The 57,671-nt window shown below is 60.5% G+C and carries 50 protein-coding genes (2 of these 50 cut by a window edge); 15 read left to right on the forward strand and 35 right to left on the reverse strand.

The features are described from left to right. On the forward strand, positions 1–304 hold the final stretch of the coding sequence (locus BUB23_RS15655; RefSeq protein WP_084136056.1) for a GntR family transcriptional regulator. Its footprint begins 488 nt before the window's first position; only the last 304 of its 792 coding nucleotides appear in the window; its start codon lies off the left edge, out of view; the stop codon is at positions 302–304. 40 nt (positions 305–344) lie between these two features. Here BUB23_RS15655 and BUB23_RS15660 read toward each other — a convergent pair whose 3' ends face one another. The 14 genes from BUB23_RS15660 to BUB23_RS15725 all read right to left on the reverse strand — a co-directional run bounded on the left by BUB23_RS15660 (position 345) and on the right by BUB23_RS15725 (position 14,207). Continuing rightward, positions 345–1,298, reverse strand: a complete 954-nt coding sequence (locus BUB23_RS15660) for a hydroxymethylglutaryl-CoA lyase (RefSeq protein ID WP_073104388.1) — start codon at positions 1,296–1,298, stop codon at positions 345–347. Positions 1,299–1,301: 3 nt separating this feature from the next. After that, positions 1,302–2,267 carry a Bug family tripartite tricarboxylate transporter substrate binding protein gene (locus BUB23_RS15665; RefSeq protein ID WP_073104391.1) on the reverse strand — a complete coding sequence of 322 codons (966 nt, stop codon included), beginning with the start codon at positions 2,265–2,267 and terminating at the stop codon, positions 1,302–1,304. Between the two features lie 29 nt (positions 2,268–2,296). After that, positions 2,297–2,797, reverse strand: a complete 501-nt coding sequence (locus BUB23_RS15670; RefSeq protein WP_073104394.1) for a MaoC family dehydratase — start codon at positions 2,795–2,797, stop codon at positions 2,297–2,299. Positions 2,798–2,840: 43 nt separating this feature from the next. Next, positions 2,841–3,632: an enoyl-CoA hydratase/isomerase family protein gene (locus BUB23_RS15675; protein ID WP_073104397.1), complete on the reverse strand. Its 792-nt coding sequence runs from the start codon at positions 3,630–3,632 to the stop codon at positions 2,841–2,843. Positions 3,633–3,690: 58 nt separating this feature from the next. After that, positions 3,691–4,914 carry a CaiB/BaiF CoA transferase family protein gene (locus tag BUB23_RS15680; protein WP_073104400.1) on the reverse strand — a complete coding sequence of 408 codons (1,224 nt, stop codon included), beginning with the start codon at positions 4,912–4,914 and terminating at the stop codon, positions 3,691–3,693. Between the two features lie 508 nt (positions 4,915–5,422). Further along, positions 5,423–5,683 (reverse strand): YfhL family 4Fe-4S dicluster ferredoxin, encoded by a 261-nt coding sequence (locus tag BUB23_RS15685; protein ID WP_073104403.1) that lies wholly within the window; start codon positions 5,681–5,683, stop codon positions 5,423–5,425. A 26-nt stretch (positions 5,684–5,709) separates the two neighbouring features. Beyond that, on the reverse strand, positions 5,710–7,125 hold the full coding sequence (locus BUB23_RS15690; protein ID WP_084136058.1) for a 4Fe-4S binding protein: 1,416 nt from the start codon (positions 7,123–7,125) through the stop codon (positions 5,710–5,712). Next, on the reverse strand, positions 7,126–8,124 hold the full coding sequence (locus tag BUB23_RS15695) for a HEAT repeat domain-containing protein (protein ID WP_073104406.1): 999 nt from the start codon (positions 8,122–8,124) through the stop codon (positions 7,126–7,128). Between the two features lie 7 nt (positions 8,125–8,131). Further along, positions 8,132–8,425 carry a 4Fe-4S dicluster domain-containing protein gene (locus BUB23_RS15700; RefSeq protein WP_143161003.1) on the reverse strand — a complete coding sequence of 98 codons (294 nt, stop codon included), beginning with the start codon at positions 8,423–8,425 and terminating at the stop codon, positions 8,132–8,134. Between the two features lie 11 nt (positions 8,426–8,436). Then, on the reverse strand, positions 8,437–10,164 hold the full coding sequence (locus tag BUB23_RS15705) for a fumarate reductase/succinate dehydrogenase flavoprotein subunit (protein ID WP_073104408.1): 1,728 nt from the start codon (positions 10,162–10,164) through the stop codon (positions 8,437–8,439). A gap of 62 nt (positions 10,165–10,226) precedes the next feature. Next, positions 10,227–11,081 (reverse strand): ABC transporter ATP-binding protein, encoded by an 855-nt coding sequence (locus tag BUB23_RS15710; protein WP_073104411.1) that lies wholly within the window; start codon positions 11,079–11,081, stop codon positions 10,227–10,229. Beyond that, positions 11,081–11,872, reverse strand: a complete 792-nt coding sequence (locus tag BUB23_RS15715) for an ABC transporter permease (RefSeq protein WP_073104415.1) — start codon at positions 11,870–11,872, stop codon at positions 11,081–11,083. Before BUB23_RS15715 ends, BUB23_RS15710 begins: the two co-directional genes overlap by 1 nt. Positions 11,873–11,901: 29 nt before the next feature. Further along, positions 11,902–13,311, reverse strand: coding sequence for an ABC transporter substrate-binding protein (locus tag BUB23_RS15720; RefSeq protein WP_073104419.1), 1,410 nt, complete (start codon positions 13,309–13,311; stop codon positions 11,902–11,904). A gap of 128 nt (positions 13,312–13,439) precedes the next feature. Beyond that, a complete protein-coding gene (locus BUB23_RS15725; protein WP_073104421.1) occupies positions 13,440–14,207 on the reverse strand; it encodes a GntR family transcriptional regulator in 768 nt (255 codons plus the stop codon). Between the two features lie 228 nt (positions 14,208–14,435). Between BUB23_RS15725 and BUB23_RS15730 the strand changes: the two genes are divergently transcribed. Continuing rightward, positions 14,436–16,085, forward strand: coding sequence for an MFS transporter (locus BUB23_RS15730; protein WP_218599024.1), 1,650 nt, complete (start codon positions 14,436–14,438; stop codon positions 16,083–16,085). 9 nt (positions 16,086–16,094) lie between these two features. Here the strand turns inward: BUB23_RS15730 and BUB23_RS15735 are convergent, their stop codons facing one another. From BUB23_RS15735 to BUB23_RS15745, 3 genes are all read right to left on the reverse strand, one after another. After that, positions 16,095–17,066, reverse strand: coding sequence for a hydroxymethylglutaryl-CoA lyase (locus BUB23_RS15735; protein ID WP_073104423.1), 972 nt, complete (start codon positions 17,064–17,066; stop codon positions 16,095–16,097). Between the two features lie 61 nt (positions 17,067–17,127). Continuing rightward, the gene (locus BUB23_RS15740) at positions 17,128–18,090 is read right to left on the reverse strand and encodes a Bug family tripartite tricarboxylate transporter substrate binding protein (protein WP_073104426.1); all 963 of its coding nucleotides are present in this window, start codon (positions 18,088–18,090) and stop codon (positions 17,128–17,130) included. Positions 18,091–18,153: 63 nt separating this feature from the next. Continuing rightward, positions 18,154–19,344, reverse strand: coding sequence for a CaiB/BaiF CoA transferase family protein (locus BUB23_RS15745; protein ID WP_073104428.1), 1,191 nt, complete (start codon positions 19,342–19,344; stop codon positions 18,154–18,156). A 133-nt stretch (positions 19,345–19,477) separates the two neighbouring features. Here BUB23_RS15745 and BUB23_RS15750 point away from each other — a divergent pair, with 133 nt between their 5' ends. Beyond that, positions 19,478–20,407 carry a LysR family transcriptional regulator gene (locus tag BUB23_RS15750; protein ID WP_143161004.1) on the forward strand — a complete coding sequence of 310 codons (930 nt, stop codon included), beginning with the start codon at positions 19,478–19,480 and terminating at the stop codon, positions 20,405–20,407. A 61-nt stretch (positions 20,408–20,468) separates the two neighbouring features. On the opposite strand, the gene BUB23_RS15755 is transcribed toward BUB23_RS15750, so the two are convergent. Then, entirely contained in the window at positions 20,469–21,629 is a 1,161-nt protein-coding gene (locus BUB23_RS15755; RefSeq protein WP_073104432.1) for a GGDEF domain-containing protein, read from the reverse strand. Positions 21,630–21,900: 271 nt separating this feature from the next. Between BUB23_RS15755 and BUB23_RS15760 the strand changes: the two genes are divergently transcribed. The 7 genes from BUB23_RS15760 to BUB23_RS15790 all read left to right on the forward strand — a co-directional run bounded on the left by BUB23_RS15760 (position 21,901) and on the right by BUB23_RS15790 (position 30,010). Then, on the forward strand, positions 21,901–22,425 hold the full coding sequence (locus BUB23_RS15760; protein ID WP_073104433.1) for an RNA polymerase sigma factor: 525 nt from the start codon (positions 21,901–21,903) through the stop codon (positions 22,423–22,425). Continuing rightward, positions 22,422–23,393 carry a FecR family protein gene (locus BUB23_RS15765; RefSeq protein ID WP_073104435.1) on the forward strand — a complete coding sequence of 324 codons (972 nt, stop codon included), beginning with the start codon at positions 22,422–22,424 and terminating at the stop codon, positions 23,391–23,393. Before BUB23_RS15760 ends, BUB23_RS15765 begins: the two co-directional genes overlap by 4 nt. Before the next feature lie 129 nt (positions 23,394–23,522). Then, positions 23,523–25,907: a TonB-dependent siderophore receptor gene (locus BUB23_RS15770; RefSeq protein ID WP_073104437.1), complete on the forward strand. Its 2,385-nt coding sequence runs from the start codon at positions 23,523–23,525 to the stop codon at positions 25,905–25,907. Positions 25,908–25,928: 21 nt separating this feature from the next. Further along, on the forward strand, positions 25,929–27,059 hold the full coding sequence (locus BUB23_RS15775; protein WP_073104439.1) for an ABC transporter substrate-binding protein: 1,131 nt from the start codon (positions 25,929–25,931) through the stop codon (positions 27,057–27,059). After that, positions 27,013–28,032, forward strand: a complete 1,020-nt coding sequence (locus BUB23_RS15780; protein WP_073104441.1) for a hypothetical protein — start codon at positions 27,013–27,015, stop codon at positions 28,030–28,032. The genes BUB23_RS15775 and BUB23_RS15780 overlap by 47 nt, the downstream gene beginning before the upstream one ends. An 81-nt stretch (positions 28,033–28,113) precedes the next feature. Then, positions 28,114–29,205, forward strand: a complete 1,092-nt coding sequence (locus BUB23_RS15785; RefSeq protein ID WP_073104443.1) for a FecCD family ABC transporter permease — start codon at positions 28,114–28,116, stop codon at positions 29,203–29,205. Continuing rightward, positions 29,198–30,010: an ABC transporter ATP-binding protein gene (locus tag BUB23_RS15790; RefSeq protein WP_218599026.1), complete on the forward strand. Its 813-nt coding sequence runs from the start codon at positions 29,198–29,200 to the stop codon at positions 30,008–30,010. The genes BUB23_RS15785 and BUB23_RS15790 overlap by 8 nt, the downstream gene beginning before the upstream one ends. Before the next feature lie 108 nt (positions 30,011–30,118). Here the strand turns inward: BUB23_RS15790 and BUB23_RS15795 are convergent, their stop codons facing one another. From BUB23_RS15795 to BUB23_RS15840, 10 genes are all read right to left on the reverse strand, one after another. Then, positions 30,119–31,570, reverse strand: coding sequence for an amidase (locus BUB23_RS15795; RefSeq protein ID WP_073104447.1), 1,452 nt, complete (start codon positions 31,568–31,570; stop codon positions 30,119–30,121). Between the two features lie 27 nt (positions 31,571–31,597). Continuing rightward, on the reverse strand, positions 31,598–32,920 hold the full coding sequence (locus BUB23_RS15800; protein ID WP_073104449.1) for an amidase: 1,323 nt from the start codon (positions 32,918–32,920) through the stop codon (positions 31,598–31,600). A 55-nt stretch (positions 32,921–32,975) separates the two neighbouring features. Beyond that, positions 32,976–34,091 (reverse strand): ABC transporter substrate-binding protein, encoded by a 1,116-nt coding sequence (locus BUB23_RS15805; protein ID WP_073104452.1) that lies wholly within the window; start codon positions 34,089–34,091, stop codon positions 32,976–32,978. 58 nt (positions 34,092–34,149) lie between these two features. Then, positions 34,150–34,863, reverse strand: a complete 714-nt coding sequence (locus BUB23_RS15810) for an ABC transporter ATP-binding protein (protein ID WP_073104454.1) — start codon at positions 34,861–34,863, stop codon at positions 34,150–34,152. A gap of 1 nt (position 34,864) precedes the next feature. Beyond that, positions 34,865–35,626 (reverse strand): ABC transporter ATP-binding protein, encoded by a 762-nt coding sequence (locus BUB23_RS15815; protein WP_073104456.1) that lies wholly within the window; start codon positions 35,624–35,626, stop codon positions 34,865–34,867. Continuing rightward, on the reverse strand, positions 35,626–36,555 hold the full coding sequence (locus tag BUB23_RS15820) for a branched-chain amino acid ABC transporter permease (protein ID WP_084136060.1): 930 nt from the start codon (positions 36,553–36,555) through the stop codon (positions 35,626–35,628). The genes BUB23_RS15815 and BUB23_RS15820 overlap by 1 nt, the downstream gene beginning before the upstream one ends. 10 nt (positions 36,556–36,565) lie before the next feature. Beyond that, a complete protein-coding gene (locus BUB23_RS15825) occupies positions 36,566–37,441 on the reverse strand; it encodes a branched-chain amino acid ABC transporter permease (protein WP_073104458.1) in 876 nt (291 codons plus the stop codon). A gap of 338 nt (positions 37,442–37,779) precedes the next feature. Continuing rightward, the gene (locus tag BUB23_RS15830; RefSeq protein ID WP_084136061.1) at positions 37,780–38,841 is read right to left on the reverse strand and encodes a LacI family DNA-binding transcriptional regulator; all 1,062 of its coding nucleotides are present in this window, start codon (positions 38,839–38,841) and stop codon (positions 37,780–37,782) included. A gap of 339 nt (positions 38,842–39,180) precedes the next feature. Beyond that, positions 39,181–39,675: a single-stranded DNA-binding protein gene (gene ssb / locus BUB23_RS15835; RefSeq protein ID WP_073104460.1), complete on the reverse strand. Its 495-nt coding sequence runs from the start codon at positions 39,673–39,675 to the stop codon at positions 39,181–39,183. 104 nt (positions 39,676–39,779) lie between these two features. Beyond that, entirely contained in the window at positions 39,780–40,988 is a 1,209-nt protein-coding gene (locus BUB23_RS15840; protein WP_073104462.1) for an MFS transporter, read from the reverse strand. 129 nt (positions 40,989–41,117) lie between these two features. Between BUB23_RS15840 and uvrA the strand changes: the two genes are divergently transcribed. Beyond that, positions 41,118–43,976 carry an excinuclease ABC subunit UvrA gene (gene uvrA, locus BUB23_RS15845; protein WP_073104464.1) on the forward strand — a complete coding sequence of 953 codons (2,859 nt, stop codon included), beginning with the start codon at positions 41,118–41,120 and terminating at the stop codon, positions 43,974–43,976. 50 nt (positions 43,977–44,026) lie between these two features. Here uvrA and BUB23_RS15850 read toward each other — a convergent pair whose 3' ends face one another. Genes BUB23_RS15850 through BUB23_RS15860 form a run of 3 tightly spaced genes read right to left on the reverse strand, consistent with a single transcriptional unit; the run spans position 44,027 to position 46,863 of the window. Next, positions 44,027–45,160 carry a deoxyguanosinetriphosphate triphosphohydrolase gene (locus tag BUB23_RS15850; RefSeq protein ID WP_073104571.1) on the reverse strand — a complete coding sequence of 378 codons (1,134 nt, stop codon included), beginning with the start codon at positions 45,158–45,160 and terminating at the stop codon, positions 44,027–44,029. A 9-nt stretch (positions 45,161–45,169) separates the two neighbouring features. Next, on the reverse strand, positions 45,170–46,255 hold the full coding sequence (gene aroB, locus BUB23_RS15855) for a 3-dehydroquinate synthase (RefSeq protein WP_073104465.1): 1,086 nt from the start codon (positions 46,253–46,255) through the stop codon (positions 45,170–45,172). Next, positions 46,252–46,863, reverse strand: coding sequence for a shikimate kinase (locus BUB23_RS15860; protein ID WP_073104467.1), 612 nt, complete (start codon positions 46,861–46,863; stop codon positions 46,252–46,254). The genes aroB and BUB23_RS15860 overlap by 4 nt, the downstream gene beginning before the upstream one ends. A 115-nt stretch (positions 46,864–46,978) precedes the next feature. On the opposite strand from BUB23_RS15860, the gene BUB23_RS15865 reads away from it, so the two are divergent. Then, positions 46,979–49,408 carry a penicillin-binding protein 1A gene (locus BUB23_RS15865; RefSeq protein WP_073104469.1) on the forward strand — a complete coding sequence of 810 codons (2,430 nt, stop codon included), beginning with the start codon at positions 46,979–46,981 and terminating at the stop codon, positions 49,406–49,408. On the opposite strand, the gene cyaY is transcribed toward BUB23_RS15865, so the two are convergent. Beyond that, positions 49,405–49,734, reverse strand: coding sequence for an iron donor protein CyaY (gene cyaY / locus BUB23_RS15870; RefSeq protein ID WP_073104471.1), 330 nt, complete (start codon positions 49,732–49,734; stop codon positions 49,405–49,407). The genes BUB23_RS15865 and cyaY overlap by 4 nt on opposite strands. Positions 49,735–49,766: 32 nt before the next feature. On the opposite strand from cyaY, the gene lptM reads away from it, so the two are divergent. From lptM to BUB23_RS15885, 3 genes are all read left to right on the forward strand, one after another. Next, positions 49,767–50,000 carry an LPS translocon maturation chaperone LptM gene (lptM, locus tag BUB23_RS15875; RefSeq protein ID WP_073104473.1) on the forward strand — a complete coding sequence of 78 codons (234 nt, stop codon included), beginning with the start codon at positions 49,767–49,769 and terminating at the stop codon, positions 49,998–50,000. A 48-nt stretch (positions 50,001–50,048) separates the two neighbouring features. After that, complete coding sequence (lysA, locus tag BUB23_RS15880; protein WP_073104475.1) at positions 50,049–51,317, forward strand: diaminopimelate decarboxylase; 1,269 nt, start codon at positions 50,049–50,051, stop codon at positions 51,315–51,317. Positions 51,318–51,527: 210 nt separating this feature from the next. Continuing rightward, on the forward strand, positions 51,528–54,494 hold the full coding sequence (locus BUB23_RS15885) for a putative bifunctional diguanylate cyclase/phosphodiesterase (RefSeq protein WP_084136062.1): 2,967 nt from the start codon (positions 51,528–51,530) through the stop codon (positions 54,492–54,494). Positions 54,495–54,530: 36 nt separating this feature from the next. Here BUB23_RS15885 and BUB23_RS15890 read toward each other — a convergent pair whose 3' ends face one another. From BUB23_RS15890 to BUB23_RS15900, 3 genes are all read right to left on the reverse strand, one after another. Continuing rightward, positions 54,531–55,550, reverse strand: coding sequence for a GGDEF domain-containing protein (locus BUB23_RS15890; RefSeq protein ID WP_073104477.1), 1,020 nt, complete (start codon positions 55,548–55,550; stop codon positions 54,531–54,533). Positions 55,551–55,783: 233 nt separating this feature from the next. Beyond that, positions 55,784–57,142, reverse strand: a complete 1,359-nt coding sequence (gene ccsB, locus BUB23_RS15895) for a c-type cytochrome biogenesis protein CcsB (protein ID WP_073104479.1) — start codon at positions 57,140–57,142, stop codon at positions 55,784–55,786. 11 nt (positions 57,143–57,153) lie between these two features. Further along, positions 57,154–57,671, reverse strand: partial view of a cytochrome c biogenesis protein ResB gene (locus BUB23_RS15900; protein WP_084136068.1) — the end only. Its footprint extends 1,468 nt past the window's final position; 518 of the gene's 1,986 nt are visible here — the last part of the coding sequence; its start codon lies off the right edge, out of view; it ends in the stop codon at positions 57,154–57,156.

Below are 57,671 nucleotides of genomic sequence, written 5' to 3' on the forward strand. Positions count from 1 at the left end.
TGTGCATTTCCATGAAAGAATGACGCAACTGGCCCACAACACCACGCTCCAGCGGATACTGGATACGCTGGTGCTGCGCAGCCTGCTGCTTAAAAGGCTGGTGTTATCGGACAGGGCCAGAGTGGCGCGATCGGCCAAAGACCACATCTTTCTTGCCCAGGCGCTGTACGACCGCAACGCCGAGCTGGCTTCCGCGCTGGCCAGGTCGAATGTGCTATGCGCGCGCAAGAAGCTGGAGGAGTTGCTCGGCGAAGACAGCGAAGATAGCGCGGTCGACGTGCCCATGCCTGAAAACGGCGGATAGGCCCCGCGGCCAATGATCCAGCGCGAAAGCGCCCGGTTCCTTATGCCGTCCGGCTGCGGTAACGCGCCAGACTGCCGCTTTTCATGACCTTGCCCGGCAGTGTGCTCCCGAGAAGCGCTTCGGCATAGCATGCGGCTTCGACGAGCAAATCGAGATCAATGCCGGTCTCCAGGCCCATTTCAGCGCACAGAAAGGCCAGATCTTCCGTGCAGATGTTGCCGGCAGCTCCGCGGTTGCCGGCGAAGGGACAACCGCCCAGCCCGCCAATCGATGCGTCGAACTCCATCACCCCCATCTCTATTGCCGCCGCCGCATTGGCTATCGCCATCCCGCGCGTGTCGTGCAAATGAAGCTTGATGATGAGATCGGGCCAGCGCTCGCGCACAGCCCCGATCAGCGCCCGGGTTTGCCGCGGATTGCCCCAGCCCATCGTATCGGCCAGGCATATCCGCTTCAACCTGGCGCCATGCTGGCGCATGACCACTTCGCCGCGCGCAATGAGGTCCACGACCCGGCCGGCACTGACGGCGCCGTCGAAATTGCATCCGAATGCCGCCAGGATATGCAGATCATCGGTTTCGATTCCCGCCGCGCGGTATTGGTCGATCCAGGCCGGAAAGCCTTCGAGCGTCTGGGCAATCGACTTGTTGGTGTTCCTCATTGAGAAAGTTTCCGTGGCGGTAAGCATGAGCTTGCCCGTCACCATTACCCGGCCATTTTCCAGCGCCTGCGCCAGCCCTCTCGCATTCAGCCAGAGGCCGTGATACTGCACGGCTCCGCCGCTAGGCAGGCCGTGAAAGACTTCCCCGCTATTGGCCATCTGGGGGACGCTTTTCGGATTGACGAACGACCCGACCTCTATGGCGGGCAATCCGGCCGCCGCCAGGCGCTCGATCAGGCCTATCTTGTCCTGGACCGATAGCACGGCGGTTTGCATCTGCAAGCCGTCGCGGGGGCCGACTTCCATGATGAAGACGTTGGCGGGCTTGCTCATGCGCTACTCCAATGTGATTTTATTGAGGCGGATCACCTCGGCCCAGCGCACGAGTTCGGTGCCGATGAAAGCGGTGAACTCCGTTGATGTGTTGCCTACGGGCGTCACACCCATGGAGGCGAGGCTGGACCTGAATGCCGGATCGGCGGTGGCCACGCTGATCTCCTTGGCCAACCGGTCGACGATAGCCTTTGGCGTTCCCGCGGGAACGAAGGCACCCGCCCATTCGGTCACGTCGAAATCGGGCAAGCCCATTTCCTTGAGCGTCGGCACATTGGGCAGGCTAGGCGACCGCGCGGCGGAAGTCACCGCAAGCGCCCTGAGCTTGCCCGCTTCGATGAATTTCGTCGCCGACGCCGCATTGGCGAAATAGCACGATACCTGGCCGCTCAGCAGCGCGGTCAAAGCCGGGCCGCCGCCGCTATAAGGAATATGCAGCATTTCCACCTGCGCCTGCGTGTTGAAGAGCGCTCCCGCCAGGTGCTGGCCTGTGCCCACGCCGGCAGAGGCGTATGTCAGCCTGCCGGGATGGCTCTTGGCATAACTCAGGAACTCGGCATAGTCCTTATAAGGAGCATCGGCGGCCACCACCAGCACGTCGGGCGCCGTCATCACCTGCGCGATCGGGGTCAAGTCCGTTTTCGCGTCGAAAGTCATTTTGCGCAGCGCGGGGTTGACGACAAACGGCGCGGCGTCAAACAAGACCGTATACCCATCGGCGGGCGCCGCCGCGACCAGACCCGCGCCAATGATGCCGCCGGCGCCGGGCTTGTTCTCCACGACCACCGATTGTCCCAGCCCCATTCCGATCTTGCTGGCCAGGAGCCTCGCCACCGAGTCGGTTCCACCGCCCACCGCATAAGGGACGATCATGCGGATCGGCCGATTTGGATAGGATTGCTGCGCGCCGGCCGCTGCCGGGACGCATAGCGCCAGGGCGAGGGCGACCAGGGAAGTCTTTGATATCATTTACTGTCTCCGTTGAATAGATTTTGGGCTTATGCCTGTATTTCCGGGCGGGGAATGCTGGGGCCCTGCCCCTTGCGGTACACCATCATTGAACGCTTGAATGTCAGCACCACCTTGCCATCCTGGTTATAGCCCTGGGTAAGCACTTTGACGATGCCGACGTTCGGCCGCGACTGCGATGATTTCAACTCCAGCACGTCGGATTTCGAATAAATGGTGTCGCCCTCGAAAACCGGCGCGGGCAGCCTGACCTCGTCCCATCCCAGATTCGCAAAGACATTCTGGGATAAATCGGTGACGCTCTGGCCTGTGACTAGGGCTACGATGAACGTCGAGTTGACCAGGGGCCTCTTGAATTCCGTCTGCGACGCATAGTAATGATCGAAATGCACCGGCGACTGGGCTTGAGTCAACAGCGTGAACCACGAATTATCGGCCGACAGAACAGTCCTGCCCATGGGGTGGAAATACGTGTCGCCCACCTCGAAATCCTCGAAATACCGGCCGCTCCAACCTTTCTTTGTACTCATATATTCCTCTTCTTCCTGGCTGCATATGTCTATGTGAGCGATTTCACTCGCCGGTGAACTGCGGCTTGCGCTTCTCGTTGTAGGCCCGTACGCCTTCGATGCGATCCTTCATGGGGATCATGCGGTAGTACGCTTCCAGTTCGTAGCGGTAGCCCGATGAAAAATCCAGATCGCTTGCCGCATTCAGCGATTTTTTCGCCTGCCGCACCGAAACGGGCGCATTGCCGCAGATCTTGGTGGCCGTGGCACGGGCCACGCCCATCAGCTCCGCTTGCGGAACGACTTTGTTGACAATGCCCCAGTCGAGCGCTTCCTGCGCCGTGAAAGAGGATCCGGTCAACGTAATCTCCTTGGCGCGGCGCAGTCCGCAAGCACGCGGCAGGTTCTGCGTACCGCCGGCGCCAGGCATGATGCCCAAAGTCACTTCCGGCAATGCGAATTTCGCGTTATCCGAGGCGTAGGCGAAATCCACCGCGACCGCCAGTTCGCAGCCGCCGCCAAACGCCGCGCCATTGATCGCGGCTATGATGGGCACGGGACACTCGCGCATGTGACGGATCATCTGTTCAGTAAGCGCATGCTGCTGGCGCCACTCTTCGTCCGTCATATTGTTGCGCTCCTTCAGATCGCCACCCGCGCAAAAGATCCGGTCGCCCGCCCCCGTCAGCAGCAGGCAGCGCACGTCGCCCGGGTCCACATACAGCGAACCGAACAAGTCGACGACCTCCTCCAGCATCGCGGTATTCAAAGCATTGCCGGACTCGGGCCGGTTCAGTACAACCACCAGCAAATGCCCCTCTCGGGTAATCTCCAGTGTTTTATAGTCAAAGCGCAATTTCCTTCTCCTCAGTGTTGATGTTTCGCATTCCAGTGTCCCGGACCGCGGCGCGGCGCTATGCGACTGTGCCGTCTGCATATAGCCGGTCAATCTCCGCCGGCGTGAAGCGCAATTCCCGGAGCACTTCAGCCGAATGGGCTCCCAGTTCCGGCACATCGCCCATGACCGCCTCGACATCGGTGAAGGTGACAGGCGGCAGGAGCGCCCTTATGGTGTGCCCACCCGGCACCCCGATTTCGCGCCAACGATCGCGCGCCGCCAATTGTTCGTGGTTCCACAATGCCTTGGCATCGTTGAACCTGCCGTTCGCGATGCCTGCTTCATCGAGCAGCGCCGTCACGGCGGAGGTGGACTTATTCGAGAAATCCCGCTCGATGAGCGCCGTCAGCGCCGCGCTGTGCGTGCGCCGCGCATTGTTGGTGGCATAGTCTGCGCAGGCCGCCAGCTCCGGCCGGCCCAATACAATGCGGCAGAACAGCAGCCATTCGCGTTCATTCTGTACGCTGAAAAGCACCGAGCCATCTTGCGTCGCATGCAGGCCATATGGCGCGATGGCGGGATGATTGTCGGGAAACCGCGGCACCATGGACTGGTTGTAGGCATGGCGATAAAGCGGATGCATCATCCACTCCGCCAGGGCGTCGAGCATCGCCACCTTCACGTTTGCCCCGCGACCGCTGCGGGCGCGGCGCAGCAAGGCGGCGAGGACGGCGGACTGTGCATACATACCGGTAGCCAGATCCACTATGGATATGCCGGCGCGCGCGGGAGTGTCCTCGGTTCCCGTCACGCTCATGAAGCCTCCTTCGGCCTGCACCAGCATGTCATAGGCCTTCTTCCGGGCATAGGGACCGCTCTCTCCATATCCGGAAATATCGACCAGAACGCAAGCCGGATTGAGGCTGGCAATAGCGTCATAGCCCAGACCCAGCCGGGCTGCCGCGCCGGGCGCGAGATTCTGCACCACCACATCGACACTGGCGACCAGCCGTTCCAATACCGCGGACGCGCCCTCTCCCTTGACATCCAGCGCAAGGCTTTTTTTTGCCCGATTCAGCCAGACGAAGAAGCTCGAATTGCCGAAAACGAAATCATCGTAGTGACGGGCAAAATCGCCGCAGTCCGGACGCTCGATCTTGATCACTTCCGCGCCCAGGTCCGCCAGATGCCTGGTGCATACAGGGCCGGCGACAGCATGCTCCAGGGCCAGTACACGGATCCCCGCTAGCGGCGGCAGGAGATCCCCCTCCGCGCCCACGTCCGGGCGTTGCGGTTTCATTGCCATATCGTGTCGTTGCTATTCATAATCTCGAAGGGGCAAAGCTTTTTTCTTCAGCCTGCCATACCATTATCCGCTTAAGTGTATTCACTAGGCCTGAATACTATCGAGATATTTCGCTGCTGTCCATAGATATTTATAGTAAATGTATACATTTTATTGGACGCTGGCGTAAGAAGGCTGTCGATTGCCGAGCTAAAAAAAGCATCTTCATACCGCCAAACAGCTGAGATAACGTGAGATTTCCCTTTTCTGCGCTCAGAATCCATATGGCGCAGAGGGCAGAAAGAGTCGACACTAATAGCAAGGCGATCCGATTGCCTAGGGTTTTATTATGTATACACTTAAATGAAAGGCATTCGCGCCGAGCAGCTCCGCCATGGGGCGGCAAGAGACCGAATACGCCCTGCCGCACGCAGGCGCATATAGCCCAAGATGATGAACTCGGGCCGGGACTGGATGTGGATCCTGAATGGCGGCTCCGATGAATGAATCGGACGGCCAGGCGCTATTCCCGCCCTTCTCCGGCAACGAGCCTGTGGTATTTGCGCAGCAGCATTTCGCGGCTTTCGACATGCTCGGGGTGGATAATGATGCAATCCACGGGACAGACCGCGACGCATTGCGGCGTTTCGTAATGGCCGACGCATTCGGTGCAGCGGTCGGTGTTGATCTCGAAGATCTCCGGGCCTTCCGAAATTGCGCTGTTCGGGCACTCCGGCTCACACACATCGCAGTTAATGCATTCATCGGTAATCAGCAGCGCCATATTCAAGCTCCATTGGATAAGACAGGCTATGCCATTGGGGTGATCGGCGCCCACTGGTAGGCCGAGGCCAGCAGCAGGATGGCCATGCCGTAGCAAGCAAAGGAAACGCCCCGCATCCACCTGCCGCGGCGCGTGCCGTCGTGCGATAGCAGGCGGATGCCCAGCCACGAGCTCCACCCGACCCCCGCCGTCAATACGACGGCGCGCACTCCGTACACATGCATGGCCTCCAGCGTGATGCCGGCGCCCCTCAGCAGGACGAAAGAGTGCTCCAGCGCGCCAAGAAACAGGCCCAGTCCCGCCAGCGGAAGCAGGCCGTAGACAAGGCGGCCGGCTTCGATCAACTGCCCGCGCGCGGCGGCAAACAATGGCAAGGCGACGGCGGCGCCCAGCGCCAGGGCCATCGCCAATACACTGGCACAGGCGGAAAACAGCGCGCTCCACGACGCCGCGATGCCAGGGCGGGCCTCGAATAACCACCACGGCGGTACGGTATCGGCCGCGCCGAGCCGCGCCAGCGCCCCGGCAGCGGATGCGTTCAGGCGGCCGAACCACACACTGGCCGGCCAGTGCACGCCAGCGTAGAACAGGCCTATCAACACGAACAGGATGCCGGCGGCTTCCCACAAGCGGACCTCTTCGCGGCGCAAGGTGGCGATTTCATGGCCTGGCGGCCGTCGCGACAGCGCCACGGCATCGCGATGGCCGCTGCAACGGCCACACATATTGCATTTTTCGTTGGAGATCAAGCGGCGCACATCGAGCAGCGGAGGACAATCCACCGCGCGCGGCACCGGGCGCAATGCGCTGTCCCAAGCTTCGCGGTCTACCTTGAAGTGCAGGGCCGCACAGCGCGCCAGCAAGGAAAACACACCGCCGGTCGGACACACATAGCGGCACCAGACCCGCTTGCCGCGCCCATAGAGCAAGCCCGTCGCCAGCGCGGCCAGCGACATCGAGCCGAGCACCAGCAGGGTCCCGCCATGACTATGGCGCGAGCCGGCAATATGTTCGTATGAGACGATCATCGCGAACAGGACGATAGGCAGCGCGCCGCGCCGCATCCAGGCCGGAATCTTGCGCGCCAGCCCGCGCCGGCTGGCAAATTCGGTCAGCGTTCCGTCCGGGCAGAGCAGGCCGCACCAGAACTGGCCGACCAGCATCATGGAAAGTATTACCAACGGCCACCATACGCCCCAAAACAGGATCTCGGCCATCAGCGCCACGCGCGCCAGCATCTGTTCATGCGCGGGCCATAATGGAGCCAGCGCCGGCGCCAGCAGCAGGGTCAGGTAGATCGCCACAAACAGCCACTGCGCAATGCGGATGGCGGTTTGGCCGCGCTGCAGCGTGTCGCCGACACGGCGCAGCCTGGCGTCCCAGCCGCCGGCTGCGCCCGGCTTGCCGGCCCGCGCCATGGAAGCCAATGTGGAACGCGCCATTCAAGCCTCCTGAGCAGCCGGTTCGCTCAAGCGCTGCAAGGCGCTGGCGGCCGCCTTGCATACCTCTACATCGGTATCGGCGAGCGCGGCGCGCAGGGCGGGCAAGGCAGCGGCGTCGCCTATCTCTCCCAATGCAGCCGCGGCTTCCTTGCGCAGATTGCCGATTTCATGGCGCAGGGCCGCCTGCAAGGCGGGCAAGGCCCTGCGCTCCCGCAGGACGCCGAGACATATCGCCGCCTTCAGGCGCACCTGCCAGAAAGGGTCGCTTTCCAGCGCAGCCATGAGCCCATCGGCGGCGTCGGGCAATTGCAGCTTGCGCAAGGTCACGGCGGCCTCTTCGCGCACTTGCCAATCCTCATCACGCAGCGCGGCGAGCAAGGCCGGCAGGACCGTGGCGGCTTCTTCGCCGCTGGCGTAGGCCAATGCGCCAACCGCAGCGCGGCGCACCGGCGCTTCCCCGTCGCCCGCCGCTGCGGCCAACTGCGGCAGGGCGCGCGCATCGCGCAGGTATGCCAGCACGCCGACGGCCTGTCGGCGGGTTTCGGGCGCGGGATCTTCCAATGCCCGCAGCGCCAAGGCCAGTCCCTGTGGCAGGCGCAGCTTGCGCAGGGCGGACAGTATCGCCGCGCGCGCCGGTGCGGCGGCACGCTCGAAGCCCGCGATCAGCGCAGCCCCGGCGGCCGGGTCGCGGATTTCCGCCAGGGATTCCGCAGCCGCGCCACGCACCGCGGCGTCGCCATCCGCAAGCGCGGCGAGCATGGCCTCGATACCTTCCGGCTGGACCGTTCCCTCAAGCGCCCGCAGCGCTTCGAGGCGGACCTGGGCCGCAGGGTCATGGCTGGCCCACACGAACACAGCCACGTTGTCCTCGTCCACCAGATCGATGGCCTCGCGCAGCGCAAGCTGCCGGACTTCGGCATCGGGGTGTACAAGCAGCGCCAGCAACGGCGCAAGTTCGGGGGTGGCGGCGACAATGCCGGCAATCGCATGTTCAGGCATATAGGCCTCAGCGCAGCAGATAAGGAATTTCGACGGTAATGGCCTGGGTCGGACAGTCATGCACACAGGGCAGGCAATACCAGCATTCGTCGTAGACCATCTTGACCTTGCCATCGGCTATATCGAATGCCAGTATGTCCGTCGGGCAGACATCGATGCACACACGGCAGCCCTTGCCGGCGATGCACTTGTCATGGTTGACGATGACGGAGACGACGCTGCCATTGATAGTATCGAAGGATCCGGCGGGCGCGGCGGCGGGGCCAGCGACAACAGTATCGGAAGTAAGGGCGGTAGACATGGGCAGGCCTCTCAGACGGTTTCCGGCGCATCGACACGCAGATGGCCGTAGGCGTCGCGTTCCGAAGCATCGATGGGATACAGGTATGGCGGGATCGGCCGCGTGAAGCAGTGCGGACGGCCGTCGGCGCCTTTCTTGACTTCGACGAATACCGACCAGTCGCGGTCGTTGCGCTCGGGATGATCGATGCGATAGTGATACAGGCCCCAGCGGCTTTCAGTGCGGTACAGCGAGGCATGGGCGGCAAGTTCGGCGCAATCGAGAATCGCGGACAGCTCCACCGCGCGCATCAGTTCATGCGGATTGCCGGCCTTCAGCGAAGCCAGATCCGTTCTGATCTCGGCGAAGCGCTGCAAGCCGATTTCCATCTTGCGCGTCACTTTGGGCGGCTGCAGGTAATCGTTGACCATGCGCCGCAGCTTGTACTCCACTTTTGCCGGCGCCAGCCCCGTTTCGCGCAGCAGCGGCGCGAACACGCGCTCCCGTTCGCGCTCGATCTGGTCCGCCGCAAAGCCGGCCCAGTCCTTGCCGTCGACAAAGTCCACCGCGTCCTCCCCCGCGATCTGGCCGAACACCATCGCGCCGAGCATATAGTTGTGCGCGACATTGCACAGATCGCCGGCCGCATAGAGCCCAGGCACTGTGCTGCGGGCATGTTCGTCCACCCAGACACCGGACGCGCTGTGCCCTCCGCACAGCCCGATTTCCGAAATGCTCATCTCGACCAGGTCGGAGCGGTAATCGACGCCCCGCCCTTCGTGGAATATGCCGCGCGTCGGCCGCTCGGTGATGTGCAGCACATTCTCGATGCGCGTTATCGTTTCGTCCGCGAGGTGGTCGAGCTTGAGGAACACCGGCCCGTTGCCGCCTTCGAGCTCGCGCCAGAACTCCAGCATCATCTGGCCGCTCCAGTAGTCGCTCTTGATGAATCGCTCGCCCTTTGCATTGACTGTATAGCCGCCGAACGGTCCGGTCACGTAAGCGCAGGCCGGGCCGTTGTAATCCTTGATAAGCGGATTGATCTGGAAGCACTCCAGCCCGGACAGCTCGGCGCCGGCGTGGTAGGCCATGCTGTAGCCGTCGCCGGCATTGGTGGGGTTCTCGTAAGTGCCAAACAGATAGCCGGAACTGGGCAAGCCCAGCCGTCCCGCCGCGCCGGTGCACAATACGACGGCCTTGGCCCGGATGACAACGAATTCGCCGCTGCGCGAGTCCAGCGCCATGGCCCCGGCAATGCGGCCATCGTCGCCAACCAGCAGGCGCGTAGTGACGAGACGGTTGGATATCTGCACGCCGTGCTTGCGCAGCTGGCGAAAGATGACCTTCTTGATGTTGTAGCCTTCCGGCATCGGCAGCACATAAGCCCCCAGATGATGCACTTTCTTTACCGCATACTCCCCGGTTTCATCCTTCTCGAATTTCACTCCCCAGTCATCCAGTTCGCGGATCATGTCGAAGCTGCGCACCGCGTAGGCGTTGATCGCATGCTGGTTCACGATACCGTCGTTGGCGATGGTGATTTCCTTGACATACTGCTCCGGCGTGGCAAAGCCGGGAATGACGGCGTTGTTGACGCTGTCCATGCCTTCGGCAATGGCGCCGGCGCGCTTGACGTTGGCCTTGTCAAGCAGCAACACGCGCAGCTGCGGTGCTTTCTTCTTCGCCTTGATGGCGGCCAAGGGCCCGGCCGTCCCACCGCCAATGATGAGGATATCGACGTCGATATTACGTGTTTCCATCGAAAAGTTGCTCCAGTTTCCAGCCAGGCATGCAGCTTTTTTGCAGGCCTTCTGGCCCCGATTCAAACGGCGAATCGGGCTTGCTTGTTGTCCAGGGGTAATCCCAGCGGGGTCAGGCGCGGCAATTGGCTGCCGTCCTTGTGGCGCAGCAGTTCCAGGCAATGACGTTTCAAGCGGACGAATTTCAGGCTGGTGACCAGTTCGGTCCGGCGCGGCCGGGAAAACTCCAGCCGCAGATCCTCGATAAAGCGCCCGGGGCGCGAGCTCATTACCAGAACGCGGTCGGCAAGGAAAAGCGCCTCGTCTATGTCATGAGTGACAAACACTACTGTGGTGCGGATACGCGTCCAGATATCCAGCAACAGTTCCTGCATATGCAAGCGGCTCTGCGCATCCAGGGCGCCGAAAGGTTCGTCCATCAACAGCAGGCGTGGACGGTTGATCAGCACCCGGGCGATTTCGGCGCGCTGCTGCATACCGCCAGAAAGCTGGTTGGGCCAGCGCCCAATGAAATCCTGCAGGCCCACCAGGCCGAGAAACTCATTCGCCTGGCGCCTGCGCTCGGCCTTGCCCCGTCCCTGCATTTTCAAGCCAAAGGCGACGTTGTCCAGCACGTTGCGCCAGGGCAGCAGGGTGTGGTGCTGGAATACCATGCCACGCTCCGGCGAGGGCCCGGCCACCGCCTCTCCATCGACCCGCAGCGAACCGCCGCTGGGCTTCAAATGGCCGGCCAAGGCTCCCAGCAGAGTGGACTTGCCGCAGCCGGACGGGCCGAGAATGCAGACGAACTCGCCAGGCTCAACGCTCAAGGTCAGCCCTTGCACCGCTTCGAAGGCCTGATTGCCCTGGCCCAGGAGAATGGACAAGCGCTCGATATCAATACGCCCCGGCTCGAGGGCTCGCGCATGGGAGCTCATCAGGCTTTCTCCCGGAGGATGTACCAGGGAGTGGCTAGAGCACCCAGGCGCTTGACCAGCACGCTGCTGCCCATGCCGAGCAGGCCGATCAGCAGCATGCCCACGACAATGTTGGCGTAATTCTGGATCGTGTAGGACTCCCATGTGTAGTAGCCGATGCCGAACTGGCCGGAGATCATCTCGGCAGTGACCAGACAGAACCAGGATGTCCCCATGCCAATGGCCAGGCCGGTGACGATGCTGGGCGAAGCGCCTGGCAGTATCACCTCGCGCAAGATCGCCGGGCGCTTGGCTCCCAGGCTGCGCGCCGAAGCGATCAAGCGCGGGTCGACGCCTTCCACACCATGGATAGTGTTGAGCAGGATGGGGAACAGAGCGCCCGTGAATGTAATGAACACCATCGACAGCTCCGACGAAGGAAACATCAGAATAGCCAGCGGAATCCAGGCCACCGCCGGTATCGGCCGCAGCACCTCCAGGGGCGGCAGCAGCGTGTCCTCCACCCACCTGGAGCGGCCGATGGCCAGGCCCAGCGTTACGCCAACGACAGCCGCCGACAAGTAGCCGAGGAACACCCTGCTCAGGCTGCTGGTCAGATGCGGCAACAGTTCGTTGGATTCGATCAGCGCCCATGCCGCATCGAACACGGCGGACGGAGTCGGAACATAGGTGAAAGTCACCAAGCCCATGTCGAGACGCTGGCTCGAGGCGACATGCCAGAACAGCAGGCAAGCCAGCAGCGAACTGGAGCGCAGGGCCCAGCGGGCGAATGCATCAGATAAAACTCTCATAGAGAACTCCGCAGCCTGAACGAGGCCCGTTAGCGGCTGGCCGCTCGTTGCTGGCTGGCGGCGCTGACGAAATCCAGGGTTATGCCGCCATGTTGCCGGGCATACTGTTCGGCCTGGTCCTTGAGCAGGAAGGCATTGAGCTCGCCCCGAGTATTGCGCACGAACCAGGCTTGGCTGGCGAGCAGCTTGATCCCGCTGTCCGCGGCCTGCGTGTAAAAGGCGCGAATATCCTTGCCTTCTCCCTCCAACTTGGCCAGGGCGCCCAGCGCCGACTCGGGAGAAGCATAGTGGCGCACCTTGTCCTCGCCGCGCACCCATATCTGCGCCAGGCGCTTGAACTCGATGATCGGCCTGCCGGTCAATGCGTCCGTGCCGGCTAGCGGCAATTGCGCATAGTTGGACAACTGCTTGCCGTAATCCAGCCCGGCCTGTTCGAAGGCGGCGCGGATGTACTGGTCATCGATAAAGCTTGCGGTGTCCAGGTCGCGGCTGGTGCGCTTGAGCAGCTTGAGCGTGTCGATCGAGGTGGCCACCGCCTGGCGGTATTCGGGCTTCCAGCTCATATCGCGCGTCTGCAGGCCCAGCGGGCCATGGAACAGATAATTGACTTCGGCCTCGATGCCGGTGACCTTCTCGATCAGTTCGCTGTACTTCTCGGGTTCGGCGGCCAGCAGCTGGTCGGCCTCGATTGCGGCGCGCAGGTAGGCGACGACAATCTCCGGATACTTGGCGGCGTAGCCGGCATCGACCAGCGCTCCATGAAAGGTCGGCGCGCCGGTCTGCGAACCGTCGAAGATCTTGCGGGCGAAACCGCGATTGGGGAACAGGTCTGCGAATGGCACAAAGTCGGCATGGGCGTCTATGCGATTGCTGCGCAACGCCGAGCCGGCTATCTCCGGCGCCTGAGAGATGATGCGCACGTCCTTCTGCGGGTCCCAGTCGAGATTCTGTATGGCGCGCAGCAGCATGCCGTGGGCCGTGGAGGCGAACGGCACGGAAATCGTCTTGCCCTTGAGCTGCTCCAGCGACTGTACTGACGAAGCAGCCGGGACTACGATGCCATTGCCGCTGCCTTTGATGCTGCCGGATAGCACGCTGATGAACAGGCTTTGCTTGCCGGCTTCCTGAAAGGCGACGCCATTGAACGAGCCGGGAAAATCGGCCATGGCGCCAAAGTCCAGCTTGCCGGCGACCATCTCATTGGTCAAGGGCGCGCCGCTGGTGAAGTTCTTCCACTCGATCTCATATTTCGCATCCTTGTACTTGCCATCCTTGGGCAGGTACTTCTGCAGCAGGCCCAGCTCGCGGATGAGCAGACCGCCGGCGGCGCAGTTGATGGTGGTGTCCTGGGTGCCGATGGCGACGCGGATGGTTTCCGCCGCGGCCGCAGGCGCGAGCAAGGAAAAGCCCACCGCGATAAAAGCATAGATAAATTTCACGACAACCCCTCACATGTGTTCTGGCGGATAACCCGCCCCAACTTGTCATATCAAGCAATGACAAGATTTTATGAAGAGAGGCGGCAATACCAAACTATTGTTTTTACATGTATATATGTAAGAAGTTGTTATGTCTCCGGATCCATCCGGGGCGCGTGGTGCCGGTCGAGCTGGAGGCGGTATTGAAAGACATCCGCCCTGAAATAGAGATACTCAAAATCAATCGGGTTGTCCTGGGCATCGTGCGTCAGGCGCTCGATGCGCAAGATGGCTGCGCCTGCATCCACATTCAATGCGGTGGCAAGATGCGCGTCGGCCAATGTGGCATCGATGCTCAGATCGGCTTTTCCCAAGGGGATGCCGCAGTCATTCTCCAGGATGAGGAAGATATCGCGAGAAGCCAGATCGGCATTCGACAGGCGCTTGCCCACCGCCTCCGGCAGATAGGTGATCTCCATGGAAACAGGAACCCGGTCAAGCATGCGGATGCGGCGGATTTCAGTAAGGGGCGCGCCGATGGGAATATTCAAGCGCTGCGCGACGTAATCCGGCGCCGCCATATGCTTGAATCCAGTGACCCGATTGAGGATCTGATGGCCCTGCTGCGACATGGCTTCGGCAAAGCCCTGCAGCGAGGTAATGTTCTGGAAGGCCTTGGGCTGTGAAACAAATGTGCCTTTGCCGTGAATTTTGAAGATCAGGCCCTCTTTCTGCAGATCTCCCAATGCTTGCCGAATCGTGATGCGGCTTACGCTGAATATCGAGCCAAGTTCATGTTCTGACGGCAGGCGGCTATGCGGCAGATAGCCGCCATTGAGAATCTCGGCCCGCAGGATTTCCTTGAGTTGCGCGTAGAGCGGGACGGGCGAGTCGGTTTGAATCTTGGCGGAAGACATAAGCGTAATTGGCAATTGTTTTACATGCTGTTTGGGGCGAAGAGGCATAAAAATATTTCTAAATCATCAATATCGTAGCTTAAACGCCATACCAGGCATGCCTGCGAAAAATGCGCCGCGCGGCTGGGCTTCATAGCGCCAATCTGCGAGCGCAGTTCCGCTGCTACAATAAATCCGGCGTGAAAAGTTGGCCCACGCTCCCGAGAGGCCCGTATGCGCGCCGCCGGCATGCGCACAGGAGATTTCGAAATACCCCAAAGAGCATCGCCCCTGGCTCCGTTTCGACACGCCACCTTCCGTGCGCTATGGACTGCCACGCTTGCATCCAATCTTGGCGGCCTGATCCAGGCAGTAGCGGCAGGCTGGCTGATGACGACGATCTCCAACTCGGACGACATGGTGGCCCTGGTGCAGGCGGCGACCACGCTGCCGGTCATGATTTTCTCGCTCGCCGCCGGAGCGCTCGCCGACAGTTTCGACCGCCGCAACATCATGTTGGCGGCACAGATCCTGATGATGCTGGTGTCGGCCGGGCTGGCGATCTTCGCCGTGGCCGGCATGCTCACGCCCTGGCTGCTGCTGGCCTTCACCTTTTTTATCGGCTGCGGCACGGCGCTGCACAATCCCTCATGGCAGGCCTCGATGGGCGACATCGTTCCGCGCGAGGATCTGCCGGGCGCGGTAACGCTCAACAGCATGAGCTACAACCTCATGCGCAGCGTGGGACCCGCCGTCGGCGGCCTGATCGTCGCGGTGGCCGGCGCGGCGTTTGCATTCGCCCTCAATGCATTCAGCTACATCGCCCTGATCCGGGCGCTCGCACAATGGAAGCCGCAGCGGACGCCGCGCAGCTTGCCGCGCGAAGCGTTCGGCAGCGCCATTTCGGCGGGCCTGCGCTATATCGCCATGTCTCCCAACCTCCTGAAAGTGCTGTTCCGGGGCTTTCTTTTCGGGCTTGCCGCGATCTCGGTCCTCGCGCTGTTGCCGCTGGCCGCGCGCGACCTCATAGAGGGCGGCGCCCTGACCTACGGCATCATGCTCGGCTGTTTCGGATTCGGCGCCATAGGCGGAGCATTGCTCAATGCGCGCATCCGCGAGAGCTGGCGCAATGAGGCTATCGTGCGCGCGACATTCCTGGCGTTCGCGCTGAGCGCGGTCATGCTCGCGCTCAGCCGCGATGTATGGCTGAGCTGTCTGGCCCTGTTGCCCGCCGGCGCCTGCTGGGTGCTGACGCTGTCGCTCTTCAACGTGACGGTGCAGCTCTCCACGCCGCGCTGGGTCGTCGGACGGGCTCTTGCGCTCTATCAGACCGCCACCTTTGGCGGGATGGCCGCGGGCAGCTGGCTCTGGGGCGTCATCGCCGATTCCTACGGCGTGGACCGGGCGCTCATGGCGTCGGGTGTCGTGCTCGTCCTGGGAGCCATGGTCGGGCTGCGCTTCGCCTTGCCGGAATTCGGCACGCTGAACCTGGACCCGCTGGACCGCTTCAACGAGCCGCAGCTGCAACTGGACCTGAAGCCGCGCAGCGGCCCTATCATGATCATGCTGGACTATGAAATCGCGCAGGAAGACATTCCCGCCTTCCTGACCTTGATGGCTCGCCGCCGCCGCATCCGCATCCGGGACGGGGCGCGCCAATGGTCGCTGCTGCGCGACCTCGAAAACCCGCGCATCTGGACGGAAAGCTACCATGTGCCGACCTGGGTGGAATACGTCCGCCACCATCAGCGGCGCACCCATGCCGATGCCGAGGTTTTCGACAGGATACTGGCGCTGCACCGCGGCGCGCAGCCGCCGCGCGTCCACCGCATGATAGAACGCCAGACCGTGCCGATACGCGACGACACGCCCCTGAAAGCGCATCCGGACCTGCCCTGAGGGCCGTCCTCAGCCCGCCGCGGTGCGCACGGCATCCGCGGCGTGCAGGGCCAGCCGGGGGCCGGCGCGCATGACTTGCCCGGCCAGCGGCTTTTCCAGCAGCCGCTCCATCTTGTGGGCCACGGCTATGGCCTTGTCGAGATCTATGCCGGTTTCGTAGCCGCTCTCCTGCAGCAGATAAACCAGGTCCTCGGTGCAGATATTGCCCGTGGCGCCAGCCGCAAAGGGGCAGCCGCCCAGCCCTCCCACCGAAGCATCGAAGCGGCGCACGCCCTCTTCCAGGCCCACCAGCACATTGGCCAGGCCCACGCCGCGCGTGTTGTGCAGATGCAGCGTGATGTCGATGTCCGGAAGTTCGCCGCGCAGCGTCCGGATAACGTTGCGCACATTGACGGGCGTGGCCATGCCGGTGGTATCGCCCAGGGTGACATGATGAATGCCCAGGTCGGCATAGCTTTGCGCCAGCCTCAGGACGTCCCGCACCGGTACGTCGCCTTCGAATGGACAGCCGAATACGACGGCAAGCCCGCCCAGCGGCTCGATTCCAGCCGCGCGCAGGCATGCCGCGACCTCGCCGAAGGCCGCTATCGATTCATCGATGCCGCGGTTCAAGTTCTTGCGGTTGTGGGTTTCCGAAGCCGAACACAGCAGAACGCCGCCATCGACGGAAGTATTTGCGGCCCTTTCGGCGGCGCGCAGGTTCGGCACCAGCGCCATCAGGTAGGTATCCTCGCGGCGGCGTATGCCGCCGATTACCTGCTCCGCGTCGGCCAGCTGCGGCACGGCCTTCGGCGACACGAAGGAGGTCACTTCGATATGCGAGATGCCGCTGGCTATCATGTCGTTGAGCAGGTCTATCTTCTGTTCGGCCGGGATCAGCCTGGATTCGATCTGCAGGCCATCCCGCATGCCCACTTCGGTGACCTGGATCCTGCCGTTCGCGGCGGGCGCGACGGATTCAGCGGCGAGTACTTGATTCATATTGATGCTCCGTAATGAAGGGCTCCGCCCTGAAGGGCGAGGCTTGCGCTTAGGTTCGTGGTCAATTCAGCCTTACGCCGGTTTCGGCAATGATGGCTTTCCAATCCGCATAGTCCTTCTTTATCAAGGCGGCGAATCCTTCAGTCGAGTCCGAGGCGACTTCCACACCCTGGTCCAGCAGCTTCTGCTTCACATCCGGCTGCTCGAGCACCTGGTTCACCGCGTCGTGCAGCCTGGCCACGGCGGATGCCGGCATGCCGGCCGGCCCCAGCAGCCCCCACCATCCCGTGACGTCGGTGTTCTTCATGCCCAGTTCGAGCAAGGTGGGCACGTCCGGCAGGTTGGAACTGCGTTGCAGGCCGGTGACGGCCAAGGGGCGGAGCTTTCCGGAATTGATCAGCGGCAAGGCGGACGCGATCGATCCGCCTGCCAGGTCGAGATGGCCGCCCATCAGGTCGGTCATCGCCGGGCTCGTGCCCCGGTACGGCACATGCCGCAAGGCGATGCCGGCGCGGCTGCGCAGCAGCTCGCTGGTCAGGTGGGAAAGGCTGCCCGCCCCGGAGGTGCCGAAGGAAATCTCGTCGGGCTTGGCCTTGGCCGCCCGCGCCACGTCGCCGAAGTTCTTGAAACGCGAATCGGCCCCGGTCAATATGACGAGAGAAGTCGTGCCAAGCAAGGCAATGGGAGAAAAGTCCTGCAGGGTATCGAAGTGGACCTTGGTCAGCCAGGGCGCGACTATCATATTGTCCTTCTGGCCGACGACCAGGGTGTAGCCATCGGCCTTCTCTTTGATGGTGTCGTTGAGCCCGATCACGCCGTTGGCGCCGGGTTTGTTTTCGACGACGATATTCCATTTGTTCGCCTCGCTCAGTTTGTTGGCTAGGACGCGGGTTATCAGGTCCGTTCCGCCGCCGGGCGGAAAGGGCGAAATCATCTTTATGGGGCTGGACGGGTAGGTCTGGGCCTGGGCGGCCAGGGCCGTGGCGCACAGCAAGAGGGTGAGGCAGGAACGCAAGGTTTTCATATTGTCTCCAATGGTTTTTTTATAAGCGGGGCTTGCAGGCCCCGGTACTTCAGGTCGGACGCCTCAGCCTCCCGGACAGGAAGCGGCCTCCAGTTCGGCTAAGGAATAGGGAATGCCCCAGTCTTCGAAGACTTCGGCCGCATGCGCGCCCAGATCGGGCGCCGGGTGCCTTATGCGGCATGGCGTATCCGAAAACTTGACAGGGAAACCCAGCATCTCGACAGGCCCCCGGCCGGGGTGATCGACCGAGATGACCATTTCCTGATGGAGGACCTGGGGGTCGCGCAATGCCTCGCCGATGTCCTGGACGAGGCCGCAGGGCACGCCGCGGGCATTGAGCCGGCGCACCCAGTTATCCTGGGTATCGCCGGCGAGTTTCGCGCAAATATGCCCGTCCAGCGCTTTCCTGTTGGCGACCCGCTGGGTGTTGGTCTTGAAATCGTCGCTTTCAAGCAGCGCGGCCAGGCCCAGTTCGTCCAGGAACCTGCGCAGGATCGCATCGGTGCTGGGCGCCACCGCTATAGGACCGTCGGCGGTCATGAACAGGCCATAGGGCGCGGTGATGGGATGATCATTGCCTTGCTTGGCGGGCACCGCGCCCGTCGCGAGGAAATCGGATGCCAGATAGGCGAGCATGCTGAGGATGCCGTTCATCATCGACGCCTCCACCCGCTGTCCCTGCCCCGTGAGATCACGGGCGCGCAGCGCATTCACGACGCCGAACGCGGCGTACAGGCCGGCAATCAGATCCGTTATGGGCAGGCCCGTGCGCAACGGAGCGCCATCGCGCTCGCCGGTGACGCTCATGAAGCCGCTCATCGCCTGCACCACGAAATCGAACGCCGGACGGCCCGCGTAGGGCCCCGTCGAACCGAAGCCGTTGATGCTGGCGACAATCAGCCGCGGATTGATCTGCGCAATCTGGCCGCGGCTCAGCCCCAGTTTCTCGAGGACGCCGGGCCGGAAATTCTCGACCAGGACATCCGCCGTGCCGAGCAGCTTTTTCAGGGCCTCCAGGCCCTGCGTCGAACGCAGGTCCAGGCATATCGAGCGCTTGTTGCGGTTGAACGACGCGAAATACCAGCTCAGCTCGTTATGGCCGGCCCCGATATGGCGGATCGGATCTCCGCCCGGCGGATCCTCGACCTTGACCACGTCCGCCCCCATGTCGCCAAGCATCATCGTGCAGAACGGACCGGAAAGAATGCGGGTAAGATCGACGACGCGGATGCCGGTCAATGGTTGGATGCTCATGTGGTTTCCCGTGATATTGCTTGCGCTGCCGGCGCGGAGCCGATTCAAACGCAGCGGAATGCGCCTTTCTGTTGCTTACAATGGTAGGCGGTAAAAGCCGCCGCGGAATCGATCATTGGAGACCCCCACCATCGTGAAACGAGATGCCAAACCCCCGGCCAGGCTGGACATCACCTCGGCTCGAATGTTTGTCGCGATCATTGAAGAGGGCAGCATCGCCAAGGCGGCGCTGCGCGAGAATATCGTCTCATCGGCGATCAGCAAGCGCCTGGCCGACCTGGAGAGCCAGTTTCGAGTTCCGCTGGTCCAGCGCGGCCGCCGCGGAGTCGAACCCACCCCCGCCGGCGAAGCGTTCGCGCACCACGCCCGCATGGTCTTGCAGGCGGTCGAGCGGCTGCAGGCCGAAATGGCCCAATACATCGATGGCGTGCTCGGCTATGTGCGCGTGCGCACGAGCTCGTCCTCCCTCTTTTCCGGCCTGTCGCTGGATATCGAATCCTTCAGCCGGATTCACGACCGGGTCCGCCTGGAACTGGAAGAGGACGACACGCCCATGATCGTGCGGCACATCGTCGAGGGGCGGGCCGACGTGGGCATCGGCCCGCGGATTTTCCCCAACGAGCAACTGCAGTTCCTTCCCTACCGGCGCTACGAGCTGGCCGTCGTGGTGCCCGAAGGGCACCCGTTCACGCCGCGGGAATCCGTCCCTTACAGCGAGGTGCTGGAATACGACCAGGTCGAACTGACGCGTTCAAGCGCCTTGGCCCAATTGCTGGAGTATTCCGCCAAACAGGCCGCGCGCGAGAAAAAGACCCGCATCCGCGTGCGCGGCTTCGATTCCGTCTGCATGATGATCGCGTCCGGAATGGGCATAGGCATAGTCCCGATGTTTCTGCAGGACGCGCAAATCGCCAGGCGCCGGCTGGTGTTCATACCTCTGGCCGACGAATGGTCCCGTCTCGAGATCTGCATCATGATCCGCGACTACGCGCTCCTGCCCGCTTCGGCGCAGGCTTTCGTCGACCACCTGCGCGCAAGAGCCATGCCGGAGCTTGCGCCCTGAATCTTGCGCCCCGGACTTGCCCTGATCGCGCGCGAGGCGCCAGCGCTCCCCTGGCGACAGTTCAGAACACCAGCTCGACGCGATTGCGGCCGGCCGCCTTCGCCATGTACAAGGCCTGGTCGGCGCGCTGCATCAGGCAATCGAAGTTGTCATCATCGGCTCGGCAAATCGCCATCCCTATCGACACCGTGATCGGCAGCTGCAGCTCGCCGGCCGTGAAAGGATGATTCTGCACCGCCAGCCGCAGGCGCTCTCCCGCGGCCCGCGCCTGGCCATGATCAACGTGGTCGAGCAGCACCACGAACTCCTCTCCGCCCAGGCGCGCCGGCATTTCCCCGCCCCGCGCGCTCGATTCGATCCGGGCGGCCACATGCCTGAGCGCGATATCCCCGACCGCGTGGCCATGTTTGTCGTTGATCCCCTTAAAATGGTCGATGTCGATCAACGCCAGCACAAGGCCGCCGTCCCGGCCGCGCGCCGTGGCGAAGCGCAGGGCGCCGATTTCGGTCAGCGTACGCCGGTTGGCCAGGCCCGTAAGGTAATCGGTGCCAGCCGCCCGCTCCCATTGCCGGCGTATGCGTTCCGAACACATCAGCACGAACGCCGTCGTCCCAACGACCGGCAACACCGCGCCCACCACCGGCGTGGCCAGATTCATCCAGCTTGAATAGTCGAGCACGCTGAAGTCCGGCGTCACACCCAGAAGGAGGTAGTACCCGGCGCGTATGGCGGTGAACAGCATCACCCCGGCGAAAATGGCCAGCAATACCCGCCGGCTCAGCGCCGAGTCGCGGTGCGCCTGGGCCTTGAGGACTGTCGCGCTGCCCCACATCAGCGACAGCCAGACGGCCGACGCAATCATGATGCGCACCCCGGTGTCCGGCTGGAAGGCGGCGAACCAGAATACTCCCAGCGTCCCGGCGAACATGGGGAGCAACAGCAAAACGCTGGAAGGATAGCCATAAAACTGGCGCAGCGAATGCCAATATGCGGTAAGCCCCAGCATCACCAGGCCGTTGGCAAGCGTGACCATGAGCGCCAGGGGCAGATAACGCTGCAAAACGAATATCAAACAGCCGGCGGCGACGAGCAGGGTGCCGACCTGCCAGCTTACCGCGGCCGGCCGCAAGACCACCGGCAAGTCGCGATGCATGAGACCAAATACCCCGCCATTCGCAAGCATCATCATCAGAGCGACGATGAGCGCAGATCTGGAGTCCAATTTTTAACCCCGCAGTATTCCGAAAGCCGGTGACTGTCGATAAATGAAACTTATTGTATTCAAAAATCGGGGCTTGCCGTGAGGGAGTATTACAGAGACCGGTTTGCGCAGCATCAAAGCCCGCTCTTCGATATATACACAATAATATAACGATATTGATTGGGGGATGGAGGATGAGGAACATTTGCCGCCTTGGAAGGCTTCCCATACAGGCGGCCTGTGCTGCCGGACCGGCACCCGGGGTCCCACCGGTTTGGGAGGCGTTCACGGAATGACCCTGCCGATGACCTGGCACGGTATCGATCTGAACTGGGCCTATGCCGATCTGCTGAGCGGTATACGCCGTCAGACCGGCTGTCGGCACCGCGCCTACGATGTCCTGCACGATGCCCTGATCCGGCTCGCATTGGTCAATGAACGGGCGCCGCTCAGGGAACCGCAGGCCTATTTGCGCGCCATCGTCCGGCACGCGCTGGTAGACCAGTTTCGCGAGGCCTCCCGCTGGGTGGAATTGCCGGACGAAGAAGGCCCGGTATCCTCCGCTTTCGACGATGCCTCCGGCTTCGCCCCCTCGGCCGAGCGCCTGGCCGACCTGAAGCAACGCCTGCAGGCCATGCAGCAGATCCTGGACTGTCTGCCGCCGCGCTGCCGCGAGGTCTTCTGGTTGTTTCGCATCGAAGGCTATACCTATCGGGAGATCGCCGCCAGCCTGGGCCTGACGCTGCGCACTGTCGAACGCCAGATTGCCCGCGCCTTGCTGGATATCCACGCCGTACGCATCGAACTGATGGCATGAGCCGGCTGCAGGAGGAAGCGGCGCGCTGGTTCGTGCGCATGTCCGGCGCCGAGCCCGATGACCCCGAGCGCGGCCGCTTCGAAGCCTGGCTCGCTGCCAGCCCGGCCCATGCCGCCGCTTATGCCGCTATCGCAGATACCTGGAGCGACCTCGAGTCCGGCACCCAATGCAATGCCTTGGCCCAGGCCATGCAGGCGCGCCAGGAACGCCATCGGCAAAGCCGCCGCACACTCCTGCGTCGCGGCATCCTCGGTATCGTATTGGGCGGGCTGGGCGGCGAAGCCGCCTATTACCGCTTGCAGAACGAAACGCTGTGGGAGTCCGCCCGGCGGACCGATACCGGCACGCTGGGCCGCGAGTTCCTGCAGGACGGCAGCATTCTCGTGCTCGATGCCGACAGCGAGGTCCTGGTGGTTCTAAGCCGCAGCGAGCGCAGGGTCAAGCTATTGACCGGTGAAGTCATTTTTGACGTCGCGAAAGACCCGGAACGCCCTTTCGTCGTCGACAGCGGTCCGGCACAGATCACCGTGCTCGGCACTCGTTTCGCGGTCACCCGATTGCGCGAAACGATCCGGGTCAGCGTCGATCACGGCCTGGTCCAGATCGCTGCCGGCCCTTTCTGGCGCCGGCAGTACCTGCAGCTTGAGGCCGGCCAGGTGGCCGAACTGCGTCTGGCGACGAGCGAAAATATCGCTTTGAAAAAAGTCGACCGCAAGGCAGATGCCGCCTTCAGCTTCGAGCACGGCATTCTGATGTTCGATCGGGCCGATCTGGGCGAGGTTGCCGAGACGCTTTCCCGATACCGGAAAACGCCGGTTCGCGTTGCCGCCCGAGGGACGGGCGCCGGCCCCCGGATCACCGCCGGCGTCCCCGCCGCCCAAATCGAAAGCTTCATCGATCTGCTGCCCCAGATCGCCTCGGTCAGCGTGCGGCGCAGGGGCGACGAAGTCGAGCTCGGCGCCCGCTAGATTGTCGGCATTGCGCCGCCCAGAACGATTTGACCGAAGCGCGATGAGTTTCTTATCGATGAGGGGGGTGAATTCCGGTTCCTGGACCGTGTACCTGAAAGAACAGTATTTTCTTTCTAAGGCATTTCCATGTACCACGCAATTCCTCCATTCCTGGGGCGCCCCACTGCCGCCCTTGTCTCGTCCGTTTTCGCCACCGCGTATGCCGCGCCGGTGACCGTGGATCTGCCGGCCCAGGCGCTTTCCGAATCGATCCTGCAATTGGCCAGGCTGTCGGGACGAGGCATTGCCGTGGACAGCGCCCTGGTCGAGGGCAGGCAGGCGCCAGCCGTGAAGGGAGCGATGGAACCGCTGACGGCGCTGAACAAGTTGTTGGCGGGCAGCGGGTTGGAAGCGGCGACGGCGGCGGATGGCAATACGGTGATCACCAAGGCGGCGGACGTACTGAAGGAAGTGAGGGTGGTCGGGCATGCGCCAAAGGAGGGGACGGCGGACGTTGGCTACAAGATCGAGACAGCGCAATCTGTCGGTCCGTGGGGTAGGCGGAGGCTGCTCGATACACCGTATTCGATGATGGTTGTGAGCGAAGACTTGATCCAAAATTCGGTAACCGATAGTACAGACCAGCTCTTCCGCATGAACCCGAGAATTCAGTTGCTCCAGCCCTTCGACATGAATGGCCTGACACGCGTGATGATGCGCGGTTTTCTTATTCAATCGGCCATGGTGGATGGCATGCAAGGCAATACGTCCGGGCAGGGACTTTTCATCGAAAACGTGGAGCGGATGGAGGCGATGACGGGCCTCTCAGGCTTCATGTATGGCATTGGCAATGTTGGCGGGACGCTCAACTACATGACCAAACGCCCTACCGAATCGGCGAAAAGGGATGTCACCGTTGGTAATTACGGCGGTGACCAGTATTTCGCCCATGCCGATCTAGGCGGACCGATCGATGCTGACGGAAAATTCGCTTACCGATTTAATGCGCTGACCCAGGATGGCGATACGGTGATTAAGGATCAGTCGCTAAAACGCTCCATGGTTAGCGGCGCTCTGGATTGGCATGTGACAGATCGCTTGTTGCTTGGCATCGACGTTCTGGACGGAAGTTACAAACTAAAGGGAAGGCCGGGGCAATGGGGCTTTGCAAATTCCCTTACTGCCTTGCCATCGGTTCCCGATACCAAACGGCTGTGGGCGTCTCCGGACAACATGAACAATGTTGACACCGAGCGCTATGGCGCCAGGGTTCAGTGGGATATCAACGACATATTCGCATTCCGAGCCGGATATGGTTTCCAGAAAGACGAGCGGAATACCATTTATTCGACCTTGACCGTGACTGGTGATGCGACTTACTCGCTGGCGAAATCCTTTGTGAGGTCCTACCGAACCGATACCGAAAGCGCCTACGCTTATCTCGAGACGAAGTTCAAGCTGTTCGACATCGCCAACAAACTGACTGTTGGGGCTAATGGTTACGTCGTGGAGGGCTATGGTGGTTATACCGCTGGAGGCACGTTACCTGCACAGATCGGCAATGCCCACACTAATCTCGATTTGTCGAATCCCGATTCCGCTAACGTTGCCTTGCCTGATTTCGACTTTGGGTCATTGCACATGTTAAAGACGGATCGAACGAGGAGCAAAAATATCATTGTCGGCAACGAAACGATCTTCAACGACAAGTGGTCCATGCTGCTCGGTCTCAACCATGCAAGCTACTTGGTTGAGAACCATGACGCACCGACTGGCGCCGTAACAATCAAATACGATAAATCGAAAACAACACCGACAGCATCCTTGTTGTTCAAGCCGCTTCCCTACCTGACAACATATGTGACGTATATCGAGGCGTTACAGCAGGGGCAGATCGTTTCCGGTGCGAGTTTTACAAACGATGGCGAAATCATGCCACCTTCCGTGAGCAAGCAGTATGAGGCAGGAGTCAAGGCAGAATTGGGCGGTAGTTTGCTGACCATGTCGCTGTTCCAGATCGAGAAGGCCAATGCCTATAACCAGGATAACGGCAATGGGACATTCACCATGTTCCAGAATGGCAGGCAGCGACATCAGGGGGTGGAATTTGCCGCCTCCGGCAAGGCAACTCACGACCTAACCCTGCTCGGGGGATTGACCCTATTAGATGCTGAAGTACAGAAAAGCACTAACAACGTCGGCGTCGGAAAGGTGCCGCAGGGCGTCGCGCAAGTCATAGCCAAGGTATACGGTGAATATAACTTTCCTTCACTACGTGAGTTGACCGCAACCGGCGGCCTTTACTACACCGGCAAGTCGTATATTGATGCCGCAAATAAATTGGAGGCGCCTTCCTATCTCACAATTGACCTTGGTTTACGGTACTCTACGCGCGTAATGGGGCGTCAAACCACCATTCGGGCATTAGTAACCAACCTGACGGATAAACGCTACTGGATGAGCAATTACACCATTGGCACCATGATGGGGGCACCGAGGGCTGTTTCTGTCTCAGCCTCAATCGCGTTCTGAGGACGCCCCCAGTTTGCAACCATGGCTACCCGCTATCAGTGCTACTTGCATGTCGCGATGTTCGCGCTTCTCGTTCTAGGCATCGGAAGCAGGGCGTTCTTGCCTTCGGTTATCCGTGCGTCGCAAGAGCAGGAGAAAGGCGCACATATCGTGCTGCCGATTCGCCATGCGATGTTCGGCGGTGCTATGCCACCGGATGCCTTCGTTACATTGGACGACAGTACGGAGCACGTCGATTCGGTCCAGCAATACAACCTGCAGGGCGAGATAGGTGGTTGGTTGTTGCGGAAGGTTTATCCGTCGTTGACAAAGATCGAAACCAGCGGATGGGGAGCGCAACTGGATCCGGAGATCGTCATGCTACGCCAGCCAGATGTCATTTTTTCTTGGAAGGGGCGTGATAGTGCACTACTGGCAATGGGTTTCCCGCAACTGGTCGAGTTGGAGAGCTCTCGAGGCAAGCAGGTCGAGAGTCATCTCAAATGGTGGGCATTGTTCGGGCGCATGCTTGGCAAACAGGATAAGGCAAGGCAACTTTCGCAGCGATACACGAGGCAGCTAGCGGCACTTAAACACGAAATTGTCCAGGCGCACCATCCGTCAGTACTCCTCATCGTTGGCGGATACGATGCGGGCTTCTGGCTGCCGACTAATCATCACTACGATGAACGCTTCATCCAGCTCAATGCCAAGCCGCTGCACAAGGGATTATTTGGCGGCAAAGCTACGCTGGAAAATGTGTTGATGCTCGATCCAGACGTGATCTTTCTCGATACGTCGGCAATCGGCGATCAACTCGTTCCGGCCCAGCTTTACGTCCAGCCCGAATGGCAGGCCGTGCGCGCCGTGCGCGGCAAGCGTGTCTACCGGATGCCAGATCTGCCGCATTTCAGCATTCCGGTCGAAGATCCCATCCGTCTGCAGTGGTTGGCGGAAATACTTTATCCACAAGTCATGCCGGCAACCATACGGCAGGAGGTTGTGGCGACAATTTTGGCAGCTTACGACTACCGCATGAGTGAAAATGACATCGATACGCTGCTCAATCTGCAAGCCAATCAGGCATCGCAGAACTACCAACGTTTTTTCCGTTCGGAGAATAAATATGTCGAGAACGCTCAGCATCACCGGCATCGCTATCCATGCCAATAACACATCTTGCGCTTACCATTGCCGTTACTGCCAATTAGCAACATCGAAGCCCAAGTCGGTTAGTTTTACCCGCCATGCCGCGCTAGTCGAACGCTTTATCGACTGGCAGGCAGCGAACGCGGTGGAACCGTTCGAAGTGTGGCCGTGGTATGGCAACAGCTATGAACACGATCTGCCGACGTTGGCCGGCATATTGCGTCTGGATCAGCGCCTGGGGCGCGAGCATAAAGTGCTTCTGCTCGGTGGACTGCGGCATCGCACTCGATCCGAAATGCACGAATTTCTCGAAGCGCGCTGCGAATTGGGCATCGATACGCTAGTCGCTACCTTCAGCGGCCATGGCGAGCGTCATGACCACTGGAATAATAAGGCTGACAACTACCGTTTTCAAATCGACAGCCTACATCTAGCGGCGGAAATGGGCATGGAACTGCAGCAACGCATTCTGCTGATGCGCAATGATTTGTCAGGGCTCGAATCAGTGTTGAACGACCTCGATGAAATCGACAGCCGGCGATTTACCCGCTGGGCAATCCCAATGTTCTACAGCGGCCGCGCTAGACACTTGGAGAGCGAACGACTGACAGTGGACGACTTTGTCGGGCTTTCCTCGCGCCTACGGGCCTGTTTGCGTGAGGACTGGCCGAACTGGCAATCCGAGCGGCAATGGATGGATCAGGTTTGCAGCGGTGCCGACGAAGCCCAACGCACCTCCCTATTCTTTGCCGTGACGGAAGCCAGCCTGGAATGGGCAGAGCGCCATAGTTGCGAGGAAATCCTGGCCAGCCTAGAAGCGCGATACCGGGAAAGTGCCAGCCGTCTGCCGTCAACGCGGGCTCTTGCCGAGCGTTACGGCGACAAGAACAACGAACGCGTCTATTTCAACCTCAGACAGATGGAGCGTCTATGGATGGAGCGCCATCTGCAAATGCATCCCGCGAATGCCGACAGGGTGTCCACTCTCTTTGCCTAAGCACTCTTAAAAGTTTTGCATGCGGAGGTCGGTAGAACGTCGACTTCTAGGTGAACAGAATAAGACATTCACGATACGTCCATGACCATATCTACCCAACCCTTGTGTGCCAATCCGATAGGAAGCGCAAAAGCCCGCGACGGTCGTCGCTCGCCCTTCATCCTTGCCGATCTGTTGATCTTGCTGCTCTTCGTTGCTCTGTTGGCGCTGATGGTCTTTTCGCTGGTCCTTGGCCGCTATCCGGTGCCGATTCCAGAGATCATCAAGATTGTGGCGACCACAGGCTTCAACGAAACTCGCCCCTATACCGACAAGGCCTGGGTGGTGATCGAGATCGTACGCATGCCGCGCATCCTCGGCGTAACGCTGTGCGGCATGGGCCTGGCGATGGCGGGGGCGGCGATGCAGGGCGTGTTCCGCAACCCGCTGGTCGGACCGGAGGTGGCCGGCGTCTCCTCGGGCGCGGCATTTGGCGGGGTGTTGGCAATCATGTTTTCCTTGCCGATGGCCGGGGTAGTCGGCCTGGCTTTTGGCTTCGGCATGGGAGCGCTGGCCGTAGCCTTTGGCCTGTCCAAGCTGGCCGGCAAGAGCAGCATACTGGGGCTGGTGCTGGCCGGCGTAATCGTCGGCGGCTTTTTCGGCGCGCTGACCGGCATGGCCCAGTACGTAGCCGATCCACAAGCCAAACTGCCGTCCATCGTCTACTGGCTGCTTGGCAGCTTTGTTGGGCTGACTTATGAAAAGGTAGCCATCGTGGCCGGCGTCACGCTGTTTGCAGGCACCCTGCTACTGATGTTGCGCTGGCGGATCAATCTGCTGTCGCTGGGCGAAGTGGATGCAGAGGCACTTGGAGTCAAGGTCGAAACCCTGCGCTGGTGCATTGTCGCACTGGTGGCACTGCTGGTAGCGGCCCAGGTGTCAGTATCGGGCGGCGTCAACTGGGTAGGACTGATCATTCCGCACATCGCCCGCATGCTGGTCGGGCCCGAGCATACGCGGCTGCTACCTGCTTCGGCACTGCTGGGTGGCATCTACCTGCTGGCGATGGATGACATTGCCCGTAGCATCACGGCACAGGAAATTCCTATCGGCCTGCTCACCGCCCTGGTGGGTACTCCAGTGTTTGGCTTCCTGTTCTGGAAGATGCACGGCAAGGGGTGGAATCGTGAGTAATCGTCCCAAGGGTTTCGCAACGATGAACGGCGGACTGGCAATCCGGTTGGCCACTGTCGGCTACACCTACGATCCCAAAATACCGGCCGTATTGCGCGACTACTCGGCCGAGGTGAAGCAAGGCAGCGTTTTCGCCGTGCTCGGCCCCAATGGCCGGGGTAAGACGACCTTGCTCAAGCTCTTGCTGGGAGCATTGAAGCCGCAACACGGAAGCATCACCATCAATGGGCAGATCGCCTTCGTGCCGCAGCTGTTCCAGGTCAGCTTTCCCTACCGGGTACTGGACATGGTGTTGATGGGCCGGGCACGTCAGATCGGGTTGTTTTCCCTGCCGTCACGGCAGGACGAAGCGGCGGCACTGGAAGCGCTTGACCGGCTGGGCCTGGCCGAACTGGCCGAGCGCAGTTTCGACGAACTATCCGGCGGACAACGGCAACTGGTCATCTTCGCACGGGCACTGGCCAGCGGCGCCGACATCCTGGTACTCGACGAGCCGACCTCGGCGCTCGACCTCAAGAATCAGGGCACCGTCCTCGAATGGATAGCCCGTCTGCGTAAGGAAGGCCTGACGGTGATCTTCACGACCCACCATCCCCACCACGCCCATGCCGTGGCCGACCAGGCCCTGCTGATGTTCGGCGCGGAAGACTATGTCTGCGGCGCCATCGACGCGGTGTTGACCGAGGCGAACCTGCGCCGGCTCTACGGCATGCCCTTGCGCCAGGTCAGTTTCGAGTTCGAGGGGCGAGCCATGGAAACCCTGGTGCCGGTCTTTACCGGCCTGCGGCTCGGGACTGCTGCCTGATCACGGACCTTGGCCTGGGCCGACAGCCGTTTGGCAATCGAAGTTGCATGAGCGTCTTTACTCTTGCGTCAAACCGAAACTCGATCGCATGGTTCGACCCCAAATACATCAGCCTCGCTCGAAAGGATATCGATGCGCCCACGGCGCCACGTCCTCCAGCCCTTTCGCCAGTCTCAGCAACGTATCCTCGTCGCCATAAGCGCCCAAGAACTGTACGCCAACGGGCAGGCCTTGGTCCTCGGTAAAGTAAATAGGCACTGAGATCGCTGGCTGCCCGGATGCGTTGGAAATGGCCACAAAAGGGTTGTAAGCGCATGAGCGGCGGCGGAATTCAAGAAACTCGGCGTCGCGGGGAAGGAGCCCATGCCGCGCGGAGGCGACAGGAACCGTAGGAAGCAGTACGAGGTCATAGCGCTCCATGTATTGACCCAGCTGACGGCCGATTTTACGGAACACGCCCAGCGCGGAAATATAATCGTGCGCGCCCAGCGTACGCGAATACTTCAGTCCGTCTTCAATGGCGAATTCGAGCTCGCCCTCCTTCAAGGGGTAGCCCCGCTTCCCGGTCACCGCAAGCACCGTGCTATGGATGGAAAGAGCCAGAACGCGCGCATGCGCTGCCGCGTATGCGGCGTAGTCCAGGTCGGCAGGCGCTTGCTCAACGACTTCATGGCCAAGCTTGCGGCACTGCTCAGCGGCGTAGTGCAAGGCTTTCATCGTGTGCGAATCAATCGGATCGCAACCGTCCCATCCATCGGTCCAGAGCGCAATTTTAAGGGGGCGGTCGAACTTCAGCTCAAGCCGTTCGAGGTAACTGCCGGTCGGTGTGGGCGCGGCAAAGGGCGCGCCCGCGTCCGGACCGCCGACCGCGTCAAGCGCGGCAGCCGTATCGCGCACAGACCGGCTCAGGAAACCATCACAGATCAGGTCTCCCCATGCGTCGCCATCATTTGGCCCCATGGGAAAACGCCCGCGTGATGTCTTAAGCCCAACCAATCCGCAGTTCGCAGCGGGAATCCGTATCGATCCGCCGCCATCCGAGCCATGAGCAACCGGCACGATGCCAGCCGCAACCGCGGCGGCCGCACCGCCGCTGGATCCGCCGCAAGACAGTTCGAGCTTCCACGGATTGAGGGTATTGCCGCCATTTGCGACCGCCTCGGTGGTCGGCCCCATACATAGTTCTGGCACGGCTGTTCGCGCAAACGGAATAAAGCCCGCCGCCTCAACGCGATCTGCGAAAGTCGAATTTTGTCCGTATGTCATGGGTCCGAGAAAATTTGAACCAATGGACGATTCAAATCGCGTGGAGGCCAGGCCGGAATCCTTATAAAGAAATGGAACACCTGAAAAGACGGACCGATCGAGCTTCGCATCATGTCGCCGCGCAAGCGCCAAGGACTCCTCGAACTTCGGGAACTTCAAGAAATTCAGTCGCTTGTGCGCGCTTTGCGCCAGTCCGATGGCAATGGACATCGCCTCTTCGGCCGACGCTTCCCCGCGCTTTATCAGATCCGCCAATCCAATCGCATCAAGATCCTGATACGCCGTCACATTCATAATGTCTCCGATTAAAAGTGCCTGGTGCTAATGTGCCTCAAGCCGGCTGGCCACTTGGTACAGTGTCGCCTCGTCATGCCATTTTCCAATGAGCTGCAGACCTACAGGCATGCCTTCTTCATCCTGCATGAAAGGCACCGACAAGCTTGGATGCCCCGAGAAGTTCGTTGGCGCCGTCGATCTGGTCAATAACCACGGAGTCGAATAATCTTCGTCGTTAATGCGAGTAGTGCGCTCATCGATCAAAGGCGCCGTAACGCCGCATGTCGGTGTCAGCAATACATCCACGTTTTCCAATACCTTGTCAAAACAGGCTTGCGCGGTGCTTTGATACTTGAGACTACGAAGATACTCTGACGCCAGCACACCTTTGCCAGTCAACAGCCTGTCTTGCACTTCCTTGATAAAAGGCGCTTGAGCATTCAGTGCATCTTCGTGCTGTGCATAAGCCTCTGTCTTCAGGACTAATTGTTGTGCGTTGTAGATTTCGTAAATATTGTCGATCTCTACTGATTTCACCACGGCGCCCGCGGCCTCGAGCGCTTGACGCGCGGCCAACATGCTGCGACTCACCGCAGGCGATATATATTCGGAATAAAACGTGCCGGGCACACCAATGACCAGGCCGCGAATACTCTGGCCAATCTTGGAGGAAAAGGCGCCTAGTGGGCTATCCGACATGACTTCCAGCAGGAGCGCATTGTCTTGCACGCATGTGCTGATCGGCCCCACATGATCAAGTGTTTCCGAAAGGGGGAACACCCCCTGCCTGGAGATGAGCCCCAACGTGGCTTTCATCCCCACCACGCCACACAGTGCTGCGGGCAGCCGTATGGAAGCGCTCGTATCCGTTCCTACCGATCCGTACGCCAAACCAGCCGCAACCGATGCTGCGGAGCCGCTGCTTGAGCCACCAGGAACACGCGAGGGATTCCGTGGGTTCCGTACCGCTCCAAAGAAAGACCGATCGCCGGTCGATCCGTACGCGAACTGATGAGTATTCGCCTTGCCGATAATAATCGCCCCCGCCTTCCTTAGCAGGCGCACGACCTCTGCATCATCCTTGGAGACATGCTCGGCGTATTGTTCCGCGCCCATGGTCGTGCGGTAGCCGGCCACGTCAATAAGGTCTTTGATCGCGATCGGCACCCCCGCCAGCGCCCCTGCTTCCTTGCCGGAAGCGAGCTGCGCCTGAGCTGCCTTAGCCTCGGCCCGCGCCTGATCCGCCATGACGGTTATATAGGCATTGATCGATGACGATTCGATATCCGCCAGCAGCTTGTCCACGATATCAACGGGCGAGCACTCCCCCTTGCGATAGGCCCTCGCAAGATCCGCTATGCTTTTCATTACTTGAATTCCAAAAAACACGGCCTGCCCGAAACGGGCAGGCCAGACACGCCACTTATTTAAACGAAACAATTTTCCCGTTGGAAAAAGTCGCCAGGCGAACCTCTCCGCTGTTCTGGTTCTTCTCGTCGAAGCTGATCTTTCCCAGCAAGATTTCAAAGCCTTCGAGCTTTGCCAGCCCAGCCTGTATCTGCTTGGGATCGCTGCCACCGCCACGCTTCGCCGCTTCAACCACCGTGTAAATGGAGTCATAGGTACCCGCTTCAAAAGCACCGGGCTCATGGTTGTACTTGGCCTTGAAGGCTTCTTCGAATTTTTTCGACTTTTCATTATCGAGGCCTGGCAGCCAGGTGGTTGGGAAGACCGCCCCATTTGCGGCAGCACCCGCCAGCTCGACAAATTTCGGCACACCCTGCCCCATATTCACAATCAATGTCGCGTTGATGCCCAGCTCTTTGATCTGACGGGCAATAATGGAACCTTCGGTGTAGTAGCCATGAACGAAGATGACTTCGGGGGAAGTTTCCTTGATTTTGGAAAGCTGCGCCTTGAAATCTGTTTCACCACGGTTATATTGCTCGTAGGCCGTGACCGTGGCGCCCACCTTCTTTGCACGGTCTGCCGCGGCCTGGGTCGGCGGCTTGCCGTAATCGGAATTTTCCACCAAGAACGCAAATCGCTTCGCGCCTTTCTGGCTCGCAAAATATTCAACTGCCTTGCTGTCCAACTGGCCGTCTGTCATGTTGACGCGCCACGTGTATTTGTAGCCTTGCTCGGTAACGGTTGGCGAGCCCGCCTGCCCATTCACCGCCGGCACTTTATACCGTTCATTCTCTTTGGTGAATGCGATGGTGACCAGGCTCGCGGACGAACCGACGATCGCATCGACTTTTTGCTGTGCGATCAGCTTCTTCGCGGCATTGATGCCCGCCGCGGGGTCGCTGCGGTCATCTTCAGCATGAAACTCAATAGGCTGGCCATTGAATCCGCCTGCGTTATTGATTTCCTCGATAGCCAAACGCGTGCCTTTGCGGTGGTTGTCGCCATACGCGGCGGCGGCCCCTGAAATAGATTCTATGATGCCGATCTTGAGCGTGTCTGCGGCACTTGCCGCGCCTGTTGCAACCGCAAATCCAAAGACAGCACAAAACAGCTTTGATTTATCAAACATACTCCATCTCCTAGTGGTGGGCTTATGGTTCTTAAAAACGTCAATTACGCTTGCTGATCTAGTGTTCAATACCAAGATAGGCCTTTCTGATTGCATCGCTTTCCAGCAGCGCTTTCGCATCGTCCGAGGCAATAATTTCACCCGACTCCATCAGATAGCCTCTTTGCGCGACCCTCAGGGCAAGCGTGACATTCTGCTCGACGAGCAGGATCGTGGCGCCTGCGGCATGAATCTCTTTGAGCTTGGTCATCAGTTCGGCCACAACCAATGGGGCCAGCCCAAGGGAAGGTTCATCCAACAAGAGCAGTTTCGGACGGCCCATCAAGGCGCGGCCAATCGCAACCATTTGCTGCTCCCCGCCGCTCATCGTCCCGGCCTTTTGCTTCCATCTTTCTTTAAGCCGCGGGAACTGATCGAGGATCTTGTCGATATCCTCTTGCATTTCAGCGCTGGTCGATTTCCTTGCGCGCGCGCCTATGGCCAGATTCTCGGCGACGGTGAAATCGGGAAACACCCGCCGGCCTTCTGGAACAATACTGATGCCGCGTCGGATGATTGCATCGGACCTATCGGACTCGATACGCTCGCCCAGAAACTCTATGCTGCCGTTCTTGACAGGCTGCAATCCAATGATGGATTTCAAGAGTGTGCTTTTGCCTGCGCCATTCGCGCCGATCAGCGTGACAAATTCCCCGGCATCGACATTCACACTGATTTTCTTGATGGCATGAACGTGACCGTAGTAGGTGTCGATATCTTTTATTCTTAACATTTCATTCACCTCCGCTACCCAGGTAGGCGGCGATTACTTTAGGATCGCTTTGCACTTGTTGCGGGTCTCCTTCAGATATTTTGTTGCCATACTCGAGGACGACGATACGGCTGCACAGATCCATGACCAGCTTTACATCGTGCTCAATCAACACGATGGTGTAGTCCATCGCATTCAATTTCTTGATCAAAGCTTTAAGTGACACGCGCTCTTGCAGGTTCAGACCCGCAGCCGGCTCATCCAATAGCAGTATTTTGGGATCTGTCGCCAGTGCCCGCGCAATATCCAGCTGGCGCTGCTCGCCGTAAGGCAAGTTTTTTGCCAGTTCGTCCTTCTTCTTGTCCAGCCCCACGTACGACAGCAGCTCGATCGAGCGCCGCTCCGCCTCCGAGCGCTCATTACGCTCTTTCCTTGTGCGAAAAATGGAAGACAGCGCGCCCGCTTTGGTTCGGCTTTGGCGTCCAATCATGACGTTCTCGACCAGGCTCAGCTCCGGGAACACCATGATGTTCTGGAATGTTCTGGCCACGCCAAGGCGGTTGATCTGATCAAGCCGCAGCTTGCTGATTTCGTGATCGTTGTAGAACACCTGGCCGGACGTTGGCGTATAAATGCCGCTGACGACGTTGAACAACGAGGTTTTACCGGCGCCATTGGGACCAATAAGGCCGGTTACCTGCCCCTCTTGAACATCGAATGACACGTTGGTCAGCGCGCTGACCCCACCGAACCGGAGCGAAATATCTTTTACCGACAAAGTCATTATCGTGTCCTCCAGCGTTGAATCACATTTGGCAGGTCGGATAATCCTTTAGGCAGAAAAAGAATGACTATTGCCAGCAAAAGCCCATAGACCAGCACGTTGTAGTTGCCGAATCCTTGCGCGTATTCCTCAAGTATCGTGATGGCGAAAGCGCCGATGATCGATCCGTATAGATTGCCAATACCGCCTATGAATGCCATGACGAAGAAGAAAATCGAAATCGGCAGCCCCATTCTGTCAGGATCGATGAAGCCGTCGTAATGAACAAACAATGTTCCGGCAAATGCGGCAAACATGGTACTGACCGTGAAGGACAGCACCTTGTATTTAAATACCGGAATGCCCAGCGACTGCGCGGCAAGCTCATTGTTGGCAATAGAGCGCAGCGCATCGCCCGTCCGGGAGTCGGTGATTCTGCGCAGCACGACAAACCCCACAATCATGCAAAGCAGCACCATGTAGTAATACGCAAGATCGCTGTTCATGGTCCAGCCAAACAGACTGGGGCTGGGCACGGCTGTCAGGCCGGACGGCCCCCCCGTGATGGAGCTGTTCTTCACCAAAGTTTGCAGAATGACGCCCACGGCAATACTGGCCAGCGCCAGGTAATGACCGCTGGTCCGCAGAACGATCAGCCCAACGATGCAGCCAAGAATTCCCACGCTGATTGTGGCCACCGCGACGGACCCCAGGAAGGGGAAACCCGACTTCATGAGAATGCCCGAGATATATGCGGCCAGCCCAAAGAATGCCGCATGCCCGAGGGAGATCTGCCCGGTATAGCCGATAAACAGCGTCAACCCCATCACCACGATTGCCGCGGTGGTTGCGCGAATACCCATATGGGTCAGGAACGGATCGTTCAAGACCAGCGGAATCAACACCAATGCCGCGATGGCAATAATATTTCCATACTTTTTCAGCAACATGCAGATACCCCTAGACCTTTTGAATTTGCTTCTTGCCCAGCAAGCCGTTTGGTTTGACAAGGATGATCAACAATAGAATCGAGAACGAAACAAGGTCTTTGTAAGCTGAAGCCAATAACAGCGTTCCGTATTGCTCAATGACACCTAGCGTGAATCCACCCAGCACGGCGCCGGACACCAGCCCCAGGCCGCCAAGCAACGCTGCGGTGAACCCTTTCAGGATGATTAATTGGCCCATATCGAAAGTCAGCACAGCAATCGGCGCATAGACGATGCCGGCAACCGCCCCCAGCACCGAGCACAATCCGAAAGTAATGTTGTTCACGCGGGAGACGTTGATGCCCATCATTCTCGCGGTTGTTTTGTCTTGCGCAACGGCCCGAAGCGACAGGCCAAGCGCCGTTTTCGTGAACAGCACATACAGCAAGGCCATGATGATGAACGTGGCCGCAATCACAATGGCATATTGGGCGCTGATCTGAATGCCGCCAAACCTCAAGACGCCATCGGTCATGGCCGGGAATCTGTAGGCGGAGGACCCGAAGATGAGTTGCGCGACGCTTCTGAGCATGATGAACAGCGCGATAGTCATGACGAGCAGAGACAGGCCATTCGCATTTTCCTCGAGCTTGCGCAAGAAAATCCGTTCCAGCAGCGACCCCAGAATGAACGCCGACGCCATGCTGAGCGGCAGGGCAAGCCACATTGACAGGCCAAGGTCCACATGGAATACAAAGCCCATGAAGGCCCCGGCCATAAAAAACTCGCCCTGGGCAAAGTTGATGACATCCATACCCCGGAAAACCAGCGTGATTGCCAAGGCAATCAAGGCATAGGTGCTGCCTACCGATAAACCAAAAATAAGCTGTTGAATAACGTTTTCCATCAAGCCCACTCCAATACATTGCCGTTGCGGCTCCAAAACTGCCTTTGGCTATCAAACATGCGGGGTATGCCTAGGCATCGGACAACAGAAAGCGGTAATCAATGGCCGCCAGGCTGTTGATTAATTTCTCTTCTTTTGTGTGTTTGCATAAAGGCTGACGAGGCAGGATCGTCCAGCGTTCAATGTCGTGAGCAAGACTTGTGGTCGTGAAGCGGATGCGTCCTGTTTATCCTGGGTAAGATAGTCCGACGCGCTCAGACAGCTGCCTCCTCATGGCCTCTTATGTGTTTGCCCCTTGTTTACCCAAACGTTAGGGTATTTTATGGGCATGCGCTGTTTCAGCTCAACCTAGGATAAACCCGAACGTTTGGGTTGGAGCTTTCCCGCACGCAAAGCGTCGGCTCGAGAAGCTCCGATTCGGGGCGGCCGCCCTTGATGGTTTCAAGCAGGAGCTCTACGCTGCGGTATCCCATTTGATACATAGGGGAACGAATAGTCGAGAGGCCTATGGGCAGCTCCCCTGCTATCGGCGTGTCGTTGAACCCCACGACAGCCACATCCCGGCCCACCTGGATTCCGCTGTCTCGCAGCGCCCCCAACAGCCCTATAGCCAGGAAATCATTGACGGCAAAAATAGCAGTGGGTTTTTCTTGATCGCCGGAGAATAGACGCTCTCCGAGCGCCCTGCCGCTTTTGGTATCAAATCCGCTATGGATGATCCAGTGCCGCGGTATATCAACGCCCAATTCGGCGCAGCGCTGGATAAATCCGTTTGTCCTGTCGTATCCCGTTGTTGCGTAGGCCTCGCCCGCGAATACACAAATTTTCCTGTGGCCCAGTTGGACAAGATGGTCGGCGGCCATTTGCCCCCCTTTAAAGTCATCACAGGTAACCGAGCAATGTGTCGGAGCATGACGACTGACCAGCACCGCCGGGATATTTCGTCTGGCAATTTCTTCCAGGAACGCGGCATTGTCGATTCGCGCATCCGCGATCAGCAGCCCCTCCACATTCTGATCCAGCGCGGTTTCACAAAGCTGTATTTGACGCTCGGGAAGATCAAGTGTGATGCCCACAAACGTAAGGTACTGGTTGTCTGTTGCCCCGGCGTCTATCCCTTCGTAAATCGTCGCGACAACCAAATCAGTCAATCGAGGCAGAATCACGCCTATCAGTCGGGTCTTGCTGGTTTTGAGCCCGATGGCTTGCCGATTAGGACGGTAATTCAGCTGTTTGGCCAACTGTTTTATGCGCGCAATCATCTCTGGCGAAGCGGCGCTGCGCGCCTCTGCTTCGGTTCCATTCAGAACACGCGAGACGGTTGACACATGTATTTCTAGATGTTGTGCCAGCGAGCGTAGTGTTGTGCGTTGGCGCGTATTAATTTTGCTTTGTGGCATTTGTGCCCTTGAATCGGCAATCTGACGTATTGCTTATTCTACTTCCAGGCGATCAAATCGAGATTGCATGCCTGCCTGGCGTTGTCACGAGCGGCTCAGCGGTTTCAAATACGCGGGGAAAGCTCAGGCCGCCACTTTCACAGGGAAGATAGCGACCCTGGACGCCGGACTTGTCGGTGAAGACAGGCCCGCCTCTGGCCGCCTGAATAGGCGGGCGCAGACGGAAATCGAAAAGCGGCGCCCGCCCCCGAGGCATCAAGAGATGTGTGTCAATCCAGACGGCTTGGCTATTTATTGTCAAGGCTTGTCAGATGCAGAGCGGGCTGCCCGGATGTCCGCTTAGAACGGAATATCGTCATCCATATCGGCCAGGTTTGCCGCGGGCGAGGCTTGCGGAGCGGCTGGCCGGGGCTGCTGCGCGGGACGGGGCGCGCGCGGCTGGGCGGGCGCCTGGTTGTATTCGCCGCCGCCACCGCCGCCCATGCTGGCGTCGCCTTCGCGGCCGCCCAGCATTTGCATCTGGTCGGCCACGATGTCGGTGCTGAAACGATCGGCGCCGGTGTCCTTGTCTTGCCACTTGCGCGTTTTGAGGCGGCCTTCCACGTATACCGCGCGGCCTTTTTTGAGATATTCGCCGGCGATTTCGGCCAGGCGGTTGTAGAACACCACGCGGTGCCATTCGGTTTCTTCGCGCTTTTCGCCCGTGGCCTTGTCTTTCCATTGCGAGGTGGTGGCGATGGATACGTTGCAAATGGCTGCGCCGTCGGGGCTGTAGCGTACTTCGGGGTCTCGTCCGAGGTTGCCGACGAGAATGACTTTGTTGACTGAGGCCATGACAATACCCTTAACTTAAAATTTCACATTAACGTCATTATCGACGATCTGGAGCCGCTTTGCCAGATTCCTGCGTACTAGCCCGCAGGCTCGAATTAGCCGCATCAGGATTCGGACTTGAACCCTCGGGCGGTCAGGAACCAGGCAAAGGCCAGGCCGGAAGACACCAGGAAGACGGCCGATGAGCGGCCATGGGCGGCCAGCAGGCCGCCGGCCACGCCGCCCGCGAATATGCCCAGCGACTGGGCGGTATTGTAGAAGCCCAGGGCCAGGCCCTTGAACTCGGGCGGCGCCACCCGGGAAACCAGCGAGGGTTGCAGCGCTTCCAGTATATTGAAGGCGATGAAAAAGCCAATCAGGGTTACAACTATCGCAAAGAAACTATGGCTGGCCAGCGGCATCAGCGCCAGCACCACCACCAGGCCGGCCACCGCCACTTCCATGGCCACCTTGTGCGCGTGCCGGGTTTCGGTATAGAAAACCGCCGGCACCATCAATACGAACGACAGCAGGATGACCGGCAAATAGACTTCCCACAAGTGGGCCGAATCGTAGCCGCCCAGGGCGGCGAGCAGCCCGGGGGCCACGATGAATATGGCCATCAGGATGAAGTGCAGGCAGAAAACGCCGAAATTCAATCGCAGCAAGTCGGCATGCCCCAGCACGTCGCGCGGCCTGGCCTGGACTATCGGCGATTTGGCCAGGGGCACCGCCGGCACAACGAAGGCGGTGATCAGCAGGCACACAAAGCCGAGCAGGCTGATGGCCCAGAACAGGCCGGAAAGGCCGAATTCGCCGACCAGCATGGGCGACAGCACCAGCGATACGGCAAAGGAAATGCCGATGGAACCGCCCACCATCGCCATGGCGCGGGTGCGCACTTCCGGACGCGTGGCGTCGGCCACCCAGGCCGTGATGGCCGCCGAGATCGCTCCCAGCCCCTGGATGACGCGGCCCACGATGATCCAGTCCACATTCTTGGCCAGGGCGCAGATGACGCCCCCGGCGATGAACAGCAGCATGCCGAGAATGATGACCGGCCGCCGCCCGAAGCGATCCGAAGCCATGCCCAGGGGAATCTGCATGATGGCCTGCGTCAGCCCGTAGGCGCCCAATGCCAGCCCTACTTTTGCCGCGTCATTGCCGCCGGGTATGGCATGCGCGGCCACGGCGAATATGGGCGTAAGCAGAAACAGGCCGAGCATGCGCGATGCGAAAAGCAGGGCCAGCGTGATGCTGGCGCGGCGCTCGACGGGGGTCAGCTTGAGCTTGCCGCGCGGGGAATTGGCTGTATGGGTGCTGGAGGTACTCATGAAAAACTCGGCAAATTAATAACCATGGCGCGTGCTGTATCAAAACAAATCAGACAAGAGGCCCAGCGCACGGAATGTCGCTGCGCGCTATAGTAGCAAGTTAGCCTTTGAAAGACCTTAGTGAACTTGATGGAAGCGATCCGCATCCGGGGCGCCCGTACGCATAATCTTAAAAACATTTCTGTGGACTTGCCACGCCACAAGCTGGTGGTGGTGACTGGCCTGTCCGGGTCCGGGAAATCTTCGCTGGCATTCGACACCTTGTACGCAGAGGGGCAGCGCCGCTATGTGGAAAGCCTTTCGGCCTATGCGCGGCAATTCCTGCAGCTCATGGACAAGCCCGATGTCGACCTCATCGAAGGGCTGTCGCCAGCCATATCGATAGAACAAAAGTCGGCGGGGCACAATCCGCGTTCCACCGTCGGCACGATCACCGAGATCCACGACTACCTGCGGCTATTGTACGCGCGGGTAGGCACGCCCTACTGTCCCGAACACGGCTTGCCGCTGGAAGCGCAGAATGTCAGCCAGATGGTGGACAAGGTGCTGAGCTGGGCTCCCGATACGCGCCTGGCGATACTGGCGCCCCTGGCCCGTTCCCGCAAGGGCAGCTTCGAGGATGAATGCGCCAGCCTGCAGGCGCAAGGCTTCGTGCGGCTGCGCGTCAACGGCGAAATGGTCAGCATCGACCAGCTCGCGCCGCTCAAGAAAACCGAAAAGCATGACTTCGACGTCGTGCTCGACCGCCTGCGCGTCAAGCCCGAAAGCCAGCAGCGCCTGGCCGAAAGCTTCGAGACCGCGCTGAACCTGGCCGAAGGCCGCGCCATCGCCTTGAACATGGACACCGGCGAAGAGCACGCCTTTTCCAGCCGCTATGCCTGCCCGGTCTGCCACCACAGCCTGACCGAGCTCGAGCCGAGACTATTCAGCTTCAACAATCCGGTCGGCGCATGCCCGTCCTGCGACGGCCTGGGCAACGTGGATTTCTTCGATCCCAAGCGCATCGTGGCCTTTCCCGAGCTCAGCCTGGCCAGCGGCGCCATCAGCGGCTGGGATCGCCGCAATGCGTTCACCCACACGCTGCTGACCAGCCTGGCGGCCCATTACGAGTTCGACATCGAAACCCCTTTCGAGGAATTGCCGGCGGAAATCCGCCAGCGGGTGCTGTTTGGCTCGGGCGACGAAGAGATTTCCTTCCTTTATTTGAACGAGAAAGGGCGCACCACAGTCAAGAAGCATCCTTTCGAAGGCATCATCCCCAATCTGGAACGGCGCTGGCGCGAAACCGATTCCAGCGCCGTGCGCGAAGAGCTGGGCAAGTATCGCCACACCAAGGTCTGTCCGGCATGCGAAGGCTCGCGCCTGCGCCCCGAAGCCCGGCATGTGCTGATCGGCAACGAACCCGGCGCCGGGGAGCGCCGCGGACGCGCCATCTTCGAAGTCGAAGCCTTGTCGCTTTCGGCCTGTCTGGCCTGGTTCCAGGACCTGGAACTGAGCGGGGCGAAGAAGGAAATCGCCGACCGCATCGTGCGCGAGATCGAGGCCCGCCTGCAGTTCCTGAACAACGTGGGGCTCAACTACCTATCGCTGGACCGCAGCGCCGACACCATATCGGGCGGCGAGGCCCAGCGCATCCGCCTGGCCAGCCAGATAGGGTCGGGGCTTACCGGCGTCATGTATGTGCTGGACGAACCCTCCATAGGCCTGCACCAGCGCGACAATGACCGCCTGATACTGACTCTGAAGCATCTGCGCGACCTGGGCAACAGCGTCATCGTGGTCGAACACGACGAGGACATGATCCGGTCGGCGGACTTCGTGCTGGACATGGGCCCCGGCGCGGGCGAACACGGCGGGCAAATCGTCGCCCAGGGAACGCCGCGGGAACTGGCCGCCAACGAGCATTCCCTGACGGGCCAGTACCTGAGCGGCAGGCGCAGCATCGCCATCCCGCAGCGGCGCCCGATAGCGCCAGACCAGGCCTGGCTGGAACTCAAGGGCTGCCGCGGCAACAATTTGAAGTCGGTCGACCTGGCCATCCCCGCGGGGCGGCTGGTATGCATCAGCGGCGTATCCGGTTCGGGCAAATCCACGCTGATCAACGACACGCTCGCCACCGCGGTTGCGCAACAGCTGCACCGGGCGCAAACCGAGCCGGCGCCCTACGATACGCTGGAAGGCCTGTCGCATTTCGACAAGATCATCAATGTCGACCAGAGTCCCATAGGCCGCACGCCGCGCAGCAATCCGGCGACCTATACCGGGATGTTCACGCCCATACGCGAGCTCTTTGCCAGCGTTCCGGAATCCCGCACGCGCGGCTACGATCCCGGCCGCTTTTCATTCAACGTAAAGGGCGGCCGCTGCGAGGCCTGCCAGGGCGACGGCGTGGTCAAGGTGGAAATGCATTTCCTGCCGGATATGTATGTGCCTTGCGATGTCTGCATGGGCAAGCGCTATAACCGCGAGACGCTGGAAATCCGCTATCGCGGCCGCAGTATCAGCGAAGTGCTGGACTTGACGGTCGAGCAGGCCCTGGGCTATTTCGAGGCGGTGCCGTCGGTATCGCGCAAACTGCACACATTGATGGATGTCGGGCTGTCGTATCTGCGCCTGGGGCAAAGCGCGACGACGCTGTCGGGCGGCGAGGCCCAGCGGGTGAAGCTGTCGCTGGAATTGTCCAAGCGCAGCACGGGACGCACGCTATATATTCTCGATGAGCCCACCACCGGCCTGCATTTCCAGGACATTGCCCTGCTGCTGGACGTATTGCGCAAGCTGGTGGACGGCGGCAATACCGTAGTGATCATTGAGCACAATCTGGATGTGATCAAGACGGCGGACTGGGTGATCGATATGGGGCCGGAAGGGGGAAATGGCGGCGGGCAGATAGTCGGCCAAGGCACTCCCGAGGACATCGCCGCGAATCCGGCCAGCCACACGGGCAGCTACCTGAAGCCGTTGCTGAAGACGGTGGCGGCGGAATGAAGTTGGGCCCGGTGTTCTCGCACTTTAGGTCGGTTAATTGCCAACGGCATCTACCCCGCATCCATCGAGAACAACTGCCTATGCTCCCGAATCGCATAGCGATCCGTCATCCCCGCAATATAATCCGCGATCGCCCGCGCCTGCTCCAGCGGCTCTTCGCGCCGGTACTCGCTCGTCAACAAGCGCGGCTCGTTCATGAAAGCCACGAACAGCTCGCGCACGATAGTGCGCGCTTTCGTCGTCATCCGCATCACCCGATAATGCCGGTATAAATTTTCCATCAGGAAACTTTTCAGCGCATCCGCCTGGCGCCGCATCGACACCGAAAAAGCCGCCAGGGCGGGGCCGCCGCGCACCGCATCCGCACTGTCCGGCCGATGCGCATCGATATTCGCCATAGTCGTTTCCGTCAAATCGACAACCAAGGTATTGATCATCGCCCGGATGATCTCCGCCACCAGGCGGCGCTTCTCGATATCGGGACACCTGCTCTTGACCCGCGCATGGTGCGTGGCGAAAATTTCCAGCGCCAGCAACTGCTCGATCGAAATCAGGCCCGATCTCAGCCCGTCATCGATGTCGTGATTGTTGTAGGCAATTTCATCGGCCAGGTTGGCGATCTGCGCCTCCAGCGAGGGCTGCGTGCGCGCCAGGAAACGCTCGCCCACATCGCCCAGCAAACGCGCATGCCGGACCGAACAATGCTTGAGTATGCCTTCGCGGGTTTCAAAACACAGGTTCAAGCCATTGAATGCGGCATAGCGCTCTTCCAGCTCGTCGACCACCCGCAAGCTTTGCAAATTGTGCTCGAACCCTCCCGCCTCCGGGGCCAGCTCGCGCATGCAGGCATTCAATTCGTCCTGCCCGGCATGCCCGAAAGGCGTGTGCCCCAGGTCGTGCGCCAGCGAAATCGCTTCCGTCAGGTCCTCGTGCAGGCCCAGGTTGCGCGCCAGCGTGCGGGCAATCTGCGCCACTTCGATGCTGTGCGTCAGCCGCGTGCGGAAAAGATCGCCCTCGTGGTTGATGAATACCTGCGTCTTGTATTCAAGCAGGCGAAAAGCGTTGCAATGGATGATACGGTCCCGGTCGCGCTGGAACTGGCTGCGGCCCGTCGGCGGGGCCTCGGCATGGCGGCGGCCGCGCGTGTGTTCCGGGTGGCAGGCGTACGGAGCGAGCATCGTCATGGCCGCCACCTAGACCTGCGCCACGGCAGCTTGGTCCAGCACGCGCCGCAGCGCTTCGAGCGGGGCGGCCTCGAAGCGCGCCTGGCCGATTTCAGGCAGAAGCACGAAACGCAGCTGACCGCCCTCGGTTTTCTTGTCAACCTGCATCAGCTCGATCCAGCGCGGCGTGCCCAGGTCGGGCGGCTGGATGGGGCAGCCTATCGCCGCGGTCAGGGCCCTGACACGCGCCACGCTGGCCGGCGGCAAACCCAGGGTCAGCGCCGACAGCTCGGCCGCCTGCACCATGCCGCAGCCCACGGCTTCGCCGTGCAGCCACTGCCCATAGCCCAGGCCCGCCTCGATCGCATGCCCGAAGGTATGGCCGAAATTGAGAATGGCGCGCAAACCCGACTCGCGCTCGTCCTGCGATACCACATAGGCTTTCAGTTCGCAGGAACGCTGGATCGCATAAGTGATGGCCTGCGGATCCAGCGCCCGCAAGGCCTCGACATGCTGCTCGCACCAGGCGAAGAATTCCGCGTCGATGATCAGGCCGTACTTGATCACCTCGGCCAGCCCGGCGGCGATCTCGCGCGCCGGCAGCGTGGCCAGCACATCGGTATCGATTTCCACGGAAATCGGCTGGTAGAACGCGCCTATCATGTTCTTGCCCAGCGGATGATTGATGCCCGTCTTGCCGCCCACCGATGAGTCGACCTGCGCCAGCAGCGTCGTGGGAACCTGCACGAACCGGATGCCACGCATGTAGCAGGCGGCCGCGAAACCGCCCATGTCGCCGACCACCCCGCCGCCCAGGGCGACGATTACCGCCTTCCGGTCGAGACGATTTTGTAACAAAGCGTCGAAGACCAGGTTCAGCGTCGGCCAGTCCTTGTGGGCTTCGCCATCGGGCAATTCAATCCGCAGCACGCGCTTGCCGGTCTGCGCCAGGGCTTTTGTGGCGCGCTCGCCGTAGTGGCCGTAAACCGTAGGATTGGTGACCAGCGCAATCGCCGTGGCATCGGCGGGGATGCTCTGCGCCAGCGAGTCCAGCCGGCCTGCGGCTATGTGGATGGGATAGGAACCGCCGGGCGTGTCGACCTGCACCGTACTCATGAGTTGACCTCGTGTCGTTGAAGCAAGGGAATCAGGCAGCGCACCACCTGCGCGACCGCCATGGAACCGGTGTCGAATGTCAGGCTGGCGACTTCCTTGTACAGCGGTTCCCGCTCTGCAAGCAAAGCGTGGATGCGCGATTTCGGGTCCGCGGTTTGCAGCAGCGGGCGGTTGCGGTCGCGCGCCACCCGGCGAAACAGTTCGTCGGCGCTGGCGCGCAGGTACACTACAACCCCGCGCTCCTTCAAATAACGGCGGTTTTCGGGCGCGAGTATGGCCCCGCCGCCCGTGGCCAGTACAATACCGCGTCGACGGGAACATTCATCGAGTAAAGTAGTCTCACGTTTTCGGAAACCCTCTTCGCCCTCAATGTCGAAAATTAACGACACCCTGACTCCGCAGCGCGCTTCCAGTTCGTGGTCCAGATCGACAAACTCGCGGTTCAGAATGCGCGCCAGGCTGCGGCCTATCGTAGTTTTTCCCGCCCCCATCATTCCCACCAGGAATAAAGGTTGGTCATAGGGCAATGGCGTCACGGCAGGGTCTTCCGGCCCCCCTGCATCGTTAAGCTCAGGCCCCGAGCAGTCCATAGGTAAAGAATCATTCATTTGTGTATTATCCCACTTGCAATCCGACCACACGCCGCTACACTGCATTCTTCGGTTACATAAACCTGATGCGTAAATCATAGTCTGACCGCGGTTAGACTTAAAATCGCCCGTAATGAGTTCTTCTACCAATTCCCCAAAAAACAATGCCGGCGCGTCCCATTCCTGGGTTGGCCGCTTTTTCCTGAAAACAGCCATTTTCATTGCTGGGCTCGGGCTATGCGGCGTGTTGCTCGGTGCGCTTGCGCTGGCGCTGGCCTGGCCCAATTTACCCGATCTCGGCGCGATGATCGATTATCGTCCCAGGGTACCGCTGCGCATCTATACGGCCGACAAGGTTCTTATTGGCGAATTTGGTGAAGAACGGCGCAACGTGCTGCGCTTCAACGAAATTCCGGACGTGATGAAATCGGCGATTTTATCAGCCGAAGACGATCGCTTCTATCAGCACGGCGGCATAGACTGGACCGGCGTGGCGCGCGCCAGCCTGGCCAACCTCACGCATATGTCGAAAACCCAGGGCGCCAGCACGATTACCATGCAGGTGGCGCGCAATTTCTATCTGTCGTCGGAAAAAACCTATACCCGCAAATTCTACGAATTGCTGCTCACCTTCAAGATCGAGGCCACGCTCACCAAAGACCAGATCCTCGATCTCTACATGAACCAGATCTACCTGGGCCATCGGGCCTATGGCTTTGCCGCCGCCTCGCGCACTTACTTCGGCAAGCCGCTGGGCGAAATCACGCCCGCCGAAGCCGCCATGCTGGCCGGCATACCCAAGGCCCCTTCGCGCTTCAACCCGATCGCCAACTTCGACCGCGCCAAGTCCCGCCAGGGCTATGTGCTGGGCCGCATGAAAAACCTCGGCTACCTGACGGAAGACGAATACCAGCGCGCCACGCACGAGGAAATCGTCATCAAATCGGCGGCCGGCACCCCCGCCGGCGGCTACGCCATTCACGGCGAATACGTTGCCGAGCTGGCGCGCCAGCTCTTATATGGCGTTTATCAGGACAATATCTATTCGCGCGGCTTCAACGTCTACACCACGGTCAATTCCGAGGACCAGGAACAGGCCTACAAGGCGGTGCGCGACGGCATCCTCGACTACACCCGCCGTTCGGTCTACCCCGGCCCGGAAACCACGCTGGACCTGCCCGCGGGCGTTGAAAACGATCCAGCCAGGCTCGATGCGATACTCGACGAACTGCAGGACAAATACTCGGACAACGGCGACGTCCTGACCGGCGTCGTGCTCGACGCCAGCCCCGCCAAGATAACGGTGGCGCGCACATCCAAGGAAATCATCGAAGTCACCGACAAGCGCGCATTGCGCGTGGTGGCCCGCGGCCTGGTGAAAAACGCCAAAGACAACGTCCGCATCGAGCGCGGTTCGGTGGTGTACCTGCACAAGAACGGCGACTACTGGGAAGTCATCAATATGCCGGCGGTGCAGGCCGCCTTCGTAGCCCTGCGCCCGCAGGACGGCGCCATACAGTCCATGGTCGGCGGCTTCGACTTTGAAGAAGGCAAGTTCAACCGGGTGACCCAGGCCTGGCGCCAGCCGGGCTCCTCCTTCAAGCCCTTTATTTACGCGTCGGCGCTGGAACGCGGCCTGACCCCCGCCACCCAGATTTCCGACGAACCCTTCACCCTGACCGCGGCGCAAACCGGCTCCAAGGCCTGGGCGCCCAAGAACTACGGGCGCACCTACGAACCCATGCTGACCATGCGCCAGGGCCTGTACAAGTCCAAGAACATGGTCTCCATACGCATCATGCAGGCGGTAGGGCCCAAGTATGTGCAGGACTACCTGACCCGCTTCGGCTTCGATCGCGAGCGCCAGCCCGCCGTGCTGCCGCTGGCGCTGGGCGCCGGCAGCGTAACCCCACTGCAGCTGGCGGGCGCCTATTCGGTGTTCGCCAACGGCGGCTACCGCGTACCGCCCTATATCATCGACCACGTCACCGACAGCAGCGGCAAGGTCATCATGCAGGCCAAGCCGACCGTGGCGGGCGATGCGGCCGCCCGCGCGGTAGATCCCCGCACGGTATATGTCATGACCGATATGTTGCGCGGCGTGGCCACGTCAGGCACGGGCGCCCGGGTTCACCGCGAACTCAAACGCGACGACATAGGCGGCAAAACCGGCACGACCAACGAATCCCACGATGCGTGGTTCGCCGGCTTCACTCCCAATCTGGTGGGCGTCGTCTGGATGGGCTACGACCAGCCCCGTTCGCTGGGCTCCAGCGAAACCGGCGGCGGCGCATCGCTGCCCATCTGGCTGGAATACATGCGCTATGCGCTCAAGGGCAAGCCCGAGATCCCGCCGGGCCCCATGCCCGCAGGGCTCGCCAAGGTCGACGGCGATTATTATTTTTCAGAATTTCCCCCGGGCCAGGCCGTAGCCAGGGTAGGCTTGCCTTCCCCGTCCGACACCCTGACCGGCGGCGGCATGGACGGCATCGGCAATTTGCTGAATGAACTGACAGGCAGCACTGAGCAGCGCAGGGAACAGCCGCCCAACGTGCCCTTCTAGACCATGACCCGGATCGGCTGGCCTGTCGCCTCTGAAAAGATTTGCGACAAGGCCTCCGATAATTCGGGGCCGCCTCGCGTATCATTCCAGTGTCGGCCATCAAAACGATAATGGAACCCCCCGCTGGGAGCTGCCACCCACATCTCCTGCAAAGGGGCCTGGCTGTTGATGACGACATGGATCGCATCGTTAAAGATCAGCGTCAGCACGTTGCCGCTGCGGCTGGCTTCAATATCAAGGTCATACAGGGAAACCCAGTCATCCGACTGGCTCTCCAGGCTGTCCAGTATGGACTGGCTACGCGCAAGAAATTCTGTTTCGTTCATAATCCCAACTTGTCCGCATTTGGAGTTTTATCATGCAAGCGCCCCGCATCACGACACCTGCCCATACCGTCTGTCGCATTGTAGCCAGCTTCGCGCTGCTTTCAACGCTGCTCGCCTGCGGCTACAAAGGGCCCTTGTACATGCCCCCTCCGCCGCCTCCCGACGCATCGCTGACCAACCCGCCGACCCCCTCCGGCCCGCCCGCCCAGCAAGCGCCGGGCAGCGCCGGCGAAGCGGCCACGCCCAGCCCCGTGCAGACCAAGTAGGCAAGCCGCCCCGCCCATCAACCATACCCGACCACAGCGCCATCAGACATGACTGTTGCCCCTCACTTTCAATTCCGCAATGGCGTCTTGCACGCCGAAGATGTTCCACTGGCAGACCTGGCCAGGCAGTTCGGCACGCCGCTCTATGTGTATTCGCGCCAGGCGCTGCATGACGCCTGGGATGCCTACCGCGTCGCATCGCAGGGGCGCAATGTGCTGGTCTGCTTCGGCATGAAGGCCAACTCCAACCTGGCAGTCCTGAACGAATTCAAGAAGCTGGGCGCGGGCTTCGACATCGTCTCCGGCGGTGAACTGGCGCGCGTGCTGGCGGTGGGCGGCGATGCGTCGCGCGTGGTCTTTTCCGGGGTAGGCAAGCAGGTCTGGGAAATGCGCGCCGCCCTGGAAGCGGGCGTCAAATGCTTCAATGTGGAATCGGAACCCGAACTCCTGCGCCTGGCCGAAGTAGCCGAACAGCTGGGCATGGTCGCGCCGGTTTCGCTGCGCGTGAATCCCGACGTGGACGCCCAGACTCATCCCTATATTTCCACCGGCCTGAAAGAGAACAAGTTCGGCATCGCCATCGACAGCGCCGTGGCGGTATACCAGCGCGCCGCCGCCTTGCCCAGCCTGGAGATCGTAGGCGTGGATTGCCATATCGGATCGCAGATCACCGAGGTCAGCCCTTATCTGGACGCCCTGGAAAAGCTGATCGTTCTTGTCAAGGCGCTGGCCAGGCTGGGCATCGACCTCAAGCATCTGGACCTGGGCGGCGGCATAGGCATACGCTACACCGACGAAACACTGCTCGCGCCCAGCGTGCTGCTGGACAAAGTCTTCCAGGCGCTGGATGCGCACGGCCTTGCGCACCTGCAGCTGGTCCTGGAGCCCGGCCGCTCGCTGGTGGGCAACTCCGGCGTGCTGCTGACCACGGTCGAATACCTCAAGCACGGCGACGCCAAGAATTTCGCCATTGTCGATGCGGCCATGAACGATCTCATACGTCCAACGTTGTACGACGCTTGGCATAGTGTGGAAACCGTTGCGCCGCGCCACAATGGCGACACGGCCCTGGTTTACGATATTGTCGGGCCCATTTGCGAAAGCGGCGACTGGCTGGCGCGCGACCGCAAGCTTGATATACGGCAGGGGGACCTGCTGGCCATCATGTCGGCGGGCGCCTATGCATACACCATGGCTAGCCAGTACAACACACGTCCCCGCGCCGCGGAGATCATGGTCGATGGTTCACAGGCATACGTGGTCCGCCCGCGAGAAACCGTGGAAAGCCTGTTCGCCACCGAAAAAATATTGGACTGAGCAATGGGGGCTTGGCCCTTCGCTAAAGAAAAACGCAGTACAACCGTAAACCATAAGACCAACCGTTTCTACCCAAAGCCAACGGTAGATCTCCTTGTCGAGATGTGCTTTTTTATCACGAGACCACCGGATTACCGTGAAAGTTCAGTATCATGCTCAACTTGTTATGCTGATCGTAGCTCACGGGGAACAGGCCTGTAGAAATAGAACATGACGGCTTCAAACGCGCTTCGCCCTACCCTCTTCAAGAAGCTATCCACAGCCGCCGGGCGGCTGGTTTATTGTTTTTCGCTGTATATCGTTCCCGCCGCCATAGTGGTTTTCTCCGCGCTGGCGGTATATGCCCTGAACAGCCATTACCCGGCCGCCGAAGGCCAGCGCGTGTCGATCCGCCTGCTGCCCGAGGGCCAGGACAAGTACAGCCTGCCCATGGCGATCGCCGCCCTCAGGACCCAGGCCTCGTCGCTGTCGGCCCGGGCCTCGTCGCCCAGCTGGTTCTTGATCGACCTGCCTGCCGCGCCCCACATCGAGAACGCGGCCCTGGACATCCCCTCGCGCCTTACGCAGACCCTGCACTGCTGGAATGCCGGCACCCTGGGCTCGCTGGGCAGCGCCGACCGCAGCCAAACCACCGGCTCGCTGCGCTCCAACAGGATGGGGTTCGCAATCGTGCTGGGCAATGCGCCGGGCCCTGCATCCATCCTGTGCTACGCGACCTTTGTCGAAACCGGCATGCTGTCGGCCGAGCTCTGGAGCATGACCGACCTGCGCAACGCCGCCAACCGCTTCGAGCGCGGCATAGGCATACTCGAAGGCGGGCTGCTGACCATTGCGCTGTTCATTCTTGTCATCGCCATCACCAACCGCGAATGGATATACCTGCTGCTGGCCACATGGCTGGTGGGCAACCTGCGCCTGGGCGCGTTCGCCCTGGGCTGGGACAGCCAATGGCTGGGCCAGGACATCCCCCTGGAATGGATGCCATTCATCCGCCAGGTGACGGTGGCGGCCTACTATCTGCTCACCTACACGCTGCTTACCCAGCTTTTCCGCAGCAACCGCCACAGCTATTTTCCGCGCCTGACGCGCGCCGCCGAGTGGGCCGGCCTGGTCCTGCTGGCCGGGGCCTTCCTGCTGCCTTATCCGTCATTCCAGCCGCTGATGTGGCTGACTTGCGGGTTCGGCGTGCTGGTGGCCATATTGCTGCTTTCGCGTTCCGTCTACCGGGCGCGATCGCGCATCTGGCTGTGGCATATCGCAACGCTCAGCATGTCGCTATGCCTCATCCTTTCGGGCATTCTGCTGGTGATTTTCGGGCGCACCGAATTCATCGATACCTTCAATAGCGTGATTGCCCTGCTGCTGTCCAACATCATGGTCGCCCTGGCCGTCGCCGAACGCATGCGCGAAGACCGCAAGGAGCGGGTGCGGGCGCAGACCGAACTCGTCAGCAACTACGCCGTGACTCCCATAGGCATGTTCACGCTCAATGCCGAAGGGGTCTTCGAGCGCGCCAACCCGGTGCTGGAACAGATGCTGGGTTTTTCGCTCGGCAGCAAGGCGGTGGTGCGCTGGACCGACTACTTCGAACCGCAGGACTGGGCTGCGCTCGCCGAGAAAACCAAGAACGCCGAGGAAGTCGAAATCCAGGCCCTGGCCAGCGCCATGCGCCCCGGGCTGCCGCAGCATTTCGTGGTCAGGGTCGCCCTGGCCGACAGCCATATAGAAGGCTCGCTGCAGGACATCACCGCGCGCACGGAAACGATCAATCAATTGCGCCGCATGGCCGACAACGATCCGCTGACCGATGTGCTGAACCGGCGCGGCATCGAAAAGGCCCTGGATGCGTCCCTGCAGTGCCTGACCGAAGGGGAGCCCTGCGCCCTGGCCTATGTCAACCTGGACCACTACAAGCGCATCAACAGCCTGTTCGGCCACATGTCGGGCGATGAGGTGCTGCAGCAGGTATGCCAGCGCATCAAATCCGCCCTGACCGAGCAGCAGCACGTAGGCCGCATCGGCGGCGACGAATTCGTCATCCTGTTTCCCAATTCCACCATAAGCGAGGCCCGGGAAGCCGCCACCAAAGTCATCGAGCAGCTGAACTCGACGGCTTTGTATGTGGGCGGACGGGCCTTCCAGATAAACAGCGCCATGGGGGTCATCGAAGTCACCAGCGACATGGACCCCAAGGACATGATTTCCGCGGCCAGCCGCGCCTGCCGGGACGCCCGCAAGCAGCACCAGGACATCGTCGTATACGAACAAGATTCGCACGAGCTGCGGGAACACACCGAAGAGCTCAGGCTTTTCGACGAGCTGGAAGGCGGCGATTCGCCGCGCGGGCTCTACCTGGAAATGCAGCCCATCATGTCGCTGAAGAACCCGCTGCAGACGCTGGATTTCGAAATCCTGCTGCGCGTGCGCAATTCCACGGGGGACCTGGTCCCGACAGGCAAGATCATCGCGGCCGCCGAAGAAAGCGGCACCATTACCATCATCGACAAATGGGTGTTCTCGGCCACCCTGGAATGGCTGGCCAAGCATGAGCACCGCCTCGCCCGGACCGAGCTGGTCAGCGTCAACCTCAGCGGCGTCTCGCTCAATGACGACAAATTCATAGACGCTTTCTTCACCATACTGGCGCGCTACGAACACCTGGCCAACCGGCTGTGCGTCGAAATCACCGAAGGCGTGGCCTTGCAGGACCTGAACCGGACCCGGGCGTTCATGAAGCGCCTGCAAAAAATGGGCGCGTTCATCGCCCTGGACGATTTCGGCGCGGGCTATACCTCATTCTCCTATCTCAAGGAACTGCCCGCCGACGCCATCAAGATCGATGGCGCCCTGATCAAAGACATGATGGCCAACGAAACCAATACGGCCATCATCCGCACCATCGTCGAGCTGGCGCGCAACCTGGGCATGAAGAGCATCGCGGAATGGGCCGAAGACTGCGCCACGCTGCGCGCCTTGCAGGAGATGGGGGTGGATTACGTACAGGGCTTCGTCGTATCCAGGGCCAAATCGCCGGCCGAAATACTGAACGCCAATACGCTGGCGGATCTGATCGACGACGAGGAAGTTCTGCAGTTCATCCGCGACATCGCGACGGAAAGCCGCGATGAGCACGATAGCCATCAGCCGCGGCGGCAAACGCCGGCAAACTGGTTTTGATTCGGGGCTGGGCCTGTGGTGCGGCCAGGGTGGCGGCTAACCGGCGCTGAACCCGCTGATCAGCCCGGCCGCCTGGCTCACCAGGGGCATTCTGCGCGGCATGGGCTTGGTGCGTTTTTCTTCGTACATGCGCTCATCGGCCAGCTGCATGGTTTTCTTCAAGCTTCCGGCTTCGGATTTCAGCGCCATGCCCATGGAGATCTTGATGTCGACCGCGTCCAGAGCGTACTTCAGGCGGCCCACCAAAGCGGCGGCGCCGGCGGGAGTCGCATCTTGCGCGACCACGCCGAATTCGTCGCCGCCCAGGCGCCCCACCGAATCATTGCTGCGCAATACCGCGGAAATGGTTTGCGCGGTCAGGCGGATAAGGTCGTCGCCCGCCGAGTGGCCCTGAGTATCGTTGACCGTCTTCAGGAAATCGAGGTCGAGCATCACGATGGCCGCATCGTTGCCGTCGTCGCCCGACATGGCATCGATATGCGCCAGCCGGTTGATCCATCCGGCGCGGTTGAGCGTGCCGGTAAGGGGATCGAGGAAGGCATCGCGCTGCAGCTCCATCATCAGCCGTTCAGCCACGTTGAGCTCGGCGTGCAGGGCCAGGGTCAGCGCCAGCGAGGTCAGGCATGAGCGGACTTCATTGGCGCGCCGGAACAGGCTGAATGGCCATTCGAAAGCCACGCCTATGGCGCAGCCGCCGCCTGTGGTGTCGGGCGCGTGGAGGTCGGCCTTGACCAGATACATCCGGTTGCGGCCGGTCTCCGGTTCCAAAGACAGCATCTCCTGCTCGCATTCATTGACGCGCCGATAGTAGAAACCGTCATTGAGCGGGTCGCGCGCCCAGTCGCCGTCGAACAAGGGGCTGAGGTCGCGTGGCGGCAGGGCCTCGAACAGCCCATTGGCCGCGACCGGGGAACAAGATGCGGCGCCCCAGCGGCCGACCAGCCAGCCCTCGAGAGGCAGGAACGCTTGCAACACCCTGAGTTGAGCGGTAAGCGCCTTGTTGGCCAGGAGATTCGCCCGAGCCTCTATTCCCGAGCCTTCTTTTATGATGGGCATAATTATTTGGATACGCTGCCGCCGTAATGCATGGAACGTCAGATGGCTGGAGGCTGACTGCTGCCAGTGGGCAATCACAGTAATGTCTGGATACCGATTTTATAGTAATTACATTTATATGCCACTATTATTTTCTTACAAATAAAAAAATGGCGGCATGTCCGGACCGAAAGCCGGCCGTGCCGCATCAGACAGGTGGAAGAGACGGGCCGAAGCCCGGATTTCCGCAATGGCTATAGTTCGCCGTATGAATGCAGGCCGGAGAGGAACATATTCACGCCCAGGAAAGCGAAGCTGGTGATGAGCAAGCCGCCCAGGGCCCAATAGGCGGCCATCGAGCCGCGCAGGCCCTTCATCAGGCGCATATGCAGCCAGGCCGCATAGTTGAGCCATACTATCAATGCCCAGGTTTCCTTGGGATCCCATTGCCAATATGTGCCCCAGGCGTCCGCCGCCCACAAGGCGCCCAGGATGGTGGCGACGGTAAAAAACGCGAAACCGACCGAAATCGCCCGGTACATGATGTCATCGAGTATCTCCAGGGAAGGCAGCTTGCTGGAAATAGGGCCGCGCAAGGCCAGGATGCCGCCGACAATAAGCGCCCCGATGCCGAAGTACAGCATCCATGTGGCCGACAGCCCGCCGGAACTGAACACCATGGGTTCGGCACAGAGGATCGCTCCGAGCACGAATACCGGCACCAGCTTGCCCCAGGAGCGGGTCTGGCCGTGTTCCTTGATCAAATAGGCGAAGCCCACCATGGCGGCCAGCGAAAACGTGCCATAGCCTATGAAATTGGCCGGCACGTGCAGCTTCATCCACCAGCTTTTCAAGGCCGGCACCAAAGGCTGGATCTGGAAGGCGTCCCGGGTGAACGAATACCAGAGCAGGAAAACCACCGCCGAGCTGATCACCAGCAGCACGAAACCGCCCAGGGCCCGCGTCGCGTAGCGGCGCTCGTAGTACAAATAGAACAGGGCCGTGATCAGGGCGAACAGCACGAAGACTTCATAAAGGTTGCTGACGGGCACATGCCCGATGTCGGGACCCAGCAGATGGCCTTCGCGCCAACGCACCAGCAGCCCGGTCACGCCGGCATACACCGCGCCCCAGGTGAGGACCGTGCCGACCCATGCGGCCGTCGCGCTGAAGATGCCTATCCAGTAGCAAATCATGGCCAGCACGAAGAGCGAGCACATCCATAGAATGGCCGATTGGGAAGAAAACAGGTACTTCAGGAAAAAGACGCTTTCAGCGCGGCTGAGGTCGCCCTGGCCCAGGCCGCCGCCATCGCTGTATAGCCAGATGGCGAACAAGGCGGTCAGGCCGCTGGCGATCATGATCGCGCGCAAGGGGCGCCACAGCCAGGCCATCCAGCTGAATCCGGCCACCGCGCCGCAAAGTATCAGCTTTTCGTAGTAGTCCATGCTGGAGCTGTAGGCGGTCAGGACATAGGCGGCGCCCGCCGCCAACAGCAGGAAAAACCCGATATCGGTCCAATCGGGCCTGCCCCGGCTGCCGCGCGAATCGCCGCTGGCGGTCATGGACTCTTGCCAAATCGGCATATTCGACTTGATGGTGGACTCGGACATAGAAAACCTCGTTACGTAGAGAGGCGTTTGAAGGCCTCTTTAAAGCGGTCGAACTCGTGATTGAAATCCAGAGTGCGCCGCTGTGATGTCATTGCCGCCAGCAGCTCGCTGCCCCGGCCTTGCGGCTTGATCCATACCCAGATACGGCGGTCGCGGATATAGAACATGGAAAACACGCCTATGACCAATAGCAGACAGCCCAGATAGACGGTATTCTTGCCGGGGCTGCGCGCCACCTGGAACACGCTGGCCTCGAGCTGCTCGTAGCCTTTGAGCGTCATGAATATGGGCGCGGGGTAGTCCGGCAGATTGGCCAGGGCCAGCAGCGCCATTTGCATCCATTTTTCGGCGTCCTGGCCGGGAGCGCCGTCGTGATCGAGCGCCGGCTTGCCGGCCTGCCCGCGCATCAGGTCGCGCAACTCCATCAGCGACAGCTGGATCATGGGAACCGCGAAGCCCAGCACCTTTTCGCGGTCTTGTTCGGGCACTTTTTCAATGATGCCATTGAAGCCGGCCCTGGAAAAGGTTT

Source organism: Pollutimonas bauzanensis (assembly GCF_900129885.1).
GTDB classification, from domain to species: Bacteria; Pseudomonadota; Gammaproteobacteria; order Burkholderiales; family Burkholderiaceae_B; genus Pollutimonas; species Pollutimonas bauzanensis.

What these genes read in the sequence shown, in the direction of transcription:
- BUB23_RS15660 (WP_073104388.1), bottom strand. Translation starts at nt 1,298, where the DNA reads ATGAGCAAGCCCGCCAACGTCTTCATCATGGAAGTCGGCCCCCGCGAC.
- BUB23_RS15665 (WP_073104391.1), bottom strand. Translation starts at nt 2,267, where the DNA reads ATGATATCAAAGACTTCCCTGGTCGCCCTCGCCCTGGCGCTATGCGTC.
- BUB23_RS15670 (WP_073104394.1), bottom strand. Translation starts at nt 2,797, where the DNA reads ATGAGTACAAAGAAAGGTTGGAGCGGCCGGTATTTCGAGGATTTCGAG.
- BUB23_RS15680 (WP_073104400.1), bottom strand. Translation starts at nt 4,914, where the DNA reads ATGAAACCGCAACGCCCGGACGTGGGCGCGGAGGGGGATCTCCTGCCG.
- BUB23_RS15685 (WP_073104403.1), bottom strand. Translation starts at nt 5,683, where the DNA reads ATGGCGCTGCTGATTACCGATGAATGCATTAACTGCGATGTGTGTGAG.
- BUB23_RS15690 (WP_084136058.1), bottom strand. Translation starts at nt 7,125, where the DNA reads ATGGCGCGTTCCACATTGGCTTCCATGGCGCGGGCCGGCAAGCCGGGC.
- BUB23_RS15695 (WP_073104406.1), bottom strand. Translation starts at nt 8,124, where the DNA reads ATGCCTGAACATGCGATTGCCGGCATTGTCGCCGCCACCCCCGAACTT.
- BUB23_RS15700 (WP_143161003.1), bottom strand. Translation starts at nt 8,425, where the DNA reads ATGTCTACCGCCCTTACTTCCGATACTGTTGTCGCTGGCCCCGCCGCC.
- BUB23_RS15705 (WP_073104408.1), bottom strand. Translation starts at nt 10,164, where the DNA reads ATGGAAACACGTAATATCGACGTCGATATCCTCATCATTGGCGGTGGG.
- BUB23_RS15710 (WP_073104411.1), bottom strand. Translation starts at nt 11,081, where the DNA reads ATGAGCTCCCATGCGCGAGCCCTCGAGCCGGGGCGTATTGATATCGAG.
- BUB23_RS15715 (WP_073104415.1), bottom strand. Translation starts at nt 11,872, where the DNA reads ATGAGAGTTTTATCTGATGCATTCGCCCGCTGGGCCCTGCGCTCCAGT.
- BUB23_RS15725 (WP_073104421.1), bottom strand. Translation starts at nt 14,207, where the DNA reads ATGTCTTCCGCCAAGATTCAAACCGACTCGCCCGTCCCGCTCTACGCG.
- BUB23_RS15730 (WP_218599024.1), top strand. Translation starts at nt 14,436, where the DNA reads ATGCGCACAGGAGATTTCGAAATACCCCAAAGAGCATCGCCCCTGGCT.
- BUB23_RS15735 (WP_073104423.1), bottom strand. Translation starts at nt 17,066, where the DNA reads ATGAATCAAGTACTCGCCGCTGAATCCGTCGCGCCCGCCGCGAACGGC.
- BUB23_RS15740 (WP_073104426.1), bottom strand. Translation starts at nt 18,090, where the DNA reads ATGAAAACCTTGCGTTCCTGCCTCACCCTCTTGCTGTGCGCCACGGCC.
- BUB23_RS15745 (WP_073104428.1), bottom strand. Translation starts at nt 19,344, where the DNA reads ATGAGCATCCAACCATTGACCGGCATCCGCGTCGTCGATCTTACCCGC.
- BUB23_RS15760 (WP_073104433.1), top strand. Translation starts at nt 21,901, where the DNA reads ATGACCCTGCCGATGACCTGGCACGGTATCGATCTGAACTGGGCCTAT.
- BUB23_RS15765 (WP_073104435.1), top strand. Translation starts at nt 22,422, where the DNA reads ATGAGCCGGCTGCAGGAGGAAGCGGCGCGCTGGTTCGTGCGCATGTCC.
- BUB23_RS15770 (WP_073104437.1), top strand. Translation starts at nt 23,523, where the DNA reads ATGTACCACGCAATTCCTCCATTCCTGGGGCGCCCCACTGCCGCCCTT.
- BUB23_RS15775 (WP_073104439.1), top strand. Translation starts at nt 25,929, where the DNA reads ATGGCTACCCGCTATCAGTGCTACTTGCATGTCGCGATGTTCGCGCTT.
- BUB23_RS15780 (WP_073104441.1), top strand. Translation starts at nt 27,013, where the DNA reads ATGTCGAGAACGCTCAGCATCACCGGCATCGCTATCCATGCCAATAAC.
- BUB23_RS15785 (WP_073104443.1), top strand. Translation starts at nt 28,114, where the DNA reads ATGACCATATCTACCCAACCCTTGTGTGCCAATCCGATAGGAAGCGCA.
- BUB23_RS15795 (WP_073104447.1), bottom strand. Translation starts at nt 31,570, where the DNA reads ATGAATGTGACGGCGTATCAGGATCTTGATGCGATTGGATTGGCGGAT.
- BUB23_RS15800 (WP_073104449.1), bottom strand. Translation starts at nt 32,920, where the DNA reads ATGAAAAGCATAGCGGATCTTGCGAGGGCCTATCGCAAGGGGGAGTGC.
- BUB23_RS15805 (WP_073104452.1), bottom strand. Translation starts at nt 34,091, where the DNA reads ATGTTTGATAAATCAAAGCTGTTTTGTGCTGTCTTTGGATTTGCGGTT.
- BUB23_RS15810 (WP_073104454.1), bottom strand. Translation starts at nt 34,863, where the DNA reads ATGTTAAGAATAAAAGATATCGACACCTACTACGGTCACGTTCATGCC.
- BUB23_RS15815 (WP_073104456.1), bottom strand. Translation starts at nt 35,626, where the DNA reads ATGACTTTGTCGGTAAAAGATATTTCGCTCCGGTTCGGTGGGGTCAGC.
- BUB23_RS15820 (WP_084136060.1), bottom strand. Translation starts at nt 36,555, where the DNA reads ATGTTGCTGAAAAAGTATGGAAATATTATTGCCATCGCGGCATTGGTG.
- BUB23_RS15825 (WP_073104458.1), bottom strand. Translation starts at nt 37,441, where the DNA reads ATGGAAAACGTTATTCAACAGCTTATTTTTGGTTTATCGGTAGGCAGC.
- BUB23_RS15830 (WP_084136061.1), bottom strand. Translation starts at nt 38,841, where the DNA reads ATGCCACAAAGCAAAATTAATACGCGCCAACGCACAACACTACGCTCG.
- ssb (WP_073104460.1), bottom strand. Translation starts at nt 39,675, where the DNA reads ATGGCCTCAGTCAACAAAGTCATTCTCGTCGGCAACCTCGGACGAGAC.
- BUB23_RS15840 (WP_073104462.1), bottom strand. Translation starts at nt 40,988, where the DNA reads ATGAGTACCTCCAGCACCCATACAGCCAATTCCCCGCGCGGCAAGCTC.
- uvrA (WP_073104464.1), top strand. Translation starts at nt 41,118, where the DNA reads ATGGAAGCGATCCGCATCCGGGGCGCCCGTACGCATAATCTTAAAAAC.
- BUB23_RS15850 (WP_073104571.1), bottom strand. Translation starts at nt 45,160, where the DNA reads ATGACGATGCTCGCTCCGTACGCCTGCCACCCGGAACACACGCGCGGC.
- aroB (WP_073104465.1), bottom strand. Translation starts at nt 46,255, where the DNA reads ATGAGTACGGTGCAGGTCGACACGCCCGGCGGTTCCTATCCCATCCAC.
- BUB23_RS15860 (WP_073104467.1), bottom strand. Translation starts at nt 46,863, where the DNA reads ATGAATGATTCTTTACCTATGGACTGCTCGGGGCCTGAGCTTAACGAT.
- BUB23_RS15865 (WP_073104469.1), top strand. Translation starts at nt 46,979, where the DNA reads ATGAGTTCTTCTACCAATTCCCCAAAAAACAATGCCGGCGCGTCCCAT.
- cyaY (WP_073104471.1), bottom strand. Translation starts at nt 49,734, where the DNA reads ATGAACGAAACAGAATTTCTTGCGCGTAGCCAGTCCATACTGGACAGC.
- lptM (WP_073104473.1), top strand. Translation starts at nt 49,767, where the DNA reads ATGCAAGCGCCCCGCATCACGACACCTGCCCATACCGTCTGTCGCATT.
- lysA (WP_073104475.1), top strand. Translation starts at nt 50,049, where the DNA reads ATGACTGTTGCCCCTCACTTTCAATTCCGCAATGGCGTCTTGCACGCC.
- BUB23_RS15885 (WP_084136062.1), top strand. Translation starts at nt 51,528, where the DNA reads ATGACGGCTTCAAACGCGCTTCGCCCTACCCTCTTCAAGAAGCTATCC.
- BUB23_RS15890 (WP_073104477.1), bottom strand. Translation starts at nt 55,550, where the DNA reads ATGCCCATCATAAAAGAAGGCTCGGGAATAGAGGCTCGGGCGAATCTC.
- ccsB (WP_073104479.1), bottom strand. Translation starts at nt 57,142, where the DNA reads ATGTCCGAGTCCACCATCAAGTCGAATATGCCGATTTGGCAAGAGTCC.